58 protein-coding genes and 1 pseudogene (2 of these 59 running past the window's edge) are annotated in these 56817 nt (G+C 58.9%); 32 read left to right on the top strand and 27 right to left on the bottom strand.

The features are described 5' to 3' along the window. The 5 genes from traA to IM739_RS22820 all read left to right on the top strand — a co-directional run. A protein-coding gene (gene traA, locus IM739_RS22840; protein ID WP_237371934.1) for a Ti-type conjugative transfer relaxase TraA crosses the window boundary here: on the top strand, positions 1–2727 show its 3' portion. Its footprint begins 582 nt before the window's first position; 2727 of the gene's 3309 nt are visible here — the last part of the coding sequence; its start codon lies beyond the left edge, outside the window; its stop codon occupies positions 2725–2727. Between the two features lie 32 nt (positions 2728–2759). Then, entirely contained in the window at positions 2760–3290 is a 531-nt protein-coding gene (traF, locus tag IM739_RS22835) for a conjugative transfer signal peptidase TraF (protein ID WP_237371933.1), read from the top strand. Next, the gene (locus IM739_RS22830; RefSeq protein ID WP_237371932.1) at positions 3280–4446 is read left to right on the top strand and encodes a conjugal transfer protein TraB; all 1167 of its coding nucleotides are present in this window, start codon (positions 3280–3282) and stop codon (positions 4444–4446) included. Before traF ends, IM739_RS22830 begins: the two co-directional genes overlap by 11 nt. A gap of 14 nt (positions 4447–4460) precedes the next feature. Next, complete coding sequence (locus tag IM739_RS22825) at positions 4461–5069, top strand: TraH family protein (protein WP_237371931.1); 609 nt, start codon at positions 4461–4463, stop codon at positions 5067–5069. A 107-nt stretch (positions 5070–5176) separates the two neighbouring features. Further along, entirely contained in the window at positions 5177–6409 is a 1233-nt protein-coding gene (locus IM739_RS22820; RefSeq protein WP_237371930.1) for an ATP-binding protein, read from the top strand. A gap of 467 nt (positions 6410–6876) precedes the next feature. Here the strand turns inward: IM739_RS22820 and IM739_RS22815 are convergent, their stop codons facing one another. Continuing rightward, on the bottom strand, positions 6877–7548 hold the full coding sequence (locus tag IM739_RS22815; RefSeq protein ID WP_237371929.1) for a transcriptional regulator: 672 nt from the start codon (positions 7546–7548) through the stop codon (positions 6877–6879). 395 nt (positions 7549–7943) lie between these two features. Here IM739_RS22815 and IM739_RS24080 point away from each other — a divergent pair, with 395 nt between their 5' ends. Continuing rightward, positions 7944–8069, top strand: coding sequence for a hypothetical protein (locus IM739_RS24080; RefSeq protein WP_272911349.1), 126 nt, complete (start codon positions 7944–7946; stop codon positions 8067–8069). Between the two features lie 37 nt (positions 8070–8106). Then, positions 8107–8940: an IS5 family transposase gene (locus IM739_RS22810; protein ID WP_237368160.1), complete on the top strand. Its 834-nt coding sequence runs from the start codon at positions 8107–8109 to the stop codon at positions 8938–8940. A gap of 20 nt (positions 8941–8960) precedes the next feature. Here the strand turns inward: IM739_RS22810 and IM739_RS22805 are convergent, their stop codons facing one another. After that, entirely contained in the window at positions 8961–9530 is a 570-nt protein-coding gene (locus IM739_RS22805; RefSeq protein ID WP_237371928.1) for an HlyD family efflux transporter periplasmic adaptor subunit, read from the bottom strand. A 288-nt stretch (positions 9531–9818) separates the two neighbouring features. Here IM739_RS22805 and IM739_RS22800 point away from each other — a divergent pair, with 288 nt between their 5' ends. After that, positions 9819–10031 carry a hypothetical protein gene (locus IM739_RS22800; RefSeq protein ID WP_237371927.1) on the top strand — a complete coding sequence of 71 codons (213 nt, stop codon included), beginning with the start codon at positions 9819–9821 and terminating at the stop codon, positions 10029–10031. Here the strand turns inward: IM739_RS22800 and IM739_RS22795 are convergent. The 5 genes from IM739_RS22795 to IM739_RS22775 all read right to left on the bottom strand — a co-directional run bounded on the left by IM739_RS22795 (position 10028) and on the right by IM739_RS22775 (position 15344). After that, complete coding sequence (locus tag IM739_RS22795) at positions 10028–10561, bottom strand: winged helix-turn-helix domain-containing protein (RefSeq protein WP_237371926.1); 534 nt, start codon at positions 10559–10561, stop codon at positions 10028–10030. The two genes, IM739_RS22800 and IM739_RS22795, sit on opposite strands and share 4 nt — an antisense overlap. Positions 10562–10715: 154 nt before the next feature. After that, on the bottom strand, positions 10716–11489 hold the full coding sequence (locus tag IM739_RS22790; protein WP_237371925.1) for an SDR family oxidoreductase: 774 nt from the start codon (positions 11487–11489) through the stop codon (positions 10716–10718). After that, the gene (locus tag IM739_RS22785) at positions 11489–13204 is read right to left on the bottom strand and encodes an acetolactate synthase catalytic subunit (RefSeq protein WP_237371924.1); all 1716 of its coding nucleotides are present in this window, start codon (positions 13202–13204) and stop codon (positions 11489–11491) included. Before IM739_RS22785 ends, IM739_RS22790 begins: the two co-directional genes overlap by 1 nt. Continuing rightward, positions 13201–14556, bottom strand: a complete 1356-nt coding sequence (locus IM739_RS22780) for an aspartate aminotransferase family protein (protein ID WP_237371923.1) — start codon at positions 14554–14556, stop codon at positions 13201–13203. The genes IM739_RS22785 and IM739_RS22780 overlap by 4 nt, the downstream gene beginning before the upstream one ends. A gap of 110 nt (positions 14557–14666) precedes the next feature. After that, positions 14667–15344, bottom strand: a complete 678-nt coding sequence (locus IM739_RS22775; protein WP_237371991.1) for a GntR family transcriptional regulator — start codon at positions 15342–15344, stop codon at positions 14667–14669. A 206-nt stretch (positions 15345–15550) separates the two neighbouring features. Here IM739_RS22775 and IM739_RS22770 point away from each other — a divergent pair, with 206 nt between their 5' ends. The 9 genes from IM739_RS22770 to IM739_RS22730 all read left to right on the top strand — a co-directional run bounded on the left by IM739_RS22770 (position 15551) and on the right by IM739_RS22730 (position 24015). Then, positions 15551–16693 carry an ABC transporter ATP-binding protein gene (locus IM739_RS22770; RefSeq protein WP_237371922.1) on the top strand — a complete coding sequence of 381 codons (1143 nt, stop codon included), beginning with the start codon at positions 15551–15553 and terminating at the stop codon, positions 16691–16693. Between the two features lie 10 nt (positions 16694–16703). Then, positions 16704–17597, top strand: coding sequence for an ABC transporter permease (locus IM739_RS22765; protein ID WP_237371921.1), 894 nt, complete (start codon positions 16704–16706; stop codon positions 17595–17597). 145 nt (positions 17598–17742) lie between these two features. Then, on the top strand, positions 17743–18477 hold the full coding sequence (locus IM739_RS22760) for an ABC transporter permease (RefSeq protein WP_442981181.1): 735 nt from the start codon (positions 17743–17745) through the stop codon (positions 18475–18477). Then, entirely contained in the window at positions 18474–19535 is a 1062-nt protein-coding gene (locus tag IM739_RS22755; RefSeq protein WP_237371920.1) for an ABC transporter substrate-binding protein, read from the top strand. The genes IM739_RS22760 and IM739_RS22755 overlap by 4 nt, the downstream gene beginning before the upstream one ends. A 116-nt stretch (positions 19536–19651) precedes the next feature. Further along, the gene (locus IM739_RS22750) at positions 19652–20362 is read left to right on the top strand and encodes a winged helix-turn-helix transcriptional regulator (protein ID WP_237371989.1); all 711 of its coding nucleotides are present in this window, start codon (positions 19652–19654) and stop codon (positions 20360–20362) included. A gap of 106 nt (positions 20363–20468) precedes the next feature. Further along, positions 20469–21722: an aminotransferase class I/II-fold pyridoxal phosphate-dependent enzyme gene (locus IM739_RS22745; RefSeq protein WP_237371919.1), complete on the top strand. Its 1254-nt coding sequence runs from the start codon at positions 20469–20471 to the stop codon at positions 21720–21722. A gap of 38 nt (positions 21723–21760) precedes the next feature. Next, positions 21761–22462, top strand: coding sequence for an autoinducer binding domain-containing protein (locus IM739_RS22740; protein WP_237371918.1), 702 nt, complete (start codon positions 21761–21763; stop codon positions 22460–22462). 101 nt (positions 22463–22563) lie between these two features. Further along, positions 22564–23469, top strand: coding sequence for a nucleotidyltransferase and HEPN domain-containing protein (locus tag IM739_RS22735; RefSeq protein WP_237371917.1), 906 nt, complete (start codon positions 22564–22566; stop codon positions 23467–23469). 267 nt (positions 23470–23736) lie between these two features. Next, positions 23737–24015, top strand: a complete 279-nt coding sequence (locus tag IM739_RS22730; protein ID WP_237371916.1) for an HU family DNA-binding protein — start codon at positions 23737–23739, stop codon at positions 24013–24015. A 455-nt stretch (positions 24016–24470) separates the two neighbouring features. On the opposite strand, the gene IM739_RS22725 is transcribed toward IM739_RS22730, so the two are convergent. Next, positions 24471–24680, bottom strand: coding sequence for a hypothetical protein (locus IM739_RS22725; protein ID WP_237371915.1), 210 nt, complete (start codon positions 24678–24680; stop codon positions 24471–24473). Between the two features lie 108 nt (positions 24681–24788). Beyond that, positions 24789–26576 (bottom strand): methyl-accepting chemotaxis protein, encoded by a 1788-nt coding sequence (locus IM739_RS22720; protein ID WP_237371914.1) that lies wholly within the window; start codon positions 26574–26576, stop codon positions 24789–24791. Between the two features lie 233 nt (positions 26577–26809). Between IM739_RS22720 and IM739_RS22715 the strand changes: the two genes are divergently transcribed. Next, positions 26810–27004: a hypothetical protein gene (locus IM739_RS22715; protein ID WP_237371913.1), complete on the top strand. Its 195-nt coding sequence runs from the start codon at positions 26810–26812 to the stop codon at positions 27002–27004. 572 nt (positions 27005–27576) lie between these two features. On the opposite strand, the gene IM739_RS22710 is transcribed toward IM739_RS22715, so the two are convergent. Both IM739_RS22710 and IM739_RS22705 read right to left on the bottom strand, forming a co-directional pair. Continuing rightward, positions 27577–28680 (bottom strand): RES family NAD+ phosphorylase, encoded by a 1104-nt coding sequence (locus IM739_RS22710; RefSeq protein ID WP_237371912.1) that lies wholly within the window; start codon positions 28678–28680, stop codon positions 27577–27579. Positions 28681–28687: 7 nt separating this feature from the next. Continuing rightward, a protein-coding gene (locus IM739_RS22705; protein WP_237371911.1) for an IS3 family transposase occupies positions 28688–29787 on the bottom strand; the annotation gives its coding sequence in 2 pieces (ribosomal slippage) (positions 28688–29535 and positions 29535–29787; 1101 coding nt in all). A 71-nt stretch (positions 29788–29858) separates the two neighbouring features. On the opposite strand from IM739_RS22705, the gene IM739_RS22700 reads away from it, so the two are divergent. Further along, positions 29859–30005, top strand: coding sequence for a hypothetical protein (locus IM739_RS22700; RefSeq protein ID WP_237371910.1), 147 nt, complete (start codon positions 29859–29861; stop codon positions 30003–30005). A 499-nt stretch (positions 30006–30504) separates the two neighbouring features. Here the strand turns inward: IM739_RS22700 and IM739_RS22695 are convergent, their stop codons facing one another. Both IM739_RS22695 and IM739_RS22690 read right to left on the bottom strand, forming a co-directional pair. Next, a complete protein-coding gene (locus IM739_RS22695; RefSeq protein WP_237371909.1) occupies positions 30505–30678 on the bottom strand; it encodes a hypothetical protein in 174 nt (57 codons plus the stop codon). A 457-nt stretch (positions 30679–31135) separates the two neighbouring features. Then, positions 31136–31405, bottom strand: coding sequence for a DUF982 domain-containing protein (locus IM739_RS22690; protein WP_009109855.1), 270 nt, complete (start codon positions 31403–31405; stop codon positions 31136–31138). Between the two features lie 355 nt (positions 31406–31760). Here IM739_RS22690 and IM739_RS22685 point away from each other — a divergent pair, with 355 nt between their 5' ends. The 8 genes from IM739_RS22685 to IM739_RS22650 all read left to right on the top strand — a co-directional run bounded on the left by IM739_RS22685 (position 31761) and on the right by IM739_RS22650 (position 39075). After that, positions 31761–32117 (top strand): hypothetical protein, encoded by a 357-nt coding sequence (locus IM739_RS22685; RefSeq protein WP_237371908.1) that lies wholly within the window; start codon positions 31761–31763, stop codon positions 32115–32117. 358 nt (positions 32118–32475) lie between these two features. Further along, positions 32476–32724: a hypothetical protein gene (locus IM739_RS22680; protein ID WP_237370224.1), complete on the top strand. Its 249-nt coding sequence runs from the start codon at positions 32476–32478 to the stop codon at positions 32722–32724. Next, a complete protein-coding gene (locus IM739_RS22675) occupies positions 32721–33008 on the top strand; it encodes a DUF1488 family protein (protein ID WP_237371907.1) in 288 nt (95 codons plus the stop codon). Before IM739_RS22680 ends, IM739_RS22675 begins: the two co-directional genes overlap by 4 nt. Before the next feature lie 669 nt (positions 33009–33677). Beyond that, entirely contained in the window at positions 33678–33956 is a 279-nt protein-coding gene (locus IM739_RS22670) for a hypothetical protein (RefSeq protein ID WP_237371906.1), read from the top strand. A 15-nt stretch (positions 33957–33971) separates the two neighbouring features. Continuing rightward, the gene (locus IM739_RS22665; protein ID WP_237370228.1) at positions 33972–34175 is read left to right on the top strand and encodes a hypothetical protein; all 204 of its coding nucleotides are present in this window, start codon (positions 33972–33974) and stop codon (positions 34173–34175) included. A 97-nt stretch (positions 34176–34272) separates the two neighbouring features. After that, the gene (locus tag IM739_RS22660) at positions 34273–36552 is read left to right on the top strand and encodes a glycosyltransferase family 4 protein (protein WP_237371905.1); all 2280 of its coding nucleotides are present in this window, start codon (positions 34273–34275) and stop codon (positions 36550–36552) included. A 38-nt stretch (positions 36553–36590) separates the two neighbouring features. Beyond that, the gene (locus IM739_RS22655) at positions 36591–37904 is read left to right on the top strand and encodes a glycoside hydrolase family 130 protein (protein ID WP_237370230.1); all 1314 of its coding nucleotides are present in this window, start codon (positions 36591–36593) and stop codon (positions 37902–37904) included. Between the two features lie 40 nt (positions 37905–37944). After that, the gene (locus IM739_RS22650; RefSeq protein WP_237371904.1) at positions 37945–39075 is read left to right on the top strand and encodes an AGE family epimerase/isomerase; all 1131 of its coding nucleotides are present in this window, start codon (positions 37945–37947) and stop codon (positions 39073–39075) included. A 297-nt stretch (positions 39076–39372) separates the two neighbouring features. Here the strand turns inward: IM739_RS22650 and IM739_RS22645 are convergent, their stop codons facing one another. Next, a complete protein-coding gene (locus tag IM739_RS22645) occupies positions 39373–40020 on the bottom strand; it encodes a TetR/AcrR family transcriptional regulator (RefSeq protein WP_237371903.1) in 648 nt (215 codons plus the stop codon). A 217-nt stretch (positions 40021–40237) separates the two neighbouring features. Here IM739_RS22645 and IM739_RS22640 point away from each other — a divergent pair, with 217 nt between their 5' ends. From IM739_RS22640 to IM739_RS22630, 3 genes and pseudogenes are all read left to right on the top strand, one after another. Continuing rightward, positions 40238–41131: an NAD(P)/FAD-dependent oxidoreductase gene (locus IM739_RS22640; protein WP_237371902.1), complete on the top strand. Its 894-nt coding sequence runs from the start codon at positions 40238–40240 to the stop codon at positions 41129–41131. 55 nt (positions 41132–41186) lie between these two features. After that, positions 41187–41566 (top strand): annotated as a pseudogene (locus IM739_RS22635) (antibiotic biosynthesis monooxygenase family protein). Positions 41567–41602: 36 nt separating this feature from the next. Further along, entirely contained in the window at positions 41603–42076 is a 474-nt protein-coding gene (locus tag IM739_RS22630) for a methyltransferase family protein (RefSeq protein WP_237371901.1), read from the top strand. A gap of 180 nt (positions 42077–42256) precedes the next feature. Here IM739_RS22630 and IM739_RS22625 read toward each other — a convergent pair whose 3' ends face one another. The 13 genes from IM739_RS22625 to IM739_RS22565 form a co-directional block, all read right to left on the bottom strand. After that, positions 42257–43498 (bottom strand): glycosyltransferase, encoded by a 1242-nt coding sequence (locus IM739_RS22625; protein ID WP_237371900.1) that lies wholly within the window; start codon positions 43496–43498, stop codon positions 42257–42259. A 237-nt stretch (positions 43499–43735) separates the two neighbouring features. After that, positions 43736–45034: an IncP-type conjugal transfer protein TrbI gene (gene trbI, locus IM739_RS22620; RefSeq protein ID WP_237371899.1), complete on the bottom strand. Its 1299-nt coding sequence runs from the start codon at positions 45032–45034 to the stop codon at positions 43736–43738. A gap of 13 nt (positions 45035–45047) precedes the next feature. After that, the gene (gene trbH / locus IM739_RS22615; RefSeq protein ID WP_237371898.1) at positions 45048–45485 is read right to left on the bottom strand and encodes a conjugal transfer protein TrbH; all 438 of its coding nucleotides are present in this window, start codon (positions 45483–45485) and stop codon (positions 45048–45050) included. 3 nt (positions 45486–45488) lie between these two features. After that, complete coding sequence (gene trbG / locus IM739_RS22610; protein WP_237371897.1) at positions 45489–46301, bottom strand: P-type conjugative transfer protein TrbG; 813 nt, start codon at positions 46299–46301, stop codon at positions 45489–45491. A 16-nt stretch (positions 46302–46317) separates the two neighbouring features. Next, positions 46318–46980, bottom strand: a complete 663-nt coding sequence (locus IM739_RS22605) for a conjugal transfer protein TrbF (protein WP_237371896.1) — start codon at positions 46978–46980, stop codon at positions 46318–46320. 21 nt (positions 46981–47001) lie between these two features. Then, positions 47002–48180 carry a P-type conjugative transfer protein TrbL gene (trbL, locus tag IM739_RS22600; RefSeq protein ID WP_237371895.1) on the bottom strand — a complete coding sequence of 393 codons (1179 nt, stop codon included), beginning with the start codon at positions 48178–48180 and terminating at the stop codon, positions 47002–47004. After that, positions 48174–48377 carry an entry exclusion protein TrbK gene (trbK, locus tag IM739_RS22595; protein WP_237371894.1) on the bottom strand — a complete coding sequence of 68 codons (204 nt, stop codon included), beginning with the start codon at positions 48375–48377 and terminating at the stop codon, positions 48174–48176. Before trbK ends, trbL begins: the two co-directional genes overlap by 7 nt. Then, on the bottom strand, positions 48374–49177 hold the full coding sequence (gene trbJ / locus IM739_RS22590; RefSeq protein WP_237371893.1) for a P-type conjugative transfer protein TrbJ: 804 nt from the start codon (positions 49175–49177) through the stop codon (positions 48374–48376). The genes trbK and trbJ overlap by 4 nt, the downstream gene beginning before the upstream one ends. Beyond that, positions 49149–51605, bottom strand: coding sequence for a conjugal transfer protein TrbE (locus IM739_RS22585; RefSeq protein ID WP_237371892.1), 2457 nt, complete (start codon positions 51603–51605; stop codon positions 49149–49151). Before IM739_RS22585 ends, trbJ begins: the two co-directional genes overlap by 29 nt. Before the next feature lie 10 nt (positions 51606–51615). Then, positions 51616–51900 carry a conjugal transfer protein TrbD gene (locus IM739_RS22580; protein WP_237371891.1) on the bottom strand — a complete coding sequence of 95 codons (285 nt, stop codon included), beginning with the start codon at positions 51898–51900 and terminating at the stop codon, positions 51616–51618. Continuing rightward, positions 51900–52274, bottom strand: a complete 375-nt coding sequence (locus IM739_RS22575) for a TrbC/VirB2 family protein (protein ID WP_237371890.1) — start codon at positions 52272–52274, stop codon at positions 51900–51902. The genes IM739_RS22580 and IM739_RS22575 overlap by 1 nt, the downstream gene beginning before the upstream one ends. Beyond that, positions 52264–53235, bottom strand: coding sequence for a P-type conjugative transfer ATPase TrbB (trbB, locus tag IM739_RS22570; RefSeq protein WP_237371889.1), 972 nt, complete (start codon positions 53233–53235; stop codon positions 52264–52266). Before trbB ends, IM739_RS22575 begins: the two co-directional genes overlap by 11 nt. Positions 53236–53237: 2 nt before the next feature. Continuing rightward, a complete protein-coding gene (locus IM739_RS22565; RefSeq protein WP_237371888.1) occupies positions 53238–53864 on the bottom strand; it encodes an acyl-homoserine-lactone synthase in 627 nt (208 codons plus the stop codon). A 767-nt stretch (positions 53865–54631) separates the two neighbouring features. On the opposite strand from IM739_RS22565, the gene repA reads away from it, so the two are divergent. Beyond that, positions 54632–55867 (top strand): plasmid partitioning protein RepA, encoded by a 1236-nt coding sequence (gene repA, locus IM739_RS22560; RefSeq protein WP_237371887.1) that lies wholly within the window; start codon positions 54632–54634, stop codon positions 55865–55867. Beyond that, a protein-coding gene (gene repB, locus IM739_RS22555; protein ID WP_237371886.1) for a plasmid partitioning protein RepB crosses the window boundary here: on the top strand, positions 55864–56817 show its 5' portion. 45 nt of this gene lie beyond the right edge of the window; 954 of the gene's 999 nt are visible here — the first part of the coding sequence; the start codon lies at positions 55864–55866; its stop codon lies off the right edge, out of view. Before repA ends, repB begins: the two co-directional genes overlap by 4 nt.

Raw genomic sequence — 56817 nt, 5'->3', positions numbered from 1 at the left:
CGAGATGGTTGGTTCGCCTGCCAGAATAGGCATCTCGCGATTGCCGGGCTGGATGTCCGTGTCGATGGCCGCTCGTTCGAGGAGCAGGGTATCGAGCTTACGCCGACGATCCATCTGGGTGTCGGCGCCAAGGCGGTCGAGCGAAAAGCGGACGGGAAGGGAGAGGCGGCATCACTCGAAAGATTGGAGCTACAGGAAGAACGCCGGGCCGAGAACGTGCGTCGGATCCAGCGCAATCCGGAACTGGTGCTCGACCTGATCACGCGGGAGAAGAGTGTCTTCGACGAGCGCGACGTCGCCAAGGTGCTGCATCGCTACATCGATGATGCGGGTCTCTTCCAAAGCTTGATGGCGCGCATCCTGCAGAACCCGGAAACCCTCCGTCTTGATCGCGAGCGGTTGGACTTCGTGACCGGGGTCCGTGCGCCGGAAAAATACACGACACGCGAACTGATCCGCCTCGAAGCCGAGATGGCCAACCGGGCAATCTTGCTCTCGCAGCGGTCGTCGCATGGCGTCCGGAAACCAGTGCTCGAGGCGACGTTCGCGCGCCACGAACGGCTGTCCGACGAGCAGAAGGCCGCCATCGAACACGTTGCCGGTGGTGAGCGGATCGCCGCCGTGATCGGCCGCGCCGGCGCGGGCAAGACCACGATGATGAAGGCGGCGCGCGAGGCATGGGAGGCGGCCGGCTACCGTGTCGTCGGTGGCGCCCTCGCCGGCAAGGCGGCAGAAGGTCTGGAGAAGGAAGCGGGTATTGTCTCGCGCACGTTGTCGTCCTGGGAGCTCAGCTGGAGCCAAGGTCGCGGGATGCTCGACGAGAAGACTGTGTTCGTTCTGGACGAGGCTGGCATGGTTTCGTCGCGGCAGATGGCGATGTTCGTCGAGACCGTCACCAGAGCCGGCGCCAAGCTCGTGCTTGTCGGCGATCCGGAACAGCTTCAGCCGATCGAAGCGGGTGCTGCCTTCCGCGCCATTGCCGATCGGATCGGCTATGCGGAACTCGAGACGATCTATCGCCAGCGTGAGCAATGGATGCGCGATGCATCGCTCGATTTTGCGCGCGGCCATGTCGGCAAAGCCGTCGCAGCCTATCAATCCAATGGCAAGATGATCGGCTCAGAGCTGAAGGCCGATGCGGTCACCAACCTCATCGCCGACTGGAACCGAGAATACGATCCTGCCAGGTCCACATTGATCCTGGCGCATCTGCGCCGTGACGTCCGCATGCTGAATGAATTGGCACGCGCTAAGCTGATCGAGCGCGGCATCATCGAGCAGGGATTTGTGTTCAAGACCGCCGACGGCAACCGACACTTCGCAGCCGGTGACCAGATTGTTTTCCTGAAGAACGAAGGGGCGATCGGCGTAAAGAATGGCATGCTGGGCAAGGTGGTGGAAGCAGCGCTCGGTCGTATCGTCGCTGTCATCGGCGAGGGTGAGCACCTGCGCCAGGTCATCGTCGAGCAGCGCTTCTACAACAATGTCGATCACGGTTATGCCACCACGGTACACAAGAGCCAGGGCGCGACGGTCGACCGGGTCAAGGTGTTGGCTTCACTCTCCCTCGATCGTCATCTGACCTATGTCGCGATGACCCGTCATCGCGAGGATCTCGGCGTCTATTACGGCCACCGATCCTTCGCCAAGGCTGGAGGCCTGGTCGAAATCCTGTCGCGCAAGAATTCGAAGGAAACCACGCTCGATTACGCCGGCGGCAGCATCTACTCGCAGGCACTCCGCTTTGCCGAAGCGCGCGGGCTTCACATCGTCAACGTCGCCAGAACGGTTGCGCGCGATCGTCTCGAATGGACGGCTCGGCAGAAGCAAAAGCTTGTCGATCTCGCCGGCCGGCTTGCAGTCCTCGGCGCCAGGCTCGGTTTCGCAACGTCGGCGGCCAGCACAATTCAAACTTCAGCAAAGGAGGCCAAGCCCATGGTGGCCGGTATCACCACATTCCCGAAATCGATCGATCAGGCAGTGGAGGACAAGCTTGCATCCGATCCGGCATTGAAGAAGCAGTGGGAGGAAGTGTCCATGCGCTTCCACCACGTTTACGCGCAGCCCGAAGCGGCGTTCAAGGCGGCGAATCTCGATGCAATGTTGAGCGATCCGGCGACCGCGGCGAAGACGCTTTCACGGATCACTGCAGAGCCGGAAGCTTTCGGCTCCCTGAAAGGCAAGACCGGTGTCTTCGCCAACCGTGCCGACAAATTGGACCGGGACCGGGCGCTGAAAAATGTGAGGCCGCTCGCGGACAGTATCAGCGACTATCTACGCCAGCGCGGCGATACCGAACGGAGAAGTCACGCCGAGGAGCTTGCTGTGCGCAGGCAGGTTGCGCTGGAGATCCCCGCTCTCTCGTCCAATGCGAGAAGCGTGCTTGAACGGGTGCGTGATGCCATCGACCGCAACGACCTCCCCTCGGGTCTTGAGTTCGCGCTCGCCGACAAGATGGTGAAGGCTGAACTCGAAGGTTTCGCCAAGGCGGTTACCGAACGGTTCGGAGAGAGAACCTTCCTACCCCTTGCAGCGAAGGACGCCAACGGCGAGGCTTTCCAGCGGGTGACGTCGGGCATGAACGCCGCCCAGAAGAGTGAGGTGCAACAGGCCTGGAACACGATGCGGACGGTGCAGCAACTGTCTGCCCACGAGCGCAGCGTGACGGCACTCAAACAGACTGAAGCATTGCGTCAGACGAGATCGCAGGGGCTCACCCTCAAATGAAGATGCGCCATAGACACAGAGTGCTACGGCGCATGAAACGGCTCGTCTGGTTCTATCGGATCAGCAGCGTCAGCCTGTTCACGCTTGGACTGATCGGGCTGCTTGGGAGCGCAGGGCTCAGGGTCAATCTTACGCCGAGTGAGCCGCTGGGTCTGTGGCGGATCGTCGAACCCGATCGTCCGATCTTGGTCGGCGATCTGATCTTCATCTGCCCACCTGATACCAACGGGATGCGCGAGGCGCGAGCGCGTGGATATCTGCGCTTCGGCCTTTGCGCCGGTTGGGTCGCGCCGCTGATCAAGACGGTGGTGGCGACATCCGGGCAGGCGATCGAGATAGCTGATGATGTGCGCGTCGATGGCCGGCCGCTGCCTCAGTCGCGCGTTGCACGGCTGGACGGCCAGAGGCGTGAGATGGTGCACTACGATGGTGGTGTCGTTCCGCCCGGCGCGGTCTTTCTCCATTCCGAGTTCCCGGGGTCGTTCGACAGCCGGTACTTCGGTCCTCTGCAGATGGATGGCATCCTCGGATTGGCGCAGGAGGTCTGGACCTATGCGCCTTGAGCTCTTCCGAACGGGTGTCCTCGTCGCATTATCAGCCGGCGCCGGATTGATAAGTTGGAGCGGTCATGTGCTCCTTCTTCCCGTCGCAGGGGCCTTTCCGATGCTTTGGTCCCTGGCGCGGACGCGCCTCCAGGCGACGGCGATCTCCGCAGCCTACTTCCTCGCGGCATCGCGTGGTTTGCCGCAGGGGGTGGCGAACTTCTATGGTCAGGATATCTGGCCCGGAGTTCTGCTCTGGCTCGTCGCCTCCTCCGCCTTCGTTATGGTCCATTCCGTGCTCTGGACGGATCGCAAAGGATGGCAGAAGCCGCTCCGATACCTGGCTGCGTGTGTTGTGATGGCAGTTCCACCCTTCGGCATTCTGGGATGGGCACATCCGATCATCGCCACAGGCGTTCTATTTCCGGGCTGGGGATGGTGGGGTCTGGTAGTGATGGTAGCCGGCCTCGGCGTCATGACGACGCCATATCGGCCGGCTGCAGCCATTACCTTGACAGGCTTATGGCTTTGGTCCGCCGCTCAGTGGACGACGCCGATTCTACCTGCGTCGTGGAGCGGTGTCGAGCTTGAAATGGGAGCGTCACTCGGCCGCGAAGCAGGTCTCCAGCGGCAACAGGACCTGATCGATGTCGTTCGCGCCCGACCGCCCGGAACGACGATCGTGTTGCCGGAAAGTGCTCTCGGTTTCTGGACGCCGACGGTTGCTCGCTTCTGGCAGAAAGGGCTCGCCGGGACCGATATCACGGTCATCGCTGGAGCCGCATTCATCGATGGTCGCGGATACGACAACGTGCTCGTGACGATATCCGCTGAGAAGACAGAGATTCTCTACCGGGAGCGAATGCCGGTGCCCGGATCGATGTGGCAGCCGTGGAGAGCCTGGATTGGTGGTGGTGATGGATCTGGCGCACGGGCACATTTCTTCGCCAATCCCGTCGTAGAGGTCGCCACCACAAAAGTCGCGCCGCTGATCTGCTACGAACAACTCCTCGTCTGGCCGATCTTGCAATCGGCATTCCACCGCCCCGACGTTATCATTACAGTCGGAAACGGTTGGTGGACCGCGGGGACGTCGATCATCGACATTCAGCGGGCGAGCAGCGAGGCCTGGGCCAGCCTGTTTGATCTTCCTCTCGTCATCTCATTCAACATTTGAAACATGGAGCTCGCATGCTGGATGCTGCGTTGATCAAGGAATGTGCCGATCCTTCGTTGAAGCCTGCAATCGTCGAGCAGTTCGTCCAGGCGGTCGGTTCGGACGATCCGCTTGCCATCACGGTGAAGTCCGGAGGCCGTCTGATCCTCGTTCGCAAACCGAAAACACCCGAGGAAGCGATCGAGATTGTCCGAGAGAACGTTGCCGGCTCTATTGTGCGGGTTGGTCTCACCCAGATCCCGGCGGGCATAGGGGTGAAGGATGCGTCGGAGCTGAAAGTAGATCTCGTCGAACCCTGCGCCAACCTGCGGACGGGTACGGCAATGTTCGCCAAGATCCTGCGCATCGTTGCGAAGTGGTATGGAAATCCAACGAGCGAAGAGGTGTTCCCACAGTTGTTCGATGACGCGATCCACTCCTGGCGGACCGGCAAGTTCGAGGGTGAGAATGTGTTTCGGGCTGAGGGTCCCGGTGGCGCGATCGTACAGCGTTTGCCGGTAGAGGCCGATGATGCTGGCGCGTTCGAGGAAAACGGGTCTTCGACAATATTGGATGAGGCGCCGACCAAACCCGACGACGCGGGTATCCGAATCGATCTCACAAGGATCGGGGGCCAGAAGTGATGGCGCTCAAGATTGGACGCCTGCGTGATTTAAAGCGGACGCAATTTCACTTTAAAACAGACGGATATTGAGTTAAGAATGGTCGCATGTCTGAGCACTCAAATTCAATGTCCCTCGTCGATCGAAAAGCGTTGCCTCTCGTGGAGGCAGCTCTGGCCGATACCCGTGTCGTCTTGATATCCGGGCCTCGGCAGGCTGGGAAGACGACGCTCGCGCGCATGTTCTCGGACAAGGATCGACCATACATCACATTGGATGATGCGGGTACCTTGAACGCCGCGAAGGCCGACCCGATCGGGTTTATCCGGGGGATCAAGCGCGCGGTTATCGACGAGGTCCAACGAGCCCCAGATCTGATGCTTGCGATCAAGGCAAGCGTGGATATCGATCAGGAGCCGGGACGGTTTCTGCTCACGGGCTCCGCCAATCTCGCGACCATTCCTGCAATTGCCGACTCGCTCGCCGGCCGAATGGCAGTCATTCCGCTTCTTCCCTTTGCGCAGGCTGAAATTCGCTCAGGTCCAGGCCTCATGCTTGATCGACTGTTCGCAGGAGACGAACCAGTCATTGATGGTGAAGTTGTTCTGGGCAAGGACCTGATGAGCATGGTTCTGGCTGGCGGCTATCCCGAAGCCTTGAGGCGACCCACGCCGGCCCGGCGCGTCTCGTGGCTCGAAGACTATGTCAGTCTGATACTGGATCGCGACGTGCGCGACATTGCCAATATCGACCAGCTCGATCGTTTGCCACGCCTCTTAAATGTCCTGGCGGAACATGCCGGGCAATTGATCAACAATAGCAGCTTCGGTTCGGCGCTGGGACTGTCCGGGGTCACCGCTCAGAAATACATGGCCATCCTGGAACGGCTATTCCTTGTCAAAACCTTGGTGCCATGGTCGAACAACCGGCTCAGTCGGCTTGTCAAAACGCCAAAGCTCCATTTCATCGATACAGGACTTCTGGCTGCGTTGCGTGAGGATGAGCTGGCCCGGCTATCCGATGACAAGACCCGATTTGGCGCCCTGCTAGAGAGTTTCGTCGTTTCCGAGTTGATGAAGCTGGCATCATGGTCCGAAAGGCGCGTGTCGTTTTCTCACTACAGAACGAAGGATCTGGACGAGGTCGATGTCGTGATCGAAGATCGGCGCGGCAGGATTATTGGTATTGAGGTCAAGGCGTCTGCGACCGTCAAGGCGGATGATTTTCGCGGGTTGCGTCAGTTGCAGGCAGCGGTCGGCGACCGTTTCGTGCGAGGCCTCGTCCTGCATGATCATGATCGCATCACGCCGTTCGCCGAACGCCTGCAGGCTGCACCCCTCTCGATTCTTTGGTCGATGTGAAGCGGACTTATCAGGCTTGTGTGGTTCTGTCTGGTGGTAGCGTCTGGCGCTGCTGGCGCCCTTTATCGAGCCATTGCGGCGGATTGCAACGGCAGTCTCTTTCATTGACATGTCGAGGCCGATATATTCTCCCATCGCTGTTCTCCTTTGATGCTGGGCTCCGCGTCCAGTCGAGAGCCCGACTTCATTTTATCGGGAGACAGCCACCCTCCAAGACCAGATGATAATCCGAAGGGGTACCGCTCCCGCGACTACCCCACGGGGACGGCTCTCCTCGTTGCAGCTCCATACAACCACGCCATGTCACTTCACGCCCCAGACGGACACCATGGAGACGCCAACTATTCGACCTCACGTTCTTTCCCGCACGCAGGCTGCAAGTTCCGGCCTTGGCGAGAGCCGTAACTGCCGCAAATTTACAGCCCGAAAAGCGTGGAAATGTGGCTACGACTGGCCGGCTGTTATTCTCAACCGAGCTTAAGTCGCTTTCGCAGATCGGCATTCTCAGCACGGAGTTTCTCGGCTAGCAGTTTGCGCAGACTTTGGTTTTCCTGTTCCAACTGCAGGAGATCCGCCATCTCATCGCCCTCCGCCGTCGGGGCCATCGTTACTGTCTGCGCGGGCATCGTCTTGCGTTTCTTAGGCGCGCGTTCGGCACTGCTCACAGCTTCACGCGACTTGGCCTTGCGTCCCCTCTTTTGACTTCCATCCGATACGCTCGAAGCTGCGCCAAGCTCCGTGGTTACCTCGACAAGCACCGTTTCAGGGGTTGCCTTCTTGGCGCGGGGTTTACGCTGCGTCTGTGGCGCAAGTTCGGTTTTGACGACGGCTGGCACATCGGTCTTGGTCATCGGATCGCTTTCGCCGGCCATCATTGTCTCCGTTAAAGCCGATGCAGTTGGCTCCTGCCCGTGCAGCAGTGTCAACAATGGTCCCGCCTGTTGTGCTGCAGGTAAAGGCACTTCGCCGACAGCTTCCTGCTCCTGCGGGCCGCCCGACAAACGTAACGTTACCTCTTCCTCTACGTCGCGCGCAACGGATTTAAGGTCCACGTTACCCCAGATCGACGTGGACTTGGAACCGGTCTTCCGCCGCCCGGACTTATACTCGACGGCAAAACTGCGTTGGATTTTTTTCATTTCAAGCGGCCTTGGTGTATAGACAGGACGTCTCGGCGACGTACGAAGGATCGCGAATAGCGGTTACCTCGATTGCAGTCCATAGACATCACCACTGTATCGGCCCACTGCACATCCGGGTGCAGGGTTTTCCTTCAATGGATTCCATAAACGCCGCAGAATAACCATCAGCTTGACGGAACTTACCTCATCCGCCTTGAACCAATTCAAACCGCTGACCCGTTGTTTTCCTGCCGCGGAACAACGGTCGACCATGAAATTTAGAACACTGTGAGCTTAGCCGCTCACGACTTCTCTATTCTTCCACCATAGCTCTTGCTAGCTGGTCTGCCAGCAGCTTCAACAAATAGGACATCGCCGTCCGCTCTCCTGTCTTAATGAAGACCTCTACCGGCATGCCCGACAGCAAGGTCAGCGGCCCAAGCTTTGCAAACTCCTGTGCCGAAATGCGGGCGCGGATCGAATACCAGGCCTCTCAGAACCTGACCGAAAAAGAATTGAGTGAAATCAGCCAGTTGTGATTCCTTCGGATTTGCTTAGGATTCGATGGAGACCGCAATGGGCTGGACTGATTTCACCCGTCGCCAATATGGCCGACGGACGGGGCGTTATGCAAGTGATCTGACGGACAGGGAGTGGTCGCTGATTGCTCCGTTTATGCCGATGCCCCGTAGGCTTGGTCGACCGCGCAAGACGGAATTGCGCGAAGTTTTAAACGCACTGCTATATATCGCGTCGACCGGATGCCAATGGCGGATGCTACCGAAAGATTTTCCACCCTATTCAACTGTGCAGGGTTACTTCTACGAGTGGCGGGCGACTGGCTTGTGGACGCGGATCAACCATCATCTCGTTATGGAGACGCGAGAGCTGGAAGGAAAGGAAGCCTCACCGACGGCAGGCGTGATAGACAGTCAGAGCGTCAAAACGACTGAAAGCGGCGGGATTGCGGGCTTTGACGCGGGCAAGAAGATCAAAGGCCGCAAGCGTCATATCGTTGTCGACACGCTCGGTTTGATGGTGGGGCTCGCCGTCCACAGCGCTGACATTCAAGACCGCGATGGTGCAGTGGCGGCTCTCAAAACCATCCTCAGACGCTGGCCTTGGCTCAGGCACATCTTTGCTGACGGCGGTTATGCCGGTCCGAAGCTGCGGGCCGCATTGCGCAAGGTCGCGAAGTTCACGTTGCAAATCGTCAAGCGAACAGACAAGGCAAAAGGCTTTGAAGTGCTGCCGCGTCGCTGGGTCGTGGAGCGCACATTCGCCTGGCTTGGCCGATGCAGACGACTGGCCAAGGATTGGGAAAAATCAATCGCTTCCGCTGAAGCCTGGATGCTTATCGCTCATATCCGCATTCTCACTCGGAGGCTCGCAAGGTACCATGCCTATTGAGGTCTTTTCGAGTCAGGCTCTCAGGTCTGCGGATTAGTGACGAGATCCGCCGCGACCGTTTCCACCTTGGCGAGGACTTCCGGGGTGGTTCGCTGGTTGAACGCCGAGAAACGTAGGACAGCGCCCTGCCCGGGATTGACCTGGTCGATATCGGCCGGCTGGATGCGGGCCTCGACAACGAGGCTGTCGTTGATCGGCACGATCTGCATAACGGTCTCGCCGGGTGCAACCACGCCGCCGACCGTGTGCAAAGCAAGCTCGTGCACGATCCCTGCCTGTGGCGCGCGGATCTCTATCCGTTTCAGTTCGTCCTTTGCCGTTACCTGTTGCTCTTCGAGCTCAGCCAACTTGTTATCGACGTCCCTGAGCTCGGTGATAATTTCGGTTCGGCGATCTTGATCGAGTTGCAAACTCTGGAGCTCCGTCTCCGTGACGCGCGTGCCGGCCCTGACGATCTCGGCAATCAGCTGGCCCCGCTCCCCGTCGAGTTGCGCCTTGAGCCGTTCCAGTTCAGCGAGACGATTGAACTGGATCAACTGCTGGCCGCTAAGGCTACGCACCCGCACGAGCTCCTGTTCGACCCAGGACAACTCCTTTTCCTTTGCCCGAAGCCGTACCGTCAAACCATCCACGGGCAGGGTGTCCGGTTGGTCGTTTCAGTACCGGAGCTTCCCCGGGTGCGCCGGCCCGTACCGGAGGCAGATCGTAAACACGCACCCGTCAACGTCTTGCCAATCGGAAGGAGAGATATAATATCAGAGAAGCAACGACCCTTTCGCCAGGGACGGCACACACGCCCATATGTTGGACGTGCGCTGTGCGACACCGTCCGGCGGGCATCTGTTTGGAACTCCTCTGCCGGACGCAGGGAGAGTGCGTTGTCGCGAAATCGTCAGGATAGCCCCAAGGAGAACGGTAAGCCCAATTCAGGTGAAGCCGATGGACTTGAGCGCGCCACACACCGGGTGCGCGCGCTGTATGGCAGCGACGCGCCGACGGCGGTCGCCTACTGCGCCCTCGACGCGTGGCTGGATGGGGAGGAAGTTGAATTTCGCGAGCTTGCGGGTTTGTTTAGAAGGTTGAAAAACTAGCTTGGTATATCGAGGGCATAGCCCCTGCCCCGCACTGTCCGGATCAGGTCCGGCCCGGAACCCGTCAGCGCCCGTCGGATGTGGCCGATGTGAATATCGACCGTACGCGGTTCGACTTCGGCGGATTCTGGCCAGCAGGCTTCGATGAGGTCCTCGCGCTCGCAGACCGCCGAAGGTTCCTGCAGCAGACGGCGCAACAAGCGAAATTGCAGGGCCGTGAGCACAACGTCGCGGTCGGCCCGGCGGACCTTGACTGCGGCGATATCCATGGAGAGATCGGCAAAGCGAAGTATGTGGCCGGCGTCCTCGTCTTTCTTACTCACAAGGGGGTGTCTCAGTCGAAGAAGGAAGCCCAACAAAAGACCGGGATTGAAAGGGCTTTCGAGACGCAGATCACATGCGTTTGAAAGCGCCTCTCCACCAGCATGGCGCCGATGGAGACAGACGATCGCAGCCGTTGGAAACACGCTTTTTGCAGCTATGATAAACGCGTCGGCGCCCGGTCCCGGCTTGACCCGATCGACGATCATGGCCGAGACCGGTCCTCGACTGGTGAGTTGCGGGAGTTCATCATGTTCCGTCACAAGTATGGCCTCGAAGCCTTCGTTTGCAAGGATGTAGCGAAGCAGGAGGAAGAGTTGCGCGTCTGTCACGCAAATGAGGATTGTCATCAGTTGTCCTCGCTCAAAGGGGGGCAAATTCGCCACCGTTCACATCAAGAATGGCGCCATTGATGAAGCCCGCCTCACGCGAAGCGAGGAAGCTGATCGCGTTCGCTATATCGGCGGGCGCACCAAGGCGGCCGGCGGGGATGCGTGTCAGTATCGCCCTGTTGATCGGACTGTCGGCGTCGCCTGCCATGTCTGTCAGAACGCGTCCCGGCGCCACCACATTGACGGTGACCCCAGTCCCAGCGCAGCTTGAAACAAGTGAGCGGCATAGTCCGGAGAGGCCAGCCTTCGACGCGACATAGGCGGCGCCTGCCACTTTCGGAAGGGTACGGCCGGCGATCGACCCGACCAGAATGATGCGACCGAAGCGGTTCGACATCATCGATGGAATAACGGCCTGGCAGCAAAGCATGCTGCCGGTCAAGTTGACGGATAGCACAGTATTCCACTCGTCCATCCCGATGCTTGCAAAGGGCGTGGCGCCTTCTGGTCCCTTCGGCGATATCCCGGCATTGCATATGAAGGTGTCCGGCACTCCCCAGACATCTGCGACATCGGCAAAAAAGGAAGCCACATCACCCGCCTCAGTCAGGTCTGTGCATCGGCCGAGTACATCGGGGCAATCGACCTGTCGATGCAGCACAGACAGTGCTGCATCGACATGGGCGGGGTTCTGACCAAAGAACGCCACCTTGTATCCCGCAGCCAACAACTGCGTGACAATGGCAAGCCCGATGCCCGAGCTGCCACCAGTCACGACAGCAATACGCTGCGAAATTTGATCCATCAGGCCGCCTGATCCATCTTGGCAAACAGTGACAGCGGCGGATGCGCATCCGGATCCGTCATCACCTCGATGAGGAAGGGACCTTCTGCCTCAATGCCGCTCCGGATGAGGTCGGCGAGCTCGGCCGGGTCGGAAACGCGAGCGGATTTGCATCCGCAAGCGGCGGCGATTAGAGCATGATCGACGGGAGCAAAATGGCAGGCCGTGGTGTAGCGACCGAACTTCACCGTTTCAGCATCACGCTGGAAACCGAGAATTCCGTTGTTGAGGACTATGACAGTCACAGGAATGTTCAACCGAACCATGGTTTCGAGCTCGGCCCAGCTATGGGCAAAACCGCCATCGCCGACCAGGGCAACAACCGGCACGTCAGGACGGGCCAGCTTTGCCCCGATCGCAAGCGGCAGTCCCCATCCAAGACCTGCGAGCCCGCGGGGCGTGATGAACCGAGTGCCGCAAGACACAGCCCGCAATTGGCCCGTGACCCACATGGAGGAATAGCTCGCATCGGCAACGACGGTCAGATCGTCGTTCAGCCAGGGCTGAAGCTCGCGCATTACCCGCTCAGGCCGGATCGGCGACTGGTCCGAACCGTAACGCTGAGCACGCGCCGTTTCAAACTGCTGCCAGCATCGTGCGATGCGATTCTCAAGGTCAGGTCTTTCGGCATTTCTATGGCCAAGATCCCGTCTTCCAAGCGCGACGTTCAGCGCAATCAGCGATTCTCTTGCATCGCCAGCGAGTCGCAGCGCCTCGAAATTCCGGCCGATTTCACTCGGGTCGATGTCGATATGGATCACACGGGCTGTCTTCGGGATCTGCGACCAGTTGTCGGTACCGTTCTGATTGGTGCGCGTGCCGATCAGAATAATCAGGTCGGCATTGGTCAGGAAAGACACGGTATGCCGGCCAAGCGAAGTCGGCCCGGTCAGTGATCCAAGTACGCCAGCCGATAGCGGATGATGTTCATCGACCGTGCCCTTGCCCATATTGGTTGTGCAGACCGGCAGGCTCGCGATCTCCTGCAGACGTGCCAGTTCCTGTGAGGCGCCCGCGCCATGCACGCCGCCACCTGCGAGCACGACCGGATGGTTCGCCGCAGCGATCCAATCTGCCGCCTGGTCAATCAGTGCGTCTGCGGGCCGGGGGCGATCAAGGGGATAGTGTCCGAGGCTGGCATTGCGCGATGACAAGCTGGTGCGGACTTTGGAACGCAGCAGATCTGCCGGCAGCAGTAGGGCGACAGGCCCGGGCCGCCCGGAGGTCGCCGCCGTGAAGGCCGCATCGATATAATCTTCGATCCTGTCCTCGATCTGGACGCGCCGCACCCATTTTGTGCAGGACTGGAACAGCGCGATATGATCGAGTTCCTGAAACGCATTGCGGTCGGCCTGATCACGCTCCACTTCCTGCACCAGTGCAATGACCGGCACACTGGCCTTCATGGCTTCGGCAAGCGGCGGTACAAGAAGGGTTGCTGCTGGTCCATTTTGCGCCGCAACGACGCCGACCTTTCCGGAAATGCGCGCATAGCCATCGGCCATCGCCCCGCCCATATTCTCCTGCCGATAGGAGATCTGGCGAATACCACGGGCTTCCGCAGACAGGACGACCGCAGACGGCAGGCTCTGGGCAAACAGGTATTCCACCTGATGACGCAACAAGGCATCGGCGACGCGGTCCGCGACAGTCTCTTGGAGAAAATTTGAATTCATGATCTTGCCTCCCAGCGGCGGGCATCGTGAGTTTTAAGGAACTGTTCGAACACGGATGCCACCTGATCGATGTCACGGTCGGTCATCGCTGTGGAAAGGCACGCCGCGGCTCCGTACGGGAGCAGGATGCCCCGGTCACGGAAGAAGCGTGTGAGGTCATGCATGCATTCCTCCTCCCCTGCATTCATGCGGCTCTCGGAATAGGTGGTCGGGACGACCGGTTTTGGATGAATGCGAAACAGAGACGCTGCCCCTGCCACTGAGAATGGTCGATCAAGTCGCGCCGCGCAGTCGCGGAGCTGCTGGCACAAGGCATCGCCCATGCGTTCAAGACGATCGAAAATCGCAGGTGTCATTGCCTGCATGGCAACGAGGCCGGCCACCATGGACACCGGATTGGCCGAGAAGGTGCCACCCTGCGGCACATGCGGTGGCCGGCCGTCACCACCAAAGACTGCCATGACATCAGACCGGCCGCCGATTGCCCCGATGGGAAAACCACCGCCGATGATCTTGCCGGCAGTCAATAGATCGGGCTGGATCCCATGGCGTGCGGAAGCGCCTTGATAGCCCTGCCGAAGGTTGAGAACCTCGTCGGCAATGACAAGGATGCCGTAACGCCTGGCAAGCGTTGTCAGGCGTTCGGAGAATTGCGGAATGGGACGCAACAGCCCCGCCCGACTCGGCATGGGGTCGATCAGGATAGCCGCCAGGTGGTCGGCATGTTGCGAAATTCCCCGCTCCAGCCCCTCGACGTCATTGAATTCAAGCACAACGACATCGTCGGCCGATTGCACAGGCGCGCCCGCGTAAGCGGGAAGACCGATGGTGACGCCCAGGCCTCCAGACTTCGTCACCCCGTTTTGGCCGGTTTCTGCCCAGTCATAGGAGCCATGGTAGCAGCCGGCAAAGCGGATGATGGCCGGACGACCGGTATAGGCACGCGCGGCCTTGATGGCGAACATCACCGCCTCCGTGCCGGTATTGACGAACCGAACCCGCTCGACGGCCGGAATACGGTCAATGAGCAATTCGGCCAGCGCGATTTCGTATTGGGTCGGATTGGAGAAACACGAGCCCTTTCGAAGAAGCTCGCTCACCGCCTCGACGATAGGCGGATAGCCATGTCCATGCACAAGGGTGGTGAAATTGTTGTTCAGGTCGAGAAAGCGATTGCCATCGACATCGAAGACATAGGCGCCTGTCCCCGAAGCCATGTAGATCGGTTCTGGGTCGAGCTCGATTGTGGAGCGGGTGACACCCGCAGGGAAGACGCCGCGGCCACGGCGATAGAGGTCGGCGGACCGCGGACGCTCGCGCGCCGCAGTCCCGACTGCCATTTCTGGTAACATCTGTGCTTGCCTTTGTGTTGCTGAAAAATCGGCTACTTTGCAAAGTTGTCGATTTTGATATAACAAAAATACAAAAGGTCAAGCTGGTATAACAAAAATCGTTGAAAGTCCTACCGCTCGCGAAGTGCCTGGCGCAGGCGACGATAGCCGTCGCGGATGTCGTTTTCGATCGCGGCCCGCAGCGCGCCGCCGTCGCCGTCGACCAGTGCCTCGATCACCATTTCATGGTTTCGCACGCCATGCCGAGCCTCGGCGAATTCCGGATAGAGGCCATAGAAAGAAGGGCCGACCCTTAGCCAAAGAGGTTCGATCATCGAGATCAGGTGTGGCAGGCGCGACAGACCGTAGACATGGAAATGGAACTCCTTGTTGTGCCAAAGTGCGTCGCCATAGGCCCCAGTCTCCAGCGCAGCGTTAATCTTAGCTTGGATTTCACCCAATAAATCAATGTCATGCTGGCTGCAATTCGCGATCGCCATCTCGGCGGCAAGGCCTTCCAGGGCAATCCGTATCAGGGTGATCTCACGCAGGTCTGCATCCGACAGAACGGGGATGATTACGGTTTTGGGGCCGGCATAAACCAGCACGCCATCAGCCACGAGGCGATTGACCGCATCGCGTGCAGGCGACAAGCCGACGTTCAGGACTTCGGCGGCTGAGCGAATAGACAGCTTGTCGCCCGGCCTGTAAGCGCCGCGACTGACGCGGTCCTTCAGCTGGCTATAGGTGGCATCGCCAATATTTGGTGGCTGCTCGCGGCGCGAGTAGTCCGTATTGATTTCCGTCATGTTTCGTCCTGAGCGTGTTGACAGGCCCAATTTTTGATGTAACAAAAAATGGAATTGTGAAGTTTCAGCAAAGTTTGCCTGATCAAACATTAGCAATTTGCGCATTTCAAGTCACCTGCCCGTCAGAATTGACGGGAAAGCACGCCGTTCAGCACGCACTGATCGGCCAAGCATAGTCGCATTCAAAAAAACAAAAGGGGAATAGCATGGGACAACAGTTGGCGTTGCGCCACGTCCAAAAACGATACGGGCCAGTCTGGGCCGTCCGCGACACCAGTCTCGAGGTTCAAGCGGGAGAATTTGTCTCTATCGTCGGCCCATCTGGCTCCGGCAAGACATCCCTTCTGACGATGATTGCCGGATTTGAGACGCCAACCGCCGGCGCCATCGTCGTGGGCGATCAGGATGTAACATCGCTTGCGCCCCATCACCGCAATATCGGCATGGTATTCCAGAAATACGCGCTGTTTCCGCACATGACCGTGCGGCAGAATATTGCCTTCCCTCTCAAGATGCGCCGATTGGCCAAGGGACGGGACGCCGACAGGCGGGTCGATGCGATGCTCGATCTGGTGCAACTCGGCGCCCTGCAGTCGCGCTACCCCCATGAACTTTCCGGCGGCCAGCAGCAGCGCGTCGCCGTCGCGCGTGCCCTGGTCTTCGATCCTCCGGTCATCCTGATGGACGAACCCCTTGGTGCGCTCGACAAGAAGCTGCGCGAAAGCATGCAATTCGAGATCAAGCAGATCCAGGAGCGGATCGGGGCGACCGTCATCTATGTCACGCATGATCAGGAAGAGGCCCTGACCATGTCGGACCGGGTCGCCGTGATGCATGCCGGACGTCTTGAACAGATCGGCACGTCGGTCGAGCTCTACACGCGGCCCGAAACCGCGTTCATCGCCGACTTCGTCGGCTCGATAAACTTTATCCCGGGCATTGTCTGCCGGACCGAGAAGTCAGCGGTGACGATCCGATGCGGCCTCTCCCTTCTGGAAACTCGCCCAACCAATATCCGCTCCGGCGAACTGCCGGGTGAAGGATCGTCGGTGAGGATCGGTGTTCGGCCGGAGCATGTCGAAGTCGACACGAGATCCGCATCTGGAACACGATCCATCTCCCAGGATGGCCACGCCGTGGAGCGAACCATGGGTACGGGCCTGTCCGGCACAGTCGAGACGATCGTTTTTGCCGGCGCTTCGCGCACGGCCCTCATCCGCCTTCGTGGAGCGCCTGAAGTCGTCATGCGTGCGTCCCTGCCAGCTCAACTGGGCGCACTGCCTGAGCGCGGGGCCGAAGTATCCTTGCGGATCACGGCAGATGCCACGTTGCTTTTCGATGCCCGATGAGGAGACAGCGATGACCATGCAAGTTTCACCTACATCTGGCTCGCGTCTTTCCAGAATGGTCACGGCGCGCGATGCCGGGCACTTTTCGCCACTGATTTCGGGAATTCTCACTTTACCCCTCCTAGCCGCGCTGACACTCGGCTTTGTCTATCCCGTGGCAAAGCTGGTGGGGCTGAGTTTTGCGGATGGTGGCAACAGCTATTTCCGCATCTGGGACGATCCGCTTTATCTGAATATTCTGTTCGACACTGTGATCACCGCGGCAACCGTGACCAGCTTTTGCCTGGCCCTCGGCTATCCCGTTGCCTTTGCAATGGCGTCGCTGCGGGCGAAAGCGGCACTGGCCGTTGCGGCCTGCGTGTTCGTACCGCTGTGGACCTCGGTGCTGATCCGATCCTATGCCTGGATTCTGCTGCTGCAGCGGAATGGACCAATCAATGGCTTCCTTCGCGATCAGGGCCTGCTCGATGAACCGCTGAAGCTACTCTATACCCATGGTGCCGTCGTCCTCGGCATGATTCATGTGCTTTTGCCCTTCGCGATCCTGCCTATCTTCTCGACATTAAAGACTCTGCCGCCGGACTATCGGCGCGCTGCGGCCAATCTCGGTGCCAATCCAGCTCAGGTTTTCCTGCGGATCATCCTGCCGCTCAGCCTGCCGGGTGTCTTTGCCGCCGGCCTTTTGTGTTTTGTCCTGGCTCTTGGCTTCTACATCACGCCGGCTCTGCTGGGCGGGCCCGGCTCCATGCTGATGGCCACGCTGATCGGCCAACAGACCACCGTACTCCTCGATTGGCCGTTCGCTGCCGCATTGTCGACCGTGTTGCTCGCGGTGACGCTCCTCGTCGTCTTCCTGTTCCGCAAGGCGTTGTCGCTCAACAAAGGATTCCACAGTGTTCGTTGATAGAAACATAGCGCCCGTTGTCTCGGTAGGGAACCGGCCAGTCCCCCAGGCGCGGATCGCGAGATACGGATTGCGATCGGCTTTCACCATCGTGGGCGGGCTTATCGTGGCATCGATCCTCTTCTTTCTCGTGTTGCCGACCCTGATGATCCTGCCGATGTCGCTCAGCATGTCCACACATCTGCAGTTTCCACCTGAGGGGCTGACACTCGACTGGTACAGGGCCTTTTTCGGGGATCCCGACTGGATGGCGGCAATGTGGTTCAGTCTACGGATTGCGATTGCGACGTCCCTTACGGCAACCGTGATCGGCACCATGGCAGCCTTGGCTATCGAGCGTGGCGACATGCCCTTCAAGGGGCTGCTCAATGCGCTTGCGCTAGGACCAATGATTGTCCCGCACATCGTGATGGGTGTGGCGCTCTATCTGGTGTTTGCGCCAATGCGGTTGACCGGCACGCTGGTTGGGTTCCTGACGGCACATACGGTGCTGGCAGTGCCCTTCGTCATCATCACTGTGTCTGCGGCGCTCAAGCGACTGGATCCGGCCCTTGAACTTGCTGCACTCAACTGTGGCGCAAGTCGCCTCCAGAGCTTTTTCCACGTGACCCTTCCCAATATCGGCGCAGGGATTGGTTCAGGTGCCGTCTTCGCCTTCCTCGCGTCTTTCGATGAGGCAACGGTTGCCTTCTTCATTTCCGACGTTGGCGGCAAGACCATCGGTCGCAAGATGTTCGAAGACATCGATTTCAACCTGACCCCGGTGATCGCGGCCGCTTCCAGCGTCACGGTTATCGCCTCCCTTTTGCTCATCGGCCTCATGCATTTCCTCGCGAAGGCCGCAAATCCCCAGAACCCTACAGGAGTGGAACATCCATGAGGACGATCTATGCAATCAGCCTGTCTGCCTTGAGCCTTCTGGTCGGCACGCTTGCGGCCGACCGACCAGCAGATGCTGCAGAACCGATCATCATCGCATCGACCGGCGGCGCCTATGACCGCGCACTGAAGGAAGCCTGGTTCGATCCCTTCACTGCTGAGACCGGCATTCCCGTGACGATCGTGTCCGCCACCAATGCGGAAATGCGCGCCAAGGCTGCGGCCATGGTCAAGGCGGGCAATGTCACCTGGGATCTCTATCTTGAGGGCGAAATCCAGGCGGCCTCCGAAGCCCACCGGCTGGTGACGGAGGACCTGACCGAGTTTTGCCGACAATTTTCGACAAAGGCGGACCTTGCCAGCAATGCCTGCGCTGCCGGTGGTGCGCTCTTGCAATCGACTGCCACCCTGCTGGCCTACAGACAGGACGAGGGCATGAATGAACATCCCCGGACATGGGCTGACATGTGGGACACCAAGGCCTTTCCCGGTGGTCGCGCCTTTCCGAACTTTGACGATCCATGGCGGGTTTTGGCCGCGGCTCTTCTTGCCGATGGCGTGAAAAAGGACGAGCTTTTTCCCCTTGATGTGGACCGCGCCTTTGCCAAGTTGGACGAGATCCGCGACGAGGTCACAGTCTGGTGGAAGACCGGCGACCAGAGTGTCCAAGGGTTCCGCAATGGAGAATACGACCTCGGACAGATCTGGCTGACACGCGCAAGAGCGATGAAGAACGATGCCTTGCCGATCGGTTGGTCCTATGAGGCTTCGTTCCTAGTGGGTGACCGCGTCGCCGTGGTCAAGGGTGCGCCCAACCGGGAGAATGCCCTGAAGCTGATCGCCTTCTGGCTCGACAATCCAGAGGTCCAGGCGAAGGCCTGCGATGTTCTGTCCTGCACGCCGCCGAGCACCGAGGCGATCGCGCTGATGTCAGAGAAAACCCGTCAGTCGATGCCGACACCCGAGGACATCAAGACCAATGTCATCGTGCCAGATGCGGTGTGGATCAACGCCAATGCGGCCATGCTGCTGCAACGCTGGAACAACTGGGTACGCTGACCGAGCCTCTTCGATGAATGCCGGTACCGGCATGCGAGGATTGAGTGTCGACCAGCCAATGTGATCGCATTGGCTGGTCTATGAAGATCCCACACACATGGAGGCGAGCGGGTTTGATGACTGATCTGGTAATGATCTATTCCATGGATCCGGATTTCTACATGCTGATGAGCCATATCCTGTCTTCATCTGGGTTCAGGACAATGCCAGCCGATGACCTGGCTTCGATCCTCAGTGCGCCACCGCCGACAATTGCTGCAATTCTTGTCGATACCGGCGACAATGTCGATCAGTTGGTCCGATTCTGTGGTCAGGTGAAAGCACATGGTCTGACGGCGCAATTGCCAATCGTTGCATTGATACGGGCCCGCCACGAGCAGAGTTATCTCCTTTTGCTCAAAGCAGGCATAGATGAGGGGTTTGTGCGGCCCGTCTCGCCCGAGCGCGTCCTCGCCTATCTGCACGGGCTGGCGGGCACCAACACCAAAACCGGTGAGAAGGCAGGTTTCGCTCCTGTTGTCTGCCATTTCGGCGATATTGAAATCGATACCCAGACCCGGCTTGTCCGCAGCGCACAAGGCAGCGCGCAACTGAGCCCAATCGAGTTCCGCTTGCTACGGCGTCTTCTCCAGACGGCCGGTCATGTTGTGTCTCGCGCCGAATTGATCGAAGCGGCATGGCCCGGGCACAGCCATGTCAGCACCCGCACCGTTGATGTGCACATTGCAAATCTGCGGCGCGACATGGCGGCCACAACTGGGCACACCCATATCCGCACCGTGAGATCAAGCGGCTATGTCGCGGTTGTCCGCGGATCGGGAGGCTGAACCCTCCAGATCTTTGAACAATCTTGAAGTTTTCTTTGCACAAGCTTCGTTGTCACAAAAAGGAAACAATGGCCAACTGCTCGCGAAAGTAGCAAGGAAGGCCAATATGAGCAATGCAGTTCAGCCGCCGGATGGTCCAAGACTTCCAACCCATTTCCGCAACACTGCAACGATGATCGATGCAGCAGGTGCCAATTTCGAGGAAGCGCACTACCAGGGAATCATGGCGCTCTATGCGGCGCCTGTGTCCGGCCGGACGGTTCGGCTCACGGCGGAGGATCGCGATATCACCGATTTTGTCCGCTGCTCCTATCTCGGTCTGGACAATCATCCGGAAATCGTTGCGAGCGCTAAGAGGGCGGTCCATGATGCAGGGACCTTGCACTGGTCTTGTGCCAGGACGAGGCTGAACTTCAGCATCTTGGGCGAGCTTGAGGAAAACCTGTCGGATCTGTTCCAGGCAAGAGTCATCACATTCACCACCGTGCTGGCCGCCAATATGAGCGCCCTGCCTCTGCTTGCCTCCGGCCATCTGACCGGCGGCGTAAAACCACTTGTCGTCTTCGACCGGTCCGCTCATGCGACGCTTGCCCAGCACAAGGCTACCGTCGCCGGCGAAACGGCAGTGGATACCATCCAGCACAATGACATGATCGCGCTGGAGGCGCTTTGCCGCAGCCATCCTTGCGTCGCCTATGTTTGTGACGGCGTCTATTCCATGGGCGGCAGCGCCCCGTTGAAGGCGCTTCGCGCGTTGCAGGAGAGGTATGGCCTCTTTCTCTACATTGATGATGCCCATGGCATTTCACTCTTTGGCGAAAACGGATCTGGTTTTGCCCGGTCCGAATTTGCCGAGCTTGGCGACAGGACGATCGTTGCCGCCTCGCTTGGCAAGGGTTTCGGTGCGTCCGGTGGTATCCTGATGCTCGGCACCGCTGCCCAGGAACTGCTGTTTCGCCGATTTGCCGTGGCACATGCATTTTCGGCGTCGCTGAACACGGCTGCGATCGGGGCGGCTGCGGCGTCGGCAGAAATCCACAGAAGTCGAGAGCTGGCAGAGCGTCAGCATGCACTTCGACGCAATCTTGCACTGCTTGACCAGTTGCTGCCGACCCGTGACCGAACAATAGACCTGCCGATCCGCACTATCCGCTTTGGCGACGAGCTTATTTCGGTGGCTGCAGCGCGCCAGCTACTGAAACTCGGCTTCTACACGTCTGCGATCTTTTTCCCGACAGTGGCGCGCGGCGATGCCGGTTTGCGCATCTGCCTCACTGCATCGCACACCGAGGCGCAAATCCGTGATCTTTGCCTTGCCATCGAAGTGGTGAGAGCTGAGATCCGCGACGCAGGCGCGTGAGAGACAAGACGGCCATCAATCAGACGAGGAGATCCTGCGTGAGTTCCTGGCTTCAATCCATCATTGATAGGGTCGCAATTACAAAAAATCCGGATCAGCTTGGCGAAGAACTGGCGCAGGTCATCCAGCAGGCGGGCTTTGAGTACTTTACCTATATGCACTCCTGCTCCAATGGCGCCAATTTTGTCACCAATACACACCCCGACTGGCAGACACTGTATTTCGACATCACCGCCAATTGCGTCGATCCAATGTTAGCGCTGGCACGCGGCAGAATGAGTGTATTTAGCTGGGATATTCCTACCCTGCGGCAGATTGCGTCACGATCGGCCAGGCTCCTGTTGGATGATGCTCACCGGCGTGGAATGCGCTTTGGCCTCACCATTCCGATAGAGACCGGGTTCGGTCACATCGCCGTTCTGATACTGACCTCTGCCACCCAAGCCATCAGCCTGAAACCGGTCGATGAAGTGAAGGCTGCGACCGTTGTGGCACTCTTGTATGCGCGCTATCAAAACCGTCCCGCAGTTGGCCGCGACCCGGAGCCTGTCAGTCTGTTGCCGATGCAGGCCGTCTGCCTGCGCTGGTCGGCCGAGGGAAAGACGATGAGGGACGCGGCAATGCTTGAAGGCCTCAGTTTGTCGACAGTCGCATTCCACCTCAGTAATGCCCGGCGAGCGCTTGGCGCCGCCAGCATGGCCCAGGCGATCGCAATCGCGACCCAGCGCCAGCTGATTTGAGCGGGATTCACACAAAAGCCGACAGAAGACGGCGGCTTTTCCTTCAAAAACTATGAAATGTGCGAGTAGACGGAGCACAACCTTTGTCCTATCGATTGGCTATGAAATCGAGCCTTGAGCACCTCCCGGAAAAGAAACAGCGTGAGCTTGCTCGCGTCGTCGAGATCATCGAGGAAGAGTTTGCAGACGCCCTTTCCGGCGCCGAAGCCGACTTCAAGAAGCGCGGCCGCATCCTCAAGATCATCCTCTTCGGGTCCTACGCACGGGGAACCTGGGTCGACGAGCCCCATACGATGAAGGGCTACAGGTCCGACTATGACGTCCTTGTCATCGTCAACACCGGCAAGCTCGCCGACCGCCAATACTGGGACAAGGCGGAGGATCGCCTTCTGTGGGATCCCGGTGTGAAGACACCTGTTGGCCTGATCGTGCATGGACTGCGGGAGGTCAATAAGGCTCTAAAGGACGGCCAGTATTTCTTCGCCGATATTCGCCGCGAAGGTATCGTCCTGCACGAGATCGATGAGGAGCCACTGGGAGAGCCTAAAAATCTATCAGCTCTCGATGAGTTAAAAATCGCACGGGCCCATTTTGATAGGCAGGCAGGTAGCGCTCGCTACTATTGCCAACTAGCGCGGTATGCTGTTGCAGATGGTATGCTAAATCATGCAGCCTTCAATCTTCATCAAGCGACCGAAACTCTCTATTCTTGCCTACTTCTGACTCTAACCAACTACAGCCCTCCCTCGCACAATCTAAAGTTCCTGCGCGGGTTGGCCGAAGACCTAGATCGGAAGCTGGTGGAAGTCTGGCCGCGTGATCAGCACAGGTTTACCGCTTGGTATAATGTGCTCAATGAAGCCTATGTGAAGGCGCGTTACTCGGAACATTTCGAGATCAGCGATGAGGCGCTGTCATGGCTGATCGGACAGACACAGCTGCTTCAGGCGACCGTCGAGACAATCTGCCGTGAGCACATCCAAGTACTCGAAGGTAAACTAATCTGACTTGATGCAGCCGGTTACTTCTGGCCGTTCGTTCGAACCCCGGGGATGGATACGGCGCACGGGCAAACCTGTGTGGCAACGGGTTGCCAACGGGTCCGCGAACTCCAATCCGTCCTCAATGTACTTGGGAAAACGCCAAAATGCGGCCCCTGAAGGGAACGAACTGTGGAAATCCTGTATATACCTGTCGCTTCGGCACGGCCTTCAATGACAACAGGATCATAAGCTGGCAGGCATTCAATCTCATTTAGAGATGCGAGGAAATCCATGACCACCACCAACGAAATTGCAGACAAGATTGCATCAGCAAACAACCTGACGAAAGTTCAGGCCAAAGGCATCGTCGAGGCCGTGTTCCAGGCCATCGCGGATGCGGCGAGCTCCGACGCAGAAACCTCAATCCCAGGATTCGGGAAGTTCAAGGTTAAGGCCTCGCCGGAGCGCGAAGGCCGCAATCCTGCTACCGGCGAGAAAATGACTGTTGCAGCTTCGAGGAAGCTAGCCTTTACGCCGGCCAAGGCGCTCAAGGATGCACTGAACAGATAGTTCAGGTGCGGCTCCGCCGCGACGGCCGGGCCCCTCGTCGCTTCCCGCTAAACTTCCAGCGCGGCCGATCACAAGCGGGCCCCATTGCCTCGTTCAATCGGGGCGACGGCGCGCCGCCAAAATATGATGTCGAGGCAGCCGGACCGAGGCATGATTCTCCAGCAGCTTGATGATCAGCAAATGTGCTCTCGTCCCCACCATCCGGCGCGACAGCTCAGCCGTCTGCGTCTGGTCCCATCCGACCCGGCGCAGCACGGCATCGAAGCCCTAGCTTGTGAGTTGAATAATTATCTTGACGCTTCCATGCATGGCTGCAGTCGGCCCCAACCGGACATTGGGGGCCTCGAGCTGACAGGCCGCTTGGCGCCTAGGAGCGGTCATTTGCAACGAACCCGGTGTTTGACGTAAGGGGCATCAAGGAATGCATCACCTTGGCGTCGCACTTGAGGTTGAATCTAGGTTTGTTCGGCAAGGTCTAACTTGCCTGCCGTCTCACATCGGGAGGCTTCCTCCATCAAGTAGTATTTGATTGCGGACAGTGCGCCGTCAACGGCCCGCATGTAGTGCAGGAGCTGCTCCAAGTCCGAAAGCTGAGACAAAGCGCTTTCTGGCTGTTCTCCTTCATCAGCCACAACAGGTGACCTGAATTGTAAAATCACTGCCATGAGTTTCCCTCCTCAAGCCCGATGCCACTTCTAAGGAAACAAGGCAGGTCCGTGGGAAGAACACTGCCTTGCTACTAGTTGGCTAAGATATCGTGCTGGCGCAGGGGTTCAGAATTCTTCCCAGCTATCTCCAGATTTAAGTGCGGCACTACCATGAAAGGCTTGAGCTACCTTCGCCGTCATCTGGCGTGCCGGGGATGCCGCAGGCTTTGAAGCGCCATTCGCAGCGACAGGCACCGCGCGGTGGCTCACCGTTCCTCCACCGACGTTGAACTGGCCGAGGAGAGCGAACAACTGCTCTGCCTCCCGTGCCAGACTGTGGGCGGCGGCTGTCGTTTCTTCGACCATGGCAGCATTCTGCTGGGTGCCCTGATCCATAGTGTTAACGGCCGTATTGATTTCCTTCAACCCGGTCGCCTGCTCCTTCGAGGCTTCGACGATCGCCCCAACATTGCCATCTACCTGTACGACTTGGCTGACGATTTCCTGGAGAGCCTTACCAGTATTGCCGACCAGGGTTACGCCGCTCTTGACGTGTTCGTTGGAGGTGTTGATAAGCTCCTTGATTTCTTTTGCGGCCTTGGCAGAACGCTGGGCAAGCTCTCGCACCTCCTGTGCAACAACAGCAAAACCCTTGCCTGCGTCACCGGCCCGGGCCGCTTCGACTCCAGCATTCAATGCGAGCAGGTTCGTCTGAAAGGCGATCTCGTCGATGACGCCTATGATGTTCGCGATCTCTGCCGCCGATCGCTCGATTTTACCCATGGCATCAACCGCTTGCCCGACGACGTTCCCAGAGTTCTCGGCGTGCACCTTGGTTCGACGAACGAGTGTACCCGCCTCCTGGGCCCGGTGGCTGGAATCTGCAACTGTCGTCGTGATTTCTTCCAGGGCTGCAGCCGTTTCTTCCACGGATGCTGCCTGCTGCTCGGTTCGTTTCGAAAGGTCATTGGACGCCGACTGGATCTGCTGAGATGCGGCCGCGATGGCTCCGGCGTTCTGGGATATGTTCTGCAGCGTCGTACGAAGTTTCGACGATGTTTCATTGAAATCAAAGCGCAGTTTTTCGAGTGCCGGCAGGAAGGGGGACCGGAGTTCCTGAGTGAGGTCGCCTGCCGAGAGTGCCTGCATGGCACTCGCCAGCTGCTCGACATTGTTCACCCGGCCTGACACGTCAGTAGCGAACTTGACGACCTTAAACACTTTGCCGTTCATGTCGAAGATCGGATTGTAGGACGCCTGAATGTATACCGGCTTACCGCCCTTGCCGAGTCGCATGAATTCGTCAGATACAAACTCACCCCCGGCCAGTTTCGCCCAGAAGCGCCGGTAGTCTTCACTGTTCGTGTAGGCGTGCTCGCAGAACATTGAGTGGTGCTTTCCCTGAACCTCCGATAGCTGATAGCCGAGCGTTTTCAAGAAATTTTCGTTCGCCGTGAGGATCTCTCCCTTGGGCGTAAACTCGATGACGGCCTGCGAACGGGAAATCGCGTCAAGCTTACCTGCGTCTTCTGCGGCCTTGAGCTTTAGTTGCGTGATGACTGTCGCGAACTTAACCACCTTGTAGGGTTTGCCACCGCGAGAAACCGGATTATAGGAAGCCTCGATCCAGATCTCGCCACCATCTTTGGTGATACGCTTATACTGTCGACGATCATACTCGCCTCGCGAGAGCTTCGCCCAGAACTCCTTGTATTCTGAAGAGTTCACTTCCGCGGGATCGACGAACGTGCGGTGATGTTTGCCCACGATCTCGGACAACTGATAGCCCAGCGCGCGACAGAAATTCTCATTCGCTGTCAGGATCGTTCCGTCGAGCTTGAACTCAATTATTGCCTGAGACTTGCTCATGGCTTCCAATACGGCCTTTGCGTCAACGCCGCCAAATCCTAGCATTTCATTCCCCCGAGTATTCAGCTCGGCTCGCCAGCCAATCCGGCAAGCTTCGAGTAACCATCAAATCTGATGGTGCTAATTCTCAGATAGACGGGTTTACTATTCGTGAAGATGTGATGAGATCCGAGCATAAATCGCGAATATTCGACTATTCTTGTGAATCGTCAAATCGCATGCCGACTGGTGGCTGAACCGCAAATAGGCAGACAATCTCAGATAAACAAAGTGTGCCGATGAACACCGAAGCCGCGCTGCAACTGGAATTTTTAGACGCCGAGCGACCAGTCGAGAAACATGCCGTGACAGCGTGGCGCGGGATCTCGGTTGAGTACCAACGTCTGAAGCTTCCTGCTGAGTATGAATTTCAATGGGGCGGCAGTTGTCATATCTCGCCTGCCACGATCTGCGCGTTTCTGCGTCTGATTTAAGAGTTAGCTGCACCACGCTGATACGTCCAATCGAAAGCCGTGAACAGTCTGTACGCTGTGCATCTCGCACTGGCGACCATGCGGCACTACGAAAAGTGAGTGTCGGCTTGCTCGCACAAGTTGGTCAAAAGCTGACGGTTAGGATACGGCCCCTGTGCTGCCGGACGGCAAAGCGCCTCCATTTGGGACGTTAGCGTGATCCACTAAGGTGCTCGAGAGCGAACATGTCACTGTGGGAGCCGTATGTCACATGGGCGCCCTCAGCGGTCACTCCGTGCCCATCTTCCTTTCTCTGAAAAACAATTGCCGCAGGGAGCTTCGTCGTATGCAGCAGGCACTAGGTGTCCTTATCGCGGGGACCTCTCACGTTGGAAAGTCCACATTCGCCAAGGAGGTCGCACAATCGATAGAACGGCGGGACGTTTGTATGGCGCAGTAAGCTCAATGCCAATGGTGAGCCAGGTCCAGGGGATGCGACGGGGGGCACGCGTCGGTCCCGTTGCCGCGTGTGTGCTGGAATACGGCACACATCTTGCGAACGCCTTAGGTGACGGGAACTTTGGCTGAGAACATCAGAATGGGGTGTCAGTTTTGGTCCACCGATGTCGGCTGACCTTGTGCTGGCTGGTCTCGATTTTGACGCCTTCAATGACATGCACCCATACTGCTTGAGGGTCAATCCGGAGCGTGGTCTCGCGATAGTCCCCTTCGGCAATATCGTCCCAATCAGAGCTGGGTATCATAAATGGGTGGCGCGGCTTTTGCTCCTCGGGCACCCGTTCGGCGGGAGGTACTTCTTCGTAAACGGTGAAGTCTGGGTAGGGGCCTTCGTCATCGGTGGAGTGGGTTTGAGCGGAAATGTCGGTATCCTTCGGGATGTCCAGTTCTTCCACCCGCGAAGATTTGTGGAACAGGACAACGTTGAGTCCCCAACCGGTCGCTTGGACGGACGGGAATATGATGCCGTCCAAAGGGGTCTTACTCTCTGTGGCGAGAAAGTCGGCAACAGCTTGTGTTGGCAGATAGTCCGACATTTGATCGTCAGGCATCACTGGTCTTGACATGCGCCGCGTCAACGTCTTCATGAACCGCATCCGCCCTAGACGGACAGCATATTGAGGATCGAAGATGCTGCCGTCTTCCATGAGGTCCGGAAGCGAAGTCAAATCAAGAAGCCGAACCCGGCGCGCAATATCGAAGCGAGCAACCATCACGTGAGAACCGACTGGCGGGCGGACTTCCGCCAGTGCAATTCCGGCCTCGGTCGCTCCGTAGAAAACCGAGATGCCATGCGCGTTCATTCGGCCTGCCGATGCAAGGCGCGATGGTGGCGGTGCGAGACTGAGGTCTGGGCGAGCGAGGGCTGTTTCAAGCTGTGATGTTGATTGAAATACGCGAGCACGAAACAGTTGCGTCAACGCAGTCTCCGGGCCTGCATCAACGATAATGGGGCGACCGTTGCGCGTTTGCATCTCTCCGATCGTTGCAAACAGATCGTCTAACTGCCTTGCCGCCGTGCGGCTGAAAAAACGGGCCTCGGATTTAATGGATGTTTCGAATGCCTGCCATCCCTCTTGCCAATCGTAGTCGTCGGGTGTGATCTGTTCGTAGCGGGCATCAGGGTTGACCTGAGACCCATCTCCCCTCCAGTTTTCAGGAGAGTCTTGGATCTTCAATCTGGCTTTATGCGGCCTGTTTTTCCATAGCCATTTTCACGGCGAATTCGTTGGGCGTGATATTGCCCAGCGATGAATGCGGTCGTTGCTTGTTGTAATCCTCCTTCCATGCGGTGATCTCGGCTCTGGCGTGAGGCAGTGACGAGAATAGTGTTTCGTTGAGGCACTCGTCGCGGAAACTACCATTGAAGCTTTCCACGAAGCCGTTTTGCATCGGCTTTCCCGGTGCAATGTAGTGCCATTCGACACGTGTCTGCTGGCACCATCTGAGGATTGCCATTGAGGTCAGTTCCGTGCCGTTGTCTGAGACAATCGTGTGAGGGCGTCCGCGTTGAGCCATGACGATATCGAGTTCACGCGTGACGCGCAGACCCGAAAGGGATGTGTCGGCGACCAGCGCCAGGCATTCTCGCGTAAAGTCATCGACGACGGCCAAGACGCGGAACCGCCGCCCATCGGTGAATGCATCACTGACGAAGTCGAGGCTCCACCGTTCGTTGGCCCGTGACGGCAGCGCGATGGGCCGTCGTGTTCCCAATGCCCGCTTACGGCCGCCGCGCTTGCGAACTGCAAGCTTTTCCTCACGGTAGAGGCGACGCAGCTTCTTCAGGTTCATGACAATGCCCTGCCGATCCAGCATCACATGGATGCGGCGATAACCGAAGCGGCGGCGCTCGGACGCAACCTGCCTCATGGCCTCTCGAATGGAGGCATCGTTCGGCCGAACGCTGCAATATCGCACGCTCGACCGATCAATGGTCAGGATCGCACACGCCCGACGCTGGCTCACGTCATGCTCCTTGCAGACATGGGCCACCGCATCCCGCCTTGCGCCGGGCGTCACCATTTTTTTGAGGCAACATCCTTCAAAATGGCGTTGTCCAGCATCGCCTCGGCGAGCAGCTTCTTCAGCTTGGCATTCTCATCTTCCAAAGCCTTCAGCTTGCGGGCATCGGATACATCCATGCCGCCATACTTGGCCTTGTATTTATAGAACGTCGCCTCGGATATTCCGTGCTTGCGGCAGACATCAGCCGTTCTCTGGCCGCTCTCCTGCTCCTTCAGCATTCCGATGATCTGCTCGTCCGTAAACCGTGCACGCTTCATTCCGTCCGTCTCCTTAATACGACGGACTCTACCAAAAATTGGAGGAAGTTCAGGGTCTCAGGTCAACCCTCATGAAGCGACCGGACAAGTGGATGCCTGATGTGCCGGTCACATGGGACGAACACTGCGATCCTGACGAGACCGAGATCAAGTGGTTCGATAGCGAGGAAGAGGCTCGCGTCGCCCTCGCCACCACGGAGGGCTCGGACAATGGTTAAGCGAGACGTCTACATGGCCATCATGCACGCGGCCGCGAACGCTCGAGGACTTCATCTCACTGCGGACGAGGTGTGGGATCTGTCTCTAGACGACGCCATCGAAGCCCGTGCCGGCAATGCGCTAACGAAAGCGAGTACTCCGGCATGGCCTGCAAAAGCAGGGAATTCTGGCGAACGAAGAAGCCGTATCGGGTCGGCACGCCCTCGAACCTGACGGGGGGAGACTGACATGAGCGACATGCTCACGAAATGCGCCGCCTGCAACGGTCGGGGCTATCACAGGTGCGAGTGCTGGCCTGGCGATTGCATCTGCGGTCAAGACGACGAACCGTGCTGGGAGTGCGCCGGAGAAGGATGGATTGACCCCAGCTACGACGACTTCGACCCGACCCCAGCGCCCCAGACGAATTTGGCGGGTGAACATGCAGAGGCTGCTGTTTTAGCCGCAACGCACGATGGAGAAACGCATCGCGCACAAGCGCAGAACGAACCGCACCAGCTACGTGCCCCAGCCTCTCTCTCGACAGAAGCTCTCACCCGCAAGCATAGCGGCACGGCGATTTGGGAAGGGTCCGAGAAGGGTGATCTTTCCTCGAAAGGATACGACGACGGTTTTCGTCACGACGTCGTAGATGATGCTCATGTCGGCTTCGTAGAGGGGGTCGGCAGTCATATTGCTCTCAGATACAACGCGAGAGCTCCATTATCCCTCACCCGTCAGCTGCCTGACGATGATTCTGTCCTCGCGCAACATGGCAACGATGAACAACCCACGGCCTCATCACATGTGGCTGATCTAGAGGCGCAAGTAGCGTTCACACTGTCTGACGCGTCTCGCTTGCTCAAGAAACAGGATGTCCAAGAAGTCTGCCCGCACCCCGAAGATTGTTTTTATGAAACCGACCGCGCTCGGTGCGGGCCTTGCGCCGTGAAGGCATCGGCAGCCAAAGGCGTCGAAATTGACGATATACATTCACACCTACCGGAGGTGTGCCGCCTTCGACGCGAAGTAAGAGCCGCCGCGGCCCGCGTTGCCGAACTCGAGTCCTTGAACGATCTGCTGCGATCAGCCGTTGCCGCCACGGAGAGCTCGGAATGACCGTCGCCCTGACAGAACCCGCGGGCGGTGCCTAATGGCCATCAATTTTCACCATGCATTCCGCGTAGGCGGCAATGAAAGATACCCTAGATCGGTCCAAATCACGTCCGTGGCGAAGAGCAGCGCTACATTCGTTGATCGCATTCCAGTACGTTTTTCCGGAGCGCAATGGCAAGCTGTCCTGCAGGTATTTCAGGCCAGCACGGGGCCCCAAGATTGCGGTGTCGCAGAGGTCGCCTTCGCCAACCAAAACAGGCTGCTTCCAATTAAGTTGGAAGCCAATCTCGATCACAGAACCCATAGGAGGTTTCCTTCGGTTAGACCGAGAGAATGCCCCCGGAGACGGACCCTACCACGGCCCTCCACGGCGTGCACTTGCTAATCGGAGAGAGGCACCTTTCAGTGTCGCTGCTAGGTGGGGAATGAACCACTCAAACGTTCGCCGCAGGGTGTTCGACGCATCGCGCGCGATGGTGATCATCTCAGGATACCAATCAGAACTATACGACAGCGCCATGCGTGGATGGCACCGCGTCGAGACCATGGCCCGCACTGATGGGGCGAAAGCTCGGACAGAGGTCTTATGGATCAATCCGCCCGCTTGGTCGCCTGGAGCGAAACCAGTCCTACCTCTTCAACATTCCAGGAGATACTGCATGAGCAGGCGATGTGAAAACTGTGCGCACTGGTCATCGACGGGCAAGGTCTGGGGATCGTGCGATTACGCCTCGACGCGAGACGACGGCGACAAACTTGCCCACGCTTCCTACGTCCGCCTGGGCGACGAGAAGCAGGCGGAGCTTGAGACGAAATACAAGTTCGGCTGCGTCGTCTGGAAGACGCTGCGCACCCCATCGCCCCAGCCGAGGGTAACGGCCCATTGCGGCTGCTCAGCGCCTTCTCATTTCGGCATTGAAGGTGGTCGGTTGGATACCCGAAAGCAGTCGATCAGCTCGCCCTATCAGCAATGCGCCGCGAGCGAGCGTGGATTTATCGTTGTGCCCTTGATTTGAGCTGATGTGAACATGGCGCCGGAGCGGCAATTAGTTCCGCATCCACGCCAGCGCAAGGAGTGTGAATCACGACGACAGATTTCGTGGATCGCTCTGGCCGCACCGCTCAGGTTAAAGACATGCCACAGCAAGCCATCCCTTCTTTGAAGGCGACCGTAGAGGAGACTTTATTTGTGCCGGAGCGACGCGCGGCACTGACCATATGACGACGGCGACTCCGATCGTGCCCTATGGATATTTTTTAAAGGTCCTTGCAAGTTCTGACAAGCCAGCCCATATTCATCGAAGTGGCAGCCATTGAACGGGCACTGCCATTTTCTGGGCGGCACTCACCCTGGCCCCAATAAAGGAGGACGTCATGTCTTCCGACCTTCATCAGCCTATCGGCAGCTTCGACATCAACATCATCAGAAACGCGCTCCGGCATGCCGGGTTTCGCTATGAAGAACCGCTTTGCGAACTGGACCGCGGCGCGGCGCGGCATGCGATTACCCTCTACCAGAAGGGCGTCCACAGATCCGGCGAATTGATTTCCGCCGTGAACCTCTGGGCAGACAAGGCCGTCCTCGCGCGGCTGAAAAGTAGCTGTCAGGTCACGAGCCTGTGACCCTCTCTTTCCCCAATCCGACCCGTGCCTATGACGAGACCCGCGGTTTCATTCGTTTCATCGGGCATGATGGTCTGAACCAGGTTCTGTTTCTATTGCCTGTGGCACTCTTTGAGCGTGAGGGGGCGACCAACCGCCGGAAGGAGCGCGACTATCTCCTGGCATTCGATCGCCTGCGGGAGCGCATCCTGACGACAGCGAGACAAGCCTATCAGTCTCGGCGACGACATATGATCGAACTCGATCTCAGTGCATTCGGGTCGTCCCTCCAGTCGGCGACCTGACGACGCCAATCAAAGCGCTTGGCGAACTCGGAAGAGGAACAAGTCATGGTCGATCGTAAGCAATCCACTGCAGTGATCGTCCATGACGACCGCCTCTGGCAGACATTCGGCCTTCGACCATGCTGAAGAACGATCCTCCAGAGTGTGAGCGAAAGCTGGCTGATCTGGCGCTTCTGCGTGCGCTGCTCCACCGTTCAAGCTACTCGAGCGCGGGTCTCCGGGCGCAGTCAGGTGGCAACTATGCAAGAGAGGTCGTGATCATCGACCGCCTTCGCAAGGGAATGGTCATGAGCGATATGCAGGCAGCCGTCTGGGATACTGTTGTTTTCAGTCACGCTACGGCTATGTCGCGCTGGGAAGGCGAGGGCGGAAGTCCCTGTGGTCGCGATCAAGTTGCTACAACCGTGAGGAGCGGCGGCTAATGGGGACTTCGGACAAGGTGATCATACTGGCTGACATCCGTAAAAAGCGGATCGTGTCTGCGACATGCCGACCGAACGTCTTCGAGATCAGGTCAGGGGCCGGGAAGCGGCCGGATTGCAGTATCCATCCGTTTACAGCGCGGCCCGCTGTTCCGCCGAAGCAGGCTTGATGAACACTGAGGTCGCATCCCGAGCTGATCTCTGCACTGCCGCCACATGACACCGATCCCCCGCAAAGGAGTCTCAGATGTTTACGCGAACGAAGACGAGAACCGTGCATTTCGATGCGCCCTTCACCCTCAAAGGTCTGGACGGGCCATGTCCCGCTGGCGACTACCAGGTGCAGGACGACGAGGAACAGATCACCGGAATCTCCTGGCTCGCCTATCGGCGCGTGGCAACCATGATTGAAGTGTTTGCCGGCAAGAAGAAGAGCCTGGTCCAAATAGATCCGTCGGACCTGGATGCCGCTCTCGACATGGACAGAGTCCTTTCCGGCCAGAAAAGCCTGAACACAACGCACTGATGATTGGAGAAACTCATGCCTTCTCACCGTTTTATCGTCGGCCAAATGGTTCGTCTCGTGACCACAAAGGGTCTGTCGCCGGCCGCCGCCGTCACCTACACGATCGAGGCCCCCATGCCGGCCTATCACAATAGCCCGCAATATCGGCTCTGGAATGCCGAGCTTCAGCAGGGGCGCGTCGCTCTGGAGCGGGATCTGGAGGCTATCGGCTCGGCGTGAACCCGATGCCGAGGCGGGTGCATCCACCATGCGGTCGCGCTGTGCGTCACTGGCTTTTTTGGCGAGACCTCGCCACCATGTTCTGGAGGGAACGCAGATGAGCAGACCGACACGGATCGCCTTCATCGGCAATTCTCTTCCCCGGCAATGCGGCATAGCAACCTTTACCGGCGATCTCTCCCAGGCGCTGCTCGACTCGGTCGAGCCCGTCCAGACGAGCATCGTCGCCGTCACGGATGCCAAGCAGAGTTACGCCTATCCTGGCGATGTGATCTTCGAGATCCGTGAGGAGGAAGTCGAAGACTATGTGACGGCTGCGCGGGTTCTGAACGAAAGACGGTTCGATGTGGTTTCACTGCAGCACGAATTCGGCATCTTCGGCGGTCCGGATGGCGAACACATCCTCACGCTTCTGGAAAGCCTTAAAATTCCGCTGGTTACCACCTGCCATACCATCCTTGCCGAACCGACGCCGTCTCAACACCGCGTGTTGCAGAAAGTCGCGGCCCATTCCAGCCGCGTCGTCGTCATGGCGGAAAAGGGACGGACGCTGCTCGCGGAAATCTATGGCGTCGCGCCCCAGAAGATCGACGTCATCGCCCATGGCATACCCGACAGGCCCTTTCACGATCCGGACCTCGCCAAGATCGGACGTGGTTGCGCCGGCCGGCCGGTCATATTGACCTTCGGTCTTCTATCCCCCAACAAGGGTATCGAGGTTGTCATCGACGCCATGCCGTCGATTCTGAAGCAGAACCCCGATGCCCTGTATATAGTGCTCGGCGCGACCCATCCGACGCTTCTGCGCCAACAGCGCGAGGCCTATCGCGACAGTCTGCGCCAACGCACCGAGCGGCTGGGCGTCGATCATGCGGTGCAGTTTCTCAATCGTTTCGTCGATCTGCCGACGCTTCTCGACTTCATTGCCATGTGCGACGTCTATGTGACGCCCTATCTGGACGAGGCGCAGATGACCTCGGGAACGCTCTCCTACAGTTTTGGAATGGGCAGTGCTGTGGTTTCCACGCCCTATTGGCACGCTTGCGATCTCTTGGGCGACGGTCGCGGTGTGTTAGTTCCTTTTGGGGATGCGCTGGCGACGGCGAAGGCAATCGCTACCTTGCTCGGCGATGACAAGGGCCGGATGGCGATGCGCAAGGGGGCCTACGAAGCCGGTCGCGCGATGATCTGGTCGCATGTCGCCTCGCTCTATCTCGACAGCATGGCGAAGGCGCGCACCGCCTATCGGCCGAAACTCGTCAGCGATCTCATCTCGTTGCGGATCAAGCGCCCGCCGCAGCAGACGGCTTTGAAGCTGGGCCATCTACACACGATGTGCGACGACACGGGCATCATCCAGCATGCGGTGTTCTCGGTGCCGGACAGGTCACATGGTTATTGCGTCGACGACAATGCGCGAGCCCTGCTTCTGTCCTCGCTCCTTTCGGCCAACGGCGAGACGGGCATAGCGGACAGGGTGACAGCCTCCTTCGCGGCCTTCGTCGAACACGCCTGGAACCCCGATACTGGCCGTTTCCGAAACTTCATGAGCTACGACCGCCGTTGGCTCGAAGTGAAGGGCTCCGAAGATAGCCACGGGCGAACCCTCTGGGCGCTCGGGGCCTGCGCCCTGTCCGATACTGATGGGCCGCGTCGCCGATGGGCGAGTGCCCTCTTTGCCCGGGCGATGTCCGTCACGCTCGACTTCCGTTCCCCGCGCGCCTGGGCCTTCACGCTTCTCGGCCTCAACGATTATTGCGCGGCCAATCCTCAAGACCCCCACGCTCGCATGCTGCGCATACGGCATGCTGAAAACCTGATGGACCTGGAGCGTCGTGTGTCGGTGGGCGGCCGCCACTGGTTCGAAGAGGGACTGTCCTATGAAAATGCGCGGCTGAGCCAGGCCTTGATCATGACGGGCCTGTCGACCAAGGTGCCGGCTTTCGTCGAGACAGGTGTTGCGACGCTTGAATGGCTGATGACCCAGCAGACGGGCGAGAAAGGTCATTTTCGCCCCATTGGCACCGATGGCTTCTTCGAGGTCAGGCAGCCGCCCAAGCCTTTCGACCAACAGCCAGTCGAGGCGACGGCAACCGTGGCCGCCTGCCTTGCGGCCTACGAAGCGACCTCGGACAGGAGCTGGATCGAGGCCGCGCACAGGGCCTTCGACTGGTTCACGGGCAGCAATGATCACGGCATTTCCCTCGTTGACCCGGAGACGGGCAGTTGCCGCGACGGCCTGCATGTGGACCGCCCCAACGAGAACCGGGGTGCCGAATCCGTGCTCTGCTACCTGATCTCCTGCGTCGAGCTCGGTCGCGCCAACCAGATGCTGCGGCCGGTCATGCCGAGGGTCGGCGCCAGGCAATTGTCATGAGCCGCGCCATTCACAGCGAACATTCAGAAAGATCAAATTTGCCCCACTCGAGCCTCCTCAATCGGCAGGCCCTCTATCTGAGACCGGATCCGACACGGGTCATCGTGCGCCCGTTCAAGCCATCCACCGAACCGCGGCATCTCAATCCGCGCGACAAGACCAGGGCCAACGAAATCGTCGATCGCGTGCTGTCCTTGGACCCGACTTCGACCGCCAACCAGTTGCGCGACATTCTCGCCAATTTCGACGGCCGGCATCGGAACCTGTTGCGACAGTTCGAGCTGCGGGCGGACGCGATGGAGGATGCCTTCCTCCATCATCAACAGTTCAGTCAGCAGCAGAGGCAACTGGTCGGGGCCTATTTCATGAACGAATATTCGTTCGAGTCCGCCGCTCTGTTCAATCCGAGCATCGTGCCGCATCCGGATCAGTCCGGCGTTGCAGATGGGAGCCGCCGGCTGATCATTAGTCTGCGGGCTGTGGGCGAGGGACATATCTCCTCGCTCACCTTCCGCGCCGGCGTGATCGACGCGGAGGGGGCCGTCACCATCGATGCGCCGACGCAACTGGCAGGTCTGCCGGACATCCATGCGAGCGACGGCCTGGCGCCCGCCGGTTGCATCGGACTCAGTTTCAAGGAGGAAAGTGATCTTAGCGAGCGGGTCATCTTTCCGGTGACCGAGGCGCAGTCGAACGGCATCGAAGATGCCCGTTTCGTCGCCTTCGAGGACGAAGGCAAGACGATCTACTTCGCGACCTATACCGCCTATAGCGGCTCATCCATCCGCTCGGAGGTTCTGGAGACCACCGACTTCCTGAACTTCACCCTGACGCCGCTGCGGGGACCCGCCGCCCGCAACAAGGGCATGGCGCTCTTTCCCCGGCGCATCGATGGCCGCTACGCAATGATCGCCCGGCAGGACAGCGAAAACCTCTTTCTGCTCTATTCCGACGACCTGCATCAATGGGATGAAGGACGTTTGCTGATGAAGCCGGAATTCGCCTGGCAGTTCGTCCAGATCGGCAATTGCGGCTCCCCTGTTGAAATTGACGAGGGATGGTTGCTGTTTACCCATGGCGTGGGACCGATGCGGCGCTATGCAATCGGGGTGACGCTGCTCGACAAGCACGACCCGAGCATCATCCTGTCGCGGACGGTAGAGCCGCTGCTGCAGCCCGAACCGACGGAGCGCGAGGGCTATGTGCCGAATGTCGTATATTCCTGCGGTGCCATGCGGCATGGCGATCTGATTGCGCTGCCATATGCCGTCTCGGATACCTATTCCAACTTCACCACGATCAAGATCAGCAGGCTTCTGGAAACGATGCATCCCACCGGGGCAGCCTTGTGAATGCGGACAGTGGGTCGTCCGCCCCACCAGGCGATCGTCCATGAGCGTCCAGCAACTGAAACGCGTCTTCCTCGAGGAAATTTTGCCCACCTGGAGCAAATCCGGCTTCGACGAGACCTGCGGCCAATTTGTCGAATACCTGGAACTGGATGGGTCGCCGCAGGAAGCAGGTGAGGTGCGGACCCGAACGGTGGCCCGTCAGATCTATGTTCACGCCCATGCCGCCCATCTCGGTGTCGCCCCCTCAGCATCGCTCGCCATGGCAGAACGTGCCTTCGCCAACCTGCACCGCGTCGCCTGGGTCAGCGGGAAGCGCGGTGGCTATGCGAGAAGCTTCAACCGCCATACCGAGCTCATTACCGATCCTGTTCGCGATCTCTACGACAATGCCTGTGTGCTGCTCGCGCTCTCATGGCTGCTGACGGCGACCGGCAAGGACGTCTACCGACACCAGATCGACCAGACGATCCTGGCGGTCGACCGGACCCTGACAGACCCCTTTGGCGGCTGGGCCGAAGACAGCGATGGCACGCTTCCTCGCCGCCAGAACCCGCACATGCATTACCTCGAAGCCACATTGGCCTTGTGCGAGAACACCCGGACCTCCAAGCATATGAGGTCGGAAGGCAAGGCTTTCGCACTCTTGCGCTCGCATTTTTTCGTCGGACCAAAGGGGCCGCTTCACGAGTTTTTTGGCCCCCAATGGGAACTTGCCGACCGATACGGATCCGATCGGCTGGAGCCAGGCCACATGTGCGAGTGGGTCTGGTTGACGACCCGTCACGATAGTCTCGCTCGCAGCGATAACATCAATATATGCTTGGACCTGTTTTACACCGCGCTGGCGGTCGGGCGCATGGACGGCTCGATTTTCCTGGTCGATACCGTTTCGGGAGATAAGGCGATCAGCCCGTCACGGCGCCTATGGCCGCAGGTGGAGATGCTCAAGGCTTTCATGGCGCTCTATGAGCGATTTGGCTTTCCGGGATATCGGACAGAGGCGGACGACGTCGCCTCCGCAATCCTCGCTGCTTATATGACGGGAGTGCCACACGGCTGCTGGCACGACTGTCTCGACCTCAACGAGGTGCCGACGGCCCGCACTATCCCGGCTAGCTCACTATATCACCTCTGGACGACGATTGCGGCTTCGGCCGGAGATTTACGGTGAACCGACTCCTCCTGAAACGCAGAAATTGCTGAACAGTGGTGGTGTGGTCTGACTTCCAGAGTCTGGAGGGGCGAGCTCAACCATGACGACGAAGAACCATTCTGCCAGCTTTGGGCCGAGTTCGACCAAGCCGCCAGACTTTTGAATGTCGGCTCCGGCTTGCGGCACCTCAACTTCAGACAGTCCGCTCACGGCCCCATTGCGGAAACAGTTTCCGCCGTGCGCCCTCCTTTCCGCCATTCAGACCACCGTTGTACCTTCCCGAAAGCGGACGGTTTCTTCGCGGCCTCGTCCAGACTATCCGCCCGCGTGGTCGTTGCCGCGGTGCGCGGCGATGAACATGGCGACGGCCGAGCGGCAATAGGATTCGATCTCGTTGTCGTCCGAACCTTTCGCCTCGTCGAAGCGTGCGATAATCAAAAGATCTGAGCCCTTGAAAAGCGCACCGAACAAGCGGGCGGACTGGAGAGGATCGGGCACGTTCAGAAGCGCCTTTGCATGCAACTGACGCAACAGACCCTCGATTTGCGCAATGATATGCCCAGGGCCTGCTTCGTAATGGAGCTTGCTCAACGACTTCTGGTTTGGCGTATCGGCCATGACCATGGCTTCGACATTGCGGACCTCCGGGCGCAAAAGCGTGTGAAGCAGTGACGATCCCGCCGCCATGAGTTGATCTTCGGCTGAACCATCAACGCCTTCAAAGAGTTTCTGCGGCACTAACTGCTGGCAGCGGGCCGCAAAGGCCGCGCCAAACAGCGCCTCCTTGTTCTCGAAGTGCTTGTAGATGCTGAGCTTGGATATCTTCGCCCGCTGGGCGACCTTATCCAACGTCGCCGCATGAAATCCTAGTTCCTCAAACAGTTCGCACGCGGCATCGACGATCGTTTGGCCAAGCGCCTCGTTGGCGGGCCGGCCGCGTCGGTTTTGTACATTTTCATTCATGGCTATTGCGATCCTTGACAGTATCGTTATTTATCTTTAAGATACCATTCAGTATCTGAAACATGCAAGTCAAATTCCGCGACCTGAGCCACGAGGGTCCCATGCACCGACGAACACTGCTGAAGCTGGCCTCGCTTTCCGCCATTGGAGTCCCTCCTGCTGAGGCCGCCGCAAGATCCAATCCAGCCCCTCTATCCGCAACACGGAGCCCAACACAATGGATCACGTCATCATCATCGGCGGAAGCTTTGCTGGCCTCGCCGCCGCTCTGCAGCATGGCCGTGCCCGCCGCAATGTCATCGTTCTCGATACCGGCCTTCAGCGCAATCGATTCGCTGGCCGCTCTCACGGTGTGCTCGGCCACGATGACAAACGACCGTCCGAAATTCTGGCCGCGGCGCGGCAGCAACTCGCGCGCTACCCTGCTATAAGGATGGTCAATGCCCGCGCCGACAGTATCTCCGGTACCATCGACAATTTCTCCGTCCTTACCAGCGATGGTGAAACCCTTAGCGCGCGCCGCCTGATCCTGAGCTATGGCGTTGTTGACCAAATGCCTGAGGTTCCGGGTTTTGCCGAAAACTGGGGCACATCCGTTATTCCATGCCCCTATTGCGACGGCTTCGAAGTTGCTGACCAGCATTGGGGCCTCGTCTGGTCTAGCCCGCAGTCGATGAATCAGGTCAGGCTGTTTCACGATTGGACCGACAATTTGACGGTCTTCGCTGACGGCCACGACATCACACCCGACATGCGGGCCGATCTGACGGGCCGTCAGGTACCTGTCGTTGATGGACGGATCACCGGGATCGCACGTCATGGGAGCCACGGTGCCACCATCAAGATCGATACCGGCCCCGATGTCGCAGTCGACATCCTGTTCGCGCATCCGCGTACCAAGCCGTCCGCAAGCCTTCATGAATCCCTGGGCCTCGCCACCGTCAATACGCCAACCGGCATCGCCCTCAAGACCGACGAACGCCGCGAAACCAGCATGCCAGGCATCTACGCCGCCGGTGACCTCGCCAACCCCGGCATCCCCTCGGTTACCACGGCAACATGGCAAGGCGCGATGGCGGGTATCTTTGCCCAGCAATCGATGCTGGGTTGAAAACAAGCAGCATCGATCACGTCAGTTCCAATTTCACAATGACAGGAGCGCCACCATGGCCGCCGCAAAACCATTCATACCTCTTGACGAGAAATTTCCGTTCGACCGCCAACTCGGCATCGCGGCCGCGCCTCTCGTGCTCATCAACCTCATCACTGTCGGTGATCCCGCCGACGAAGCGGGCTTTCTGGACGCTTTCAAGGCGGCTGCCGAGGTCATAACAAAGGCACCGGCTTCATTTCCATGCAACTGCATCGAGCGATCGGCGATAGCCCGACGTACCTGAACTATGTGGTGTGGGAATCGACCGAGGCGGTCCGCGCCGCCTTCACTGATCCCGAGTTCCTCGCGAAACTTCCAGCATATCCGTCATCGGTCGAAGCCAGACCGCACCTGTTCCAAAAGTTCGCCGTCGCCGGCTTTTGCAAGGCCTGACCGAGACTGATCACGGCAGAAATAGGAGGGAAGAGTATGGCCGTTGAAAGTGACAGCGCGGGTGTGCGCTTCCCTCCGCCCCTGATCTATCTGGGAGCGCTGCTGTTGGGGCTGGCGGCGGAGCGGTTCGTCGCCCTGCGCACTTTCGGCATCGACTGGCGTTTGCTGTTCGCGACGGGCGCGCTGCTGTTCTTTGCCGGCACGGGAATGATGCTTTCGGCGGCAGGGATGTTCCGGCGGCTGGGCACCAACGTTCGGCCGTCGCGGCCTACGAGCCTCATCGCAACGACCGGCCCTTATCGGTGGACCCGCAATCCTATGTATCTCGGCATGGCGCTCATCTATGCCGGCATTGCGATAGGCTTCGACGGACCGATCGCCTTCGCCTTGCTTCCTTTGGTGCTGATCGCGATCCAGTCGCAGGTGATCGCCCGCGAGGAGCGCTATCTCGAAGCGAAGTTCGGCGACGACTACCGCCGCTACAAGGCCGAGGTTCGGCGCTGGCTCTGACTATTTGGTCACCGCTTGCCGCCACAAATGAGCCGTCGACGCACCTCACGCTGATGACTGCTTTCGAGAAGCGGTATCCAAGAGCGGACAGACCGCCACCGGCCCCTGTGCTGCCGCGCGCTGCGGTATTGATTTCCTGCCGGCCTGGCGGGCGAGGCTCGTCGTCCACACACCCCACACTCAACTCGATTTGAAGCTCAGTCGTTCGAGGAATTTAGTTGCGGCCTCGACACCGCGATCGCCCGACAGGGCGGTTCCCAGCTCTGCTGCGCGTTCGCGCATGGTGGCCGCGTCCATCGCTGCCAACGCATTGGCCAGACCGGCAGCGCTGAGCGTCTTCAGATCGAGTGGGGCGGGTCCAGAGCCAAGAGCCGCTACACGCCTGCCCCAGAAGGGCTGGTCGCCGAAGAAAGGGACGATCTGCGTGGGCAGTCCTGCACGAAGGCTCGCCGCAGTCGTTCCTGCTCCTCCGTGGTGGATGGCGGCACTTGCCCGTGGCAGCAACCAATCGTGTGGCGCGTTGGCCAGGAACAACGCACGTGGGCTCGCATCGACTTTACCGATCGCGCCGCCCCCGCCCGCCAGGAGGCCGCGTTTGCCAGTCATTTCGAGGGCCTCCAGGATCATGCCCGTCATTGCCGCAGGATCGATCCCCGGCATGCTCCCGAAGCCGAGATAGACAGGTGGGGATCCAGCCCTCAAGAAAGATTCCAACGCCTCGTCCGGCTGCCAATCGGGGCGGTCGAGGAACCAATATCCGGTGACCAGCACGTCCGGACCCCAGTCGCTCGGTTTCGGGAGCACGGCGGGGCTGTAGGCGTAGAGTGTTCCTGCCGCCGACTTGCGAGCAGTCTTTCCAGGAAGGCCGAGCGTGGTTGCGCGCCACGCCTTCAAGTCCTTGGCGAACAGCAGCCGCGCGCCGTTGATGGCAAAGGTGTGGCTCATTTTGTTGAATGGTCCGAGCGACTCGAAGGGAAGCATAGGACTCGGAAATTCGTCGGTCGGTGTGAAACCCGGAACGGGGGAAGCAAGGACATGCGGCACACCGAGCGCCGCGGCCATGTCAGGCGAGCCGAACGATTTCGGATGATAGACCAACACGTCAGGCTGGAAGCGGCGGACGGCCCGCCACTCCTCGTCGAGAAGCCTTCTCATTAGGGGGCGAACATGCTTAAGAAGCTTGAAACCGGCGCTGAAGCCTGTGCCGCCGGCAACGGCGGCCTTGCCCTCCCGCGTGTCCAGCAGCGCCAGAAATTCGCCTGGTAGGCCCGCGAACGGAATACCGTACGCGGCGGCCAAGTCGGTGAACTGCATGGGAGCTGCCAGTTGGACCTCATGTCCACGCGCCATCAGGCCCTTAGCCAATGCAACGTATGGCTGGACGTCGCCCCGTGTGCCGAGAGTATGAATCGCAATGCGCATCGACCCTCACTACACCTTGCAGGAGCAAATGTCCGCTCGTTGCGATGCTGCCCCTGAACCTGGCAAGCAGCCGCTCGTTAATTCTGTGGCCCATCTGAAGGCTGTTGGATTCCAGAGCGTTTGTCAGTGACAATGAAAGAGACAGCGACTCTGCGGAAAAATTTGCCCGCACAAGATTGTGACAGGCCAACCCGGTTCAATTGCGCGGCCGTTGTTCGGCCTGGGCGAGCGTATGTTCTATTTGCGATAAAGGCTCGGGAAAATTAGATCCTGATCGACCAGAACGTTGAATTTGTACCCTGGTCGGATCCGGATCGTCGGCTGGACATTCAGATTTTTCGAGATGGTTTGCTCTGCCACCCTGCCGAAGCTCTCGGCGAAATTTCGTCGTGCCGCATCGGAAGCCGTGTCCTGTGTGGTAACTGTCGAGCTCTCCGGCATCGACATATCGATCCCCGTGCCGATGATGGCAACGAGGGCAGCAGAGCCGAACGTGCGCCAGGGATGACGATCGACCTTGTCCCGGAAACCGCCATACCCCTCGGCATCCGTACCCGACATGCCGCCGATCTGAAGCGTCGATCCGTTCGGAAAGATGAGGTCGGTCCAGACGACCAGAACACGCTCCTGGCCAAACGACACCTTCGAATCATATCGGCCGAAGAGCTTTGCTCCTTGAGGGATCAGGAGCCGGTAGCCGGTGGCGCTGTCAAAGACGTTCTGGCTGACCTGGGCGGAAATCCGGCCTGGAAGATCAGAGTCCAGGCCGGCAATCAGCGTCGCCGGGATGATCGATCCGCGCTTCAACTCATAGGGCGAAAGCTGGGGTACGACCTGGTTCGGAAGGTAGCCAAGATCCTTGATGTCCTGGTTGAAAAAGTCCTCCTTCGATGTCTGGCCGTTTTGATCGACGTTCTGTCCAAGCAGACCCGACTTCATCGCAGCGCTATAGAGATCGGATGCGCTGTTTGTCGTTGCATTGAGCGGTTGACGGGCGTCGGTCCTGCTTTCCGAGGCGCTCTTCTGGACCTCGGATACGTCCACCTTCAGCGGGGAATCAAGCGCCGTCGCCCTCGCTTGGAGGCTGGCCATCCTTTGACGCTGGGCTTCGCGAAGGATCTGCTCGTCCTGTTCCCGCTTCAGCCGCGCCTTCCACTCCGCTTCGGGTTCGAGCTGCGATCGCCGTTCCGTCTGGACCTCGTTCTGGCGCTCCGCTACCGGCTCCCTCACGGGCTCCCGCTCTACAATGACCGGCGTCGGCTGAAACACTTCTCGTTGCTCCGGTTCTCCTATGATCCCGTCCGACACGCCGCGCTTGAGCTGATCGCCAAACGTCGTGGCCGGAGAGGTGGAGGTGCCGTCGAGTTCATTTCCTCGATTGAAGGAGAGGCCGCGCCACGACAGGCCGATGATGACGACACCGAAGAACAGTACGATGATGACGATGGCGACGATGATCGGAAGCCGATTTAGGCGACGCATGCTCTGTTGATCGTCAGCATTGCCCGTCGTGCCAAGCTGGAGCGATTGAACCATGCTCCCCCTCCCCTCAATTTCGCTGCATGATCGAAAGCGGACTGGCGGGCGTCGCGCCCGCTGACGTTGCTGTATATGCCCGGCCGAGGGCGATAGCCGGTGTGCTGACACGCGCGAGCACCTGTCCGTCAAAGCTGTCGATTGACCATGCAACCTCGACCGGCTTCTGGTCCTTGCCGATTTTCCCATCGGCGATGACCGTGTATCCCCATCCCTTCAGCGCGGCCTCAAGAGCGGCTGCATATTCGGAAGTATCCTTGTCCATTTTGAGGGTCGTGGCGCCGGCCGGACCGACCTGTTCGGCTAGGCGGCTTGCCATGTCGCCGGCGATCGCGCTCGCCGTGGCGCCGGTGACGGTGATCGGGTTGGAACTGGTGGTCAGCGTTTCATCGGCTGTTTGGCAGCCCGAAACACCGAAAGCGACAATGATGGCAGCAATGGTTTTTTTCATTGGTCAACCTCCCCGCCGGATCGTAATTTTCTGCTGGCGCCAGCCAACCCCCGACACGAGCACGGCCTTGTCGACGGCGTAGTCAACGATCATCATGTCGTTTTTCATGCGATAATTGACGATGCGGTTCTGGCCGCCGCTGACGAGAAAGAGCACTGGTGCGTCGTGCCCGGAGATTGACCGGGGAAACTGGATGTAGGTCTTGGCGCCATCGGAATAGACGCGCTTCGGCCGCCACGAGGCTCCTCCACTGACCGAATAGGAGAAGTTCAGCTTGTCTGGAGCTGTCCCGGGAATGCCGCCTGTCTCAAGGCGTGCATTGATATCTGCCAGTTTGGTCGTGACATCCTCCGGATACTCGAAGCCGATCCGGGCCATGTACTGGCTGGGATGGGATTTGAGCTGAATATGATAGGTCCGCCGAGAGGTCGTGACGACCATTGACGTGACGAGGCCGGCCTCCGACGGCTTGACGATCAGGTGGATCGCCTGCCCTCCGGTTGCTCCAGACGTCGCTGGCTCTACCTTCCAGCGGACAGTGTCGCCGACAAGCACATCGCGGACGATCTCGCCACCTTGCATCTCGATGTCGCAAACCTGAAGCGGCGAGCAGACGACAGAGGGCTGGGTCTCGCCGAACAGGAAGATGACCTTTCCATCGGGGCCGGTCGTGACCAGACCGGGCGCTCCCCGCCACTTCCGTGAGATGTTGGTCCCCTTCACCTCGTTCGACGTCATGCTCTGCGCCATCGCGCAGTCCGCAAGGACGAGCCCGGCCATGCAGCCGACGGCTGCGATCAATCCAGTTCTGTGCATGTGAATTCCCCTGTCCTTAAAGCTGTGCTGTCCAGTCGAAGTCCTGGACATAAAGACCGATCGGGTTGAGGCGGATGATCGCCTCGTCCTGCGGCGCGGTCAGCGCGACGGTCGCAATCCCGCGGAACCGGCGCGTGCCGGTTTCCTTGCCTTTGCGGTCGCGTTCATATTCGGTCCAGTCGATCTGGTAGGTCTGGTTGGAGAGTGCGACGATGTTGTTGACCTCAATGGCGACGGTCGATGTCTTCGCTTTTTCGAACGGAGAATTGCCGCGAAACCAGGCATTGATCTTCTGGGTCGAGGGATCGGACGTCCTGAGAAGCGCGTAGGTCCGGTCGATATACTGCTTCTGGACTACCGCATCCGGTGTGATCGACTTTAGGCTCGTGATGAAATTGCCGAGCGTTGCGCGAACAACGCGGGCATCGGCATACTCGATCTGCTGGGGAAAGCCGGCTGTCACCGACGTGCCCAGTTTATCCACCTCCACGATGTAGGGCACAAGCTTGACCTGCGTACTGAGATACAAGGCGTAGGTGAAGCCGATCACGGCCATCGACAGTCCAAGTATCCCGACGATCCGCCATGCGCGCGCCGCCTGGACATAAGATCCATATCGTTCAGTCCACTCCTGCCGCGCGGCAAGGTAAGGGCTATCGGGTGGCCGGTTTGCTGCCATCGCTTTTTGCCTTCCTGATGACTACGTATTGTTTCGTTCTGGCGGCATTTTAAGGCCGCTTTGACCGGTGCGGGCCTGATCGAGCTTGGCATTGGCAAGCCCCATGATCGAGCCGGCATAGGCTCCTGGTGAGCCGATCGCCTTTTCCTTTGCAGCCGAGCCGGCCGCCTTTCCGGCTGATCCGATCCCGACGCCGATACCGCGCAGAGCGGCGCCCGCCACGGAGGATCCTGCGGCGCGGGCGGACTGAGCCGCCGCAGTGCCGGTTCCGACGGCGCCAGCGGCGAGTGATGCAGCACCAAGCGCAAAAGATGTTGTCTGCCCACCGTGACGAAGGGCTTCCATTCCGCCCGTGACCGATGCCCCTTGAACAACGCCCTGGATAATCGTTGGCACGTACATGGAGATGATAAATACGACCACGGATATGCCGGCGATGGCCAGTGTGGTGATGAACTGATCGCTATCCGCTGTCGGCGCTTGCGCCAGGCCGAGAAGGACCTCAGAGCCGATTTTCGCGATCATGACGAGTGCCATAAGCTTCATGCCGACGCCGAAGGCATAGACCAGATAGCGGACGGCAAAATCCTTGGTAAAGGATGAACCGCCAAGACCAAGCAGGATCATGCCTGCCAGCAGGCCGACATACATCTCGACCATCACCGCGACGAAGATTGCCGCAACCAACGAAAAGCATATGACGACGACGCCCATGGCAAGGACGGCGGCGATCGCAAGTGCGTTGTCTTCGAACACGCCAAACTTGGCCTGTTCGGACACCTGCGATGCGACCCGAATACCAGCATCGAACACCTCGGCCGGTGAGGCGGATCCACCGCCCGCACCGATCTGGTAGAGACTGTTGACGACGTCCCTCGCAAGCGTTGGTCCCTGGGTGAGAACGAACGCGAAGAAGCCAATAAACATGATCCGCCGGACGAGTTCGGCGAACCAGCTATCAAGGGATGCAGCTTGTATGGCAAGCCAGACGGCGGCGATGCCGATCTCGATCCCAGCGAGGATCCAGAACAGCGACCTCGCCGCGTCCATAATGGTCGTTTCCCATCCCATCGCGGCAGCAGAAACCTGGTTCTCAAGTTCTGTAAGAACCTGCCCCTGTTCTGCAAAGCCTGGAGTGGCCAGGATCAGGCAGGCCGTTCCACCAAGCAGGAAGGCCCGTTCAAGGTTTCGCTTCACCATCGCGGCCGTATCTCCTGACCTTTTTCGATCGGGGGCAGTTCCTTGGCTTTGCCGAAAAATTTCTCGCGGGTGATCCGTTGCTCTTCGCTCATTTGGGAGGATGCCGGGGCGTTCACCTGAACGAGATAGAAAGTGGTGCCGGAAGCCGCCGCAGTTACTATGGCCAGCACCACTACGATCAGGACCGGGCGGCTCACCAGCGTGGCTCCATCTTCTGACCGCTCGGGATCGTGGAAACGTCGGCATTGAAGAATTTCTCACGCCGGGCCTGGGCAAGATCCTTGTCCGTCTGCTCCGTCTGGAGCCATGTGCCCATCATCGTCATCTGCTGGGAAACCAGACCACGGAGCTTCTGCATCTGAGAAACTTGCTGGGATGCGATCTGGTGTCCGACCTGAAGCGCCTTCATCTGACCGTCGGCCGACTCCGACATGGATCGCAGCGAGTTCATCGTGCCCTCTTCCGTGTCGAACTGATCCGCTGTCAGGCTTGCGGCCTTCAGCGTGCTGCCGATCGTGTCCCGGTTCGTGTCCGACCAAGATTGATAAGTGTTCGAGAAAGATTCGGCGTTGGGCAGGTTCGTTTTCAGGTCCGCATAGCTCTTGAACCGCTGCTGAAGGACATCGTCTGCATTGCCCATCGAAAACGAAATGCTTCGTCCCTGGTCGACAATGCTGCGCAGACGGTTGAGATCGCTTTCGACCTCGCCCCAGATATGTGTAGGGAGCTGGGCCGTGTTCTGCAGCATGTTCTCGTAGATTTTAAGCTGGTTCTGGATCTGCTCTGCCAGTTGGGTGATCTGGGTCAGCTGATTATCGACCTGCAGGCCGGAGCTTTTCAGCAGGTCGATGAGCTGAGCATTGTTGGCAAGCTGCGTCCATTCGGTGGCAGCGCCCGTTGCAGATCCAGCGTGGGCGGAAGCAATAGAGGCCAGCGCGATTGCCGCAGTCATCGTTGCGACGATCCAGCTATCGGACGTTGAGGTGCGACGTGGCATCGTGAACTCCTCTCGATTCAAGCCAATAGGCAGGCCAGTCCTGGCCGTGTTCCGTCTTCAGCGCGCGTATCCGCTTCAGGTCTTCCTTTCCGGATGCGCCCACAAAGCTCAGCGCCACCGGCCCGAGTGACATGTCGAAAAGCCGCCGTCCGTCTGGCGTGGCGACGTAATATTCGCGCTTGGGTATGGCGCTCGAGACGATCTCGATCTGGCGCTTGTTGAATCCTATCCGCTCATAGAACTCGCGTGTGCCCGGCTCGCGCGCAGCGCCGTTCGGCAGGCAGATCTTTGTCGGGCAGGATTCTTTCAGCACGTCGATAATGCCGGACCGCTCGGCATCCGAGATCGATTGGGTTGCCAAAACAACGGCGCAATTGGTTTTGCGCAGCACCTTCAGCCATTCCCGGATCTTGTCGCGGAACACCGGGTGACCAAGCATCAGCCATGCCTCATCCAGTAGGATCAGGCTCGGAGAACCATCAAGCCGCTTTTCGATCCGATGGAAGAGATAGGTGAGGACGGGCACCAGATTACGCTCGCCCATATTCATCAGCTGCTCGATCTCAAAGCACTGAAAGGCCCGGAGCGTCAGGCCGTCCTCTTCCGCGTCGAGCAGCTGACCCATCGGACCATCGACGGTATAGTGATGGAGCGCGTCCTTGATCTCGCGCATCTGCACCCCGCTGACGAAGTCCGACAGCGACTTCCCAGGCGCGGTCGCCATCAGCCCGATCTGGCGTGAGATCGCATTACGATGGTCGGGCGTAATGGTGACGCCCTGCAGGGCGACGAGCATTTCGAGCCACCCGGTGGCCCAGGCCCGATCCCCATCCGTCGAGAGATCGAACAGCGGGCAGAATGCCAGCGCTCTTTCTTCCCCGGATTGGTCGTTGCCGATCTCGTAGTGATCGCCGCCGGCAGCAAGCGTCAGGGGGAGGAGCGAGTTACCCTTGTCGAAGGCAAAGACCTGCGCGAACTCGTAGCGACGGAATTGCGCGGCAATCAGTGCGAGAAGGGTCGACTTGCCCGAACCCGTCGGACCGAAGATCAGAGTGTGCCCGACATCGTCGACATGCAGATTGAGACGAAACGGCGTTGAGCCCGAAGCCACCTGCATCAGCGGCGGCGAGTTCGGCGGATAGAACGGGCACGGGTTCACCGGGTTGCCCGACCATACCGAGTTCAAGGGGACCAAGTCCGCGAGGTTGCTCGTGTTGATCAGCGGTTCACGGATGTTGGCGTACCAGTTGCCAGGCAGGCTGCCGAGGAAGGCATCGGTCGCATTCAAAGTCTCGACGCGCGCTCCAAAGCCCTCGGCTTGAAGCAACCGCCGGATAGCTTCTGCCTTTTCCTGCAAGGCTTCACGGTTTTTATCGAAAAGGATAACCACAGGGGTATAGTAGCCGTAGGCGACGAGCTGCGAAGACGCCTGGGCTATGGCGTCCTCGGTCTCGGCGACCATCGTCATGGCGTCCTGATCGACCGATCGGCTCTGGGTTTGGAAGAGCTGGTCGAAGAAGGGGCGAACCTTCTGCTGCCATTTCTTTCGCGTACGTTCGAGCTTCTGGCGGGCCTCTTCGGCATCGAGAAAGATGAACCGCGACGACCATCGGTAGGTCAGCGGCATCAGGTCGAGATTGTTGAGGATGCCCGGCCAGCTTTCGGCCGGGAGCCCATCAATCGCAACGACAGCGAGGAACCGGTTCTCGAGCTTCGGCGTCAGTCCATGCTGGAGTTCACCAGTGACTAACCAGTCGAGATACATCGGAACTTCAGGCAGGCGAACCGGATGGCTTTCTCCCGTGATGCAAAAGCGGACAAACTGGAAAAGCTCGTCATAGCGCGCGGTCCTCTCCCCTCCCCTCTCGCGAACCTCGCGCGTCTGCATGCGGGCGATCGACAGCGTGTTGGCCAGATATTGTTCGATTTCCCGGATGGCGTTGCGGAATACGAACAGGACCGTGTCTGCATAGGATTTCTTCCGGCTCTCTTCGTCCGAATAGATGTATTTGGCAAATGCCGTCTTCTTCGACTCGAGCGGTCGGTAGGTCAGGATGATCGCGTGCTTGCTCTCGAAATGCCCCTGCGCGCGCTGAAAATGGCTCCTGCGCTCGGCATCGATCGCGCGGGTGACAGGGTCCGGAAAATGGCACTGGTCCGGGCTGGGATAGTCGACCGTTGGCACCCGGACAGCCTCGACCTGGATCATCCAGCCTGTCCCGAGCCTCGACAGGATCACATTGATTTGCCGGGAAAGCTCATTGCGTTCGAGGTCGGTGGCGCTTTCGGCGTCCGGTCCGGCGAAGTACCAGCCAGCCATCAAACTGCCGTCCTTGAGAAGTAGAACGCCGTTGTCGACCAGGCCGGCATAGGGAACCAGGTCAGCGAAGGACGGACCGGTAGTTCGAAAGCGTTTCAGCGCTGCCATCACCGCCTCCTCAGTATTTCCGCCACGGCGCGGTCGTCGGCCGATAGTGGTGCTTGTAGGAAATGTGACGGGCGTAGACTTTCCGCATGAGGGGATCGGACTTGGCCATCATCCGAAGCAGGCCAACGATGACGATCCAGACCGCCACGCCAAAGAGCGCTGAGTAGACCGTCAGCACGACGAAGATCAGGATCACAGCGGCAAGCCCAGTGATCAGCACTAGTTCACGGTCGGCGCCCATCAAGAGGTTCGGCCGTGACAGAGCGCGATGGATGCGATTGTGGTGGAGTCCCATCAAGCCCCCTCCCCTTCGAGGTCCGAAGCAAGTTGCATGACCGGCTCCCTAGACAAGCTGATCGACGCACCGGTCGCGCCGAAGAGGCCGACGATTGTCGTGGCACCGAGCAGAATGCCCGCGACGAGGACGACGTACATCAGCCTGCGGGCAAAATCGTTGAGCTCGCCACCGAAGATCAGCATGCCGCCGGCAATAGCGACAGCGGCCAGAGCAATGTAGCCTGCGACCGGGCCGGTGATGGATTCCTGGATCTGCTCGAGCGGCCCTTCCCATGGAAGACTTCCGCCAGAGCTTGCGAAAGCAGGGGATGCTGCGGCGATCGATGCCAGAGTAATAAGTGCGATTGTCAGGAATGATCTCTTATGCGGCATCGCGGCTCTCCTCTGCGTAGGGTTCCGTTTGGTACTGGCCGCCTGCGAAGCGGGTGACGTGGAGGATCTCGCTGATCCGCCTGCCCTTTGCCGTTCGTTCGATCGAGATGATCAGGTCGACTGCATCTCCGATCACCGCCTGCATCGGCTGATGGCTCGCCTCGGCGGTTAGTTGTTCGAGCCGCTGAAGTGCGGAACGCGCGCTGTTGGAGTGGATCGTTGCGATCCCTCCGGGGTGCCCCGTGTTCCAGGCCTTGAGCATGGTGAGTGCCGCGCCGTCACGGACCTCTCCAACGATGATCCGGTCCGGTCTAAGGCGCATCGTGCTTTTCAGGAGACGCGACATGTCGACGGCGTCGCTGGTGTGCAGGCTGACTGCGTTCACAGCGGCGCACTGGATTTCGGCGGTGTCTTCCAGAATGACAAGTCGATCACCTGGTGAGCTTGTGACGATTTCAGCGATGATCGCGTTGGTGAGTGTGGTCTTGCCCGAGCCCGTCCCACCAGCAACCAGGATATTGAGCTTCGAGGCAATGGCGCTGCGAATGATCTCCGCATGCTTTGATGTCATAGCCTTGCTGGTCACGTAGTCTTCGAGAGGTATGAGACGCGATGCGCGACGACGGATCGTGAAAGATGGTCCGGAGACCACCGGCGGCAATAATCCTTCGAAACGGTGCCCGCCGATTGGCAGTTCGCCCGAAACGATTGGGCGAGCGTCATCGACCTCCGAGTTCAGAACATGTGCGACGCTACCGATGACGGTTTCCGCGGCAGAGCGTGTCATCTCGCCTGCCACAACCATGCCCTGACCAAGCCGTTCGATGAACAGACGCCCATCAGGGTTCAAAATGATCTCGACGACAGCAGGATCTTCGAGTGCGGCGCACAGTTGGTGTCCCAATGCATTCCGCAGCTTGCTGACAAGTCGCGGCAGCGAGCGGTTCTGGCTGTTGATCATGATCAAACCGCCTTCTCTTGAAGGCTTGCGACGTGCGAAGAATGGCTGCTGGGTCGAAGCGGATCGAAGCTTTGTCGGTCGGCGGGCACGAGGCCGGCGACGCTTCCAGTTTCATCGATCTGTGAGGGCGGCCCCAGACGGATGAAAAGCCAAACGGTTCGCCGAAATATGCGATCGAGCCGGAAGTCTGTTGCCTTGCCGATTTTGCGGAAACCGCTGCGAATGCTCCACTCAGCGATTTCGGCGAACATCACGAAGATCGCCAAATGGAGACCGCCCTGCTCCCGGTCGGCAATCGATCTGGTATCGACGCTGGAGCGAGCACTTTCGATTATTCTCCGAGGCGTAGACCGGTGACCTGCTGACAAACGCTGCGGAAAGACGTTTCGCATCCTTGATCCGCCTTCTGCTGCTACGGGAAGTGCACAGCCGACAGCTGGGTCAGTCGGATCCCAGTAGAAAGGGTAGGCGGTGTTCACTCCGTCGAAAGTGTCGGCTTGCATACAGAAGCCGAACAGGACTTTCCGTGCCAGCAGCCCTGACAACATGCGGGCGCACAGCCGGTACATTTCGTGGATGAGACGCTTTTCAACTTCGTCCTTTGGGCTCTTGAAGGCTATGACGCGCATCGAGCAAATCTCCCTTGCGTTGATGACGCGACAAGATTTGCCGGCGCAAGAAACTTCGATCTACTGGCAAAAGTGTTAGTGGGTGATTCTAGCTGTTCGGGTGTCGAGCGCGGATTGAGCCGATACTGAACCGCGGACGGTGACTAGCAAAAGTGTTAGTGGGCTTGATGCGCGATTGCTAACGCGCAAGAGGCAACACGTCGGAATCATTTATGAAAAGTGGTTTTCGGTCATACCGATCTTGCGCTGACTGATGCACTTTAAGGCTTTGTCTGCCCTTTTTTTCTTGCCATGCTGTGTGGGGATCGGGTGATTGTCACGACAGTTGGATCAAGCCCTCATGATGGCAAACGATCCAAATGAACGTGAATTCGCCGCTTGAGAGACAGGAAGCTGCTGGTTTTGGTTCCTTCCCTCCACGACACTTAGAGAAATCGAAGAGAAATCGAATCTGGGATCGCAGGTCGCACTGAGTCGCAAACTGTGAGGGCAAAAACTGAAAGAAGATGGGCAGGACACGGATATGAGACGGGGATTCGGTTCTTCGACTCTTTTTTCCTCACCAAATCATTAGGCAGGTATGGATCTGCCAAGGCATTGAATAAAAACAGTAAAGATCGAAATAGCCGGAGCGGGAGTCGGATTCTTTAAGGAAGCGTTAACCTTAAAGAGCTTGCTCGGCGAACGTAAACGGGTCTTATTCATCGTGTGCGGACTTTGGTCATTTTCTGGCCTCAATCCGCAGGCGAGGCGAAACAGGCGAGAAGATGACGAATACTGCAAAGGCTGAGATCAAAAAGACAATCACGCTGCGCTCGAAGATCACGGCGCATGCGGCATCGCTTTCGGCCAGACTGCAGGAACATCAATCGAATATTTTTCCTCCCCACGCTCGTAAGGGAATTCGATCGTTCACGCCATCGGAAGCCGCAAAACTTCTGGGGGTAGCAGAGGGTTACCTTCGCACCGCCGCGGTTGGACTGGAAAAAAAGTCGGCCAAGGAAGGCGAGCACGAATTCAGCCCGGCACTGGCCGGCGGCCGGCGGATGTATTCCGTTCACGACATCGCAGCCATGCGGGCACATCTGGACAAACCCGCACGTTCGACCGGCCGCTATGTGCCTCATCGGCGCGAGGGCGAGGAACTCCAGGTCCTATCTATCATGAATTTCAAGGGTGGATCGGGCAAGACGACGACGGCTGCCCATCTTGCGCAGTATCTTGCATTGCGTGGCTACCGCGTGCTCGCTGTTGATCTTGACCCACAGGCCAGCCTTTCGGCTCTTTTCGGTAATCAGCCGGAACTCGACGTTGGCCCAAATGAGACAATCTATGGTGCGATCCGATACGATGACGAGCGCCGACCGATCCAGGAGATCATTCGGGGGACTTACATTCCCGATCTTCACATTATTCCAGGCAATCTCGAGCTCATGGAATTTGAGCATGATACGCCCAAGGCTCTGCTCCAGCGCAAGCCAGACGACGTGCTGTTTTTTGCCCGGTTGCAGGCCGCGATCCAGGAGATTCGTGACGACTATGATGTCGTGGTCATTGATTGCCCTCCCCAACTCGGCTTCCTGACACTTTCGGCGCTGACGGCCGCGACATCGGTCCTGATCACTATCCATCCTCAAATGCTGGACGTCATGTCGATGAACCAGTTCCTGGCGATGACAAGTGCACTACTCGGCGAGATCGCTGAAGCAGGTGCTGAGGATAGCAACAACTGGATGCGCTATCTGATCACCCGTTTCGAGCCAACCGACGGACCACAGAACCAGATGGTGGCATTTCTTCGCTCAATGTTCGGCGAGGATGTTCTGGTCAATCCTATGCTGAAGAGCACGGCCGTATCGGATGCGGGAATAACCAACCAGACCCTCTTCGAGGTTGAGCGCAGCCAGTTCACTCGAACGACCTACGACCGGGCTCTGGAATCGATGAACAACGTCAACGCCGAGATCGAGGGTCTGATCAAGGCGACATGGGGTAGATCATGAGCCGCAAAAATCTTTTCTCCTCGCTCAACGGCACCGCAAAGCCTGAACAGCCTTCCGCGCCACCGCCATTCTCCCGTCCGCATCTCGATGCGGCCAAATCGAAACCGATGGTGGCCGTCACCAAGTCGCTTGGCGATTTGAATGAGCGGAGCCGTCGCGCCAACGAGATTGAGCGCAAACTGGCCGAGGGCCTGTCTGTTGTAGAGCTGGACGCTGCCACGATCGAGCCGTCTTTTGTCCGCGACCGCATGCCGGGCGACGTCGATGGTCTGCGTGAATCCATCCGCGACCAGGGTCAGCAAGTGCCTATTCTTGTCCGGCCCCACCCTGATGAGCCGGGCCGCTATCAGGTCGCCTTCGGCCACCGGCGGCTGCGTGTGGTGACGGAGTTGGGCCTGCCGGTCAAAGCTATCGTCCGCGAAATGACGGATGAACAGCTCGTCATCGCACAGGGCCAGGAAAACAACGAGCGCGAGGACCTGACCTTTATCGAGAAGGCGCGGTTCGCGGCGCGGCTCAAGGATCGTTTCTCGCGTGAAACCATCATTTCGGCCATGTCCGTGGACAAGGCGGATCTTTCGAGGATGTTGAGCCTCATCGAATCCCTGCCGGCGGAGCTCATCGATGCAGTTGGGCCCGCCCCGGGTGTCGGACGAGGTGGTTGGCAGCAGCTCGCCGACTTGCTCGACAAGACCCCTGCCCTTCCGGAAGCGTTGCAATTTGCCATGTCGGACGCGGTCCAGGGCCTACCGTCTGCTGACCGGGTCAAGGCGATGATTGCACAGCTGAAGCCGCGTCGCGTCGAACGCGGCGCACCGGGTATCCTGTCGACGCCGACAGGGGCACGCCTGGCGCTGGTCAAGGATGGCCGCGGCAAGCTTGAAATTTCAATCGACAAGAAGGCCACGCCGGAATTCGCGACTTTCGTGCTCGAACTATTGCCTGGGCTC

The organism is Rhizobium sp. SL42, from assembly GCF_021729845.1.
In the GTDB taxonomy this organism is placed as follows: domain Bacteria; phylum Pseudomonadota; class Alphaproteobacteria; order Rhizobiales; family Rhizobiaceae; genus Allorhizobium.
The sequence above is the reverse complement of the archived record's forward strand: the minus strand, read 5'-3'. Positions and strand labels throughout refer to the sequence as shown.

Coding starts and splice junctions, on each gene's coding strand:
- traF (WP_237371933.1), top strand. CDS start 2,760: ATGAAACGGCTCGTCTGGTTCTATCGGATCAGCAGCGTCAGCCTGTTC.
- IM739_RS22830 (WP_237371932.1), top strand. CDS start 3,280: ATGCGCCTTGAGCTCTTCCGAACGGGTGTCCTCGTCGCATTATCAGCC.
- IM739_RS22825 (WP_237371931.1), top strand. CDS start 4,461: ATGCTGGATGCTGCGTTGATCAAGGAATGTGCCGATCCTTCGTTGAAG.
- IM739_RS22820 (WP_237371930.1), top strand. CDS start 5,177: ATGTCCCTCGTCGATCGAAAAGCGTTGCCTCTCGTGGAGGCAGCTCTG.
- IM739_RS22815 (WP_237371929.1), bottom strand. CDS start 7,548: ATGAAAAAAATCCAACGCAGTTTTGCCGTCGAGTATAAGTCCGGGCGG.
- IM739_RS24080 (WP_272911349.1), top strand. CDS start 7,944: ATGCCCGACAGCAAGGTCAGCGGCCCAAGCTTTGCAAACTCCTGTGCC.
- IM739_RS22810 (WP_237368160.1), top strand. CDS start 8,107: ATGGGCTGGACTGATTTCACCCGTCGCCAATATGGCCGACGGACGGGG.
- IM739_RS22795 (WP_237371926.1), bottom strand. CDS start 10,561: ATGATCGTCGATCGGGTCAAGCCGGGACCGGGCGCCGACGCGTTTATC.
- IM739_RS22790 (WP_237371925.1), bottom strand. CDS start 11,489: ATGGATCAAATTTCGCAGCGTATTGCTGTCGTGACTGGTGGCAGCTCG.
- IM739_RS22785 (WP_237371924.1), bottom strand. CDS start 13,204: ATGAATTCAAATTTTCTCCAAGAGACTGTCGCGGACCGCGTCGCCGAT.
- IM739_RS22780 (WP_237371923.1), bottom strand. CDS start 14,556: ATGTTACCAGAAATGGCAGTCGGGACTGCGGCGCGCGAGCGTCCGCGG.
- IM739_RS22775 (WP_237371991.1), bottom strand. CDS start 15,344: ATGACGGAAATCAATACGGACTACTCGCGCCGCGAGCAGCCACCAAAT.
- IM739_RS22770 (WP_237371922.1), top strand. CDS start 15,551: ATGGGACAACAGTTGGCGTTGCGCCACGTCCAAAAACGATACGGGCCA.
- IM739_RS22765 (WP_237371921.1), top strand. CDS start 16,704: ATGACCATGCAAGTTTCACCTACATCTGGCTCGCGTCTTTCCAGAATG.
- IM739_RS22760 (WP_442981181.1), top strand. CDS start 17,743: ATGATCCTGCCGATGTCGCTCAGCATGTCCACACATCTGCAGTTTCCA.
- IM739_RS22755 (WP_237371920.1), top strand. CDS start 18,474: ATGAGGACGATCTATGCAATCAGCCTGTCTGCCTTGAGCCTTCTGGTC.
- IM739_RS22750 (WP_237371989.1), top strand. CDS start 19,652: ATGACTGATCTGGTAATGATCTATTCCATGGATCCGGATTTCTACATG.
- IM739_RS22745 (WP_237371919.1), top strand. CDS start 20,469: ATGAGCAATGCAGTTCAGCCGCCGGATGGTCCAAGACTTCCAACCCAT.
- IM739_RS22735 (WP_237371917.1), top strand. CDS start 22,564: ATGAAATCGAGCCTTGAGCACCTCCCGGAAAAGAAACAGCGTGAGCTT.
- IM739_RS22730 (WP_237371916.1), top strand. CDS start 23,737: ATGACCACCACCAACGAAATTGCAGACAAGATTGCATCAGCAAACAAC.
- IM739_RS22725 (WP_237371915.1), bottom strand. CDS start 24,680: ATGGCAGTGATTTTACAATTCAGGTCACCTGTTGTGGCTGATGAAGGA.
- IM739_RS22720 (WP_237371914.1), bottom strand. CDS start 26,576: ATGCTAGGATTTGGCGGCGTTGACGCAAAGGCCGTATTGGAAGCCATG.
- IM739_RS22715 (WP_237371913.1), top strand. CDS start 26,810: ATGAACACCGAAGCCGCGCTGCAACTGGAATTTTTAGACGCCGAGCGA.
- IM739_RS22700 (WP_237371910.1), top strand. CDS start 29,859: ATGAAGCGACCGGACAAGTGGATGCCTGATGTGCCGGTCACATGGGAC.
- IM739_RS22695 (WP_237371909.1), bottom strand. CDS start 30,678: ATGACTGCCGACCCCCTCTACGAAGCCGACATGAGCATCATCTACGAC.
- IM739_RS22690 (WP_009109855.1), bottom strand. CDS start 31,405: ATGGGTTCTGTGATCGAGATTGGCTTCCAACTTAATTGGAAGCAGCCT.
- IM739_RS22685 (WP_237371908.1), top strand. CDS start 31,761: ATGAGCAGGCGATGTGAAAACTGTGCGCACTGGTCATCGACGGGCAAG.
- IM739_RS22680 (WP_237370224.1), top strand. CDS start 32,476: ATGTCTTCCGACCTTCATCAGCCTATCGGCAGCTTCGACATCAACATC.
- IM739_RS22670 (WP_237371906.1), top strand. CDS start 33,678: ATGTTTACGCGAACGAAGACGAGAACCGTGCATTTCGATGCGCCCTTC.
- IM739_RS22665 (WP_237370228.1), top strand. CDS start 33,972: ATGCCTTCTCACCGTTTTATCGTCGGCCAAATGGTTCGTCTCGTGACC.
- IM739_RS22660 (WP_237371905.1), top strand. CDS start 34,273: ATGAGCAGACCGACACGGATCGCCTTCATCGGCAATTCTCTTCCCCGG.
- IM739_RS22650 (WP_237371904.1), top strand. CDS start 37,945: ATGAGCGTCCAGCAACTGAAACGCGTCTTCCTCGAGGAAATTTTGCCC.
- IM739_RS22645 (WP_237371903.1), bottom strand. CDS start 40,020: ATGAATGAAAATGTACAAAACCGACGCGGCCGGCCCGCCAACGAGGCG.
- IM739_RS22640 (WP_237371902.1), top strand. CDS start 40,238: ATGGATCACGTCATCATCATCGGCGGAAGCTTTGCTGGCCTCGCCGCC.
- IM739_RS22630 (WP_237371901.1), top strand. CDS start 41,603: ATGGCCGTTGAAAGTGACAGCGCGGGTGTGCGCTTCCCTCCGCCCCTG.
- IM739_RS22625 (WP_237371900.1), bottom strand. CDS start 43,498: ATGCGCATTGCGATTCATACTCTCGGCACACGGGGCGACGTCCAGCCA.
- trbI (WP_237371899.1), bottom strand. CDS start 45,034: ATGGTTCAATCGCTCCAGCTTGGCACGACGGGCAATGCTGACGATCAA.
- trbH (WP_237371898.1), bottom strand. CDS start 45,485: ATGAAAAAAACCATTGCTGCCATCATTGTCGCTTTCGGTGTTTCGGGC.
- trbG (WP_237371897.1), bottom strand. CDS start 46,301: ATGCACAGAACTGGATTGATCGCAGCCGTCGGCTGCATGGCCGGGCTC.
- IM739_RS22605 (WP_237371896.1), bottom strand. CDS start 46,980: ATGGCAGCAAACCGGCCACCCGATAGCCCTTACCTTGCCGCGCGGCAG.
- trbL (WP_237371895.1), bottom strand. CDS start 48,180: ATGGTGAAGCGAAACCTTGAACGGGCCTTCCTGCTTGGTGGAACGGCC.
- trbJ (WP_237371893.1), bottom strand. CDS start 49,177: ATGCCACGTCGCACCTCAACGTCCGATAGCTGGATCGTCGCAACGATG.
- IM739_RS22585 (WP_237371892.1), bottom strand. CDS start 51,605: ATGGCAGCGCTGAAACGCTTTCGAACTACCGGTCCGTCCTTCGCTGAC.
- IM739_RS22580 (WP_237371891.1), bottom strand. CDS start 51,900: ATGGGACTCCACCACAATCGCATCCATCGCGCTCTGTCACGGCCGAAC.
- IM739_RS22575 (WP_237371890.1), bottom strand. CDS start 52,274: ATGCCGCATAAGAGATCATTCCTGACAATCGCACTTATTACTCTGGCA.
- trbB (WP_237371889.1), bottom strand. CDS start 53,235: ATGATCAACAGCCAGAACCGCTCGCTGCCGCGACTTGTCAGCAAGCTG.
- IM739_RS22565 (WP_237371888.1), bottom strand. CDS start 53,864: ATGCGCGTCATAGCCTTCAAGAGCCCAAAGGACGAAGTTGAAAAGCGT.
- repA (WP_237371887.1), top strand. CDS start 54,632: ATGACGAATACTGCAAAGGCTGAGATCAAAAAGACAATCACGCTGCGC.